This window comes from Duganella paludis, assembly GCF_054461335.1.
Genome location: NZ_CM136922.1, coordinates 1,248,506 through 1,304,002, shown reverse-complemented (window position 1 = coordinate 1,304,002; position 55,497 = coordinate 1,248,506). Strand labels below are relative to the sequence as shown.

The 55,497-nt window shown below is 62.7% G+C and carries 55 protein-coding genes (2 of these 55 only partly in view); 32 read left to right on the top strand and 23 right to left on the bottom strand.

The window, feature by feature from the left end; translation table 11 throughout:
• Nucleotides 1-648: the final stretch of a Fic family protein gene (locus ACXZ1M_RS05920; protein ID WP_459052260.1), read on the top strand. The gene continues 648 nt to the left of window position 1, outside the view; only the last 648 of its 1,296 coding nucleotides appear in the window; the start codon falls outside the window, past its left edge; its stop codon occupies nt 646-648.
• A gap of 286 nt (nt 649-934) precedes the next feature.
• Here ACXZ1M_RS05920 and ACXZ1M_RS05915 read toward each other — a convergent pair whose 3' ends face one another.
• From ACXZ1M_RS05915 to ACXZ1M_RS05905, 3 genes are all read right to left on the bottom strand, one after another.
• Complete coding sequence (locus ACXZ1M_RS05915) at nt 935-2,011, bottom strand: putative phage abortive infection protein (RefSeq protein ID WP_459052259.1); 1,077 nt, start codon at nt 2,009-2,011, stop codon at nt 935-937.
• A gap of 60 nt (nt 2,012-2,071) precedes the next feature.
• Nucleotides 2,072-2,848, bottom strand: a complete 777-nt coding sequence (locus ACXZ1M_RS05910) for a hypothetical protein (RefSeq protein WP_459052258.1) — start codon at nt 2,846-2,848, stop codon at nt 2,072-2,074.
• A 119-nt stretch (nt 2,849-2,967) separates the two neighbouring features.
• Nucleotides 2,968-3,732 carry a hypothetical protein gene (locus ACXZ1M_RS05905; protein ID WP_459052257.1) on the bottom strand — a complete coding sequence of 255 codons (765 nt, stop codon included), beginning with the start codon at nt 3,730-3,732 and terminating at the stop codon, nt 2,968-2,970.
• An 824-nt stretch (nt 3,733-4,556) separates the two neighbouring features.
• Here ACXZ1M_RS05905 and ACXZ1M_RS05900 point away from each other — a divergent pair.
• The 5 genes from ACXZ1M_RS05900 (at nt 4,557) to ACXZ1M_RS05880 (ending at nt 8,497) form a co-directional block, all read left to right on the top strand.
• The gene (locus ACXZ1M_RS05900) at nt 4,557-5,030 is read left to right on the top strand and encodes a tetratricopeptide repeat protein (protein ID WP_459052256.1); all 474 of its coding nucleotides are present in this window, start codon (nt 4,557-4,559) and stop codon (nt 5,028-5,030) included.
• 153 nt (nt 5,031-5,183) lie between these two features.
• Nucleotides 5,184-5,888 carry a GntR family transcriptional regulator gene (locus ACXZ1M_RS05895; protein ID WP_459052255.1) on the top strand — a complete coding sequence of 235 codons (705 nt, stop codon included), beginning with the start codon at nt 5,184-5,186 and terminating at the stop codon, nt 5,886-5,888.
• A 21-nt stretch (nt 5,889-5,909) separates the two neighbouring features.
• On the top strand, nt 5,910-6,935 hold the full coding sequence (locus ACXZ1M_RS05890) for an ABC transporter substrate-binding protein (RefSeq protein WP_459052254.1): 1,026 nt from the start codon (nt 5,910-5,912) through the stop codon (nt 6,933-6,935).
• A gap of 3 nt (nt 6,936-6,938) precedes the next feature.
• Nucleotides 6,939-7,721 (top strand): ABC transporter ATP-binding protein, encoded by a 783-nt coding sequence (locus tag ACXZ1M_RS05885; protein WP_459052253.1) that lies wholly within the window; start codon nt 6,939-6,941, stop codon nt 7,719-7,721.
• A gap of 17 nt (nt 7,722-7,738) precedes the next feature.
• Nucleotides 7,739-8,497: an ABC transporter permease gene (locus ACXZ1M_RS05880; protein ID WP_459052252.1), complete on the top strand. Its 759-nt coding sequence runs from the start codon at nt 7,739-7,741 to the stop codon at nt 8,495-8,497.
• 2 nt (nt 8,498-8,499) lie between these two features.
• Here ACXZ1M_RS05880 and ACXZ1M_RS05875 read toward each other — a convergent pair whose 3' ends face one another.
• Together ACXZ1M_RS05875 and ACXZ1M_RS05870 are read right to left on the bottom strand one after the other, a co-directional pair.
• Nucleotides 8,500-9,153, bottom strand: a complete 654-nt coding sequence (locus ACXZ1M_RS05875; protein ID WP_459052251.1) for a response regulator — start codon at nt 9,151-9,153, stop codon at nt 8,500-8,502.
• A 5-nt stretch (nt 9,154-9,158) separates the two neighbouring features.
• Entirely contained in the window at nt 9,159-10,592 is a 1,434-nt protein-coding gene (locus tag ACXZ1M_RS05870; protein WP_459052250.1) for a sensor histidine kinase, read from the bottom strand.
• Between the two features lie 242 nt (nt 10,593-10,834).
• Between ACXZ1M_RS05870 and ACXZ1M_RS05865 the strand changes: the two genes are divergently transcribed.
• The 4 genes from ACXZ1M_RS05865 to ACXZ1M_RS05850 all read left to right on the top strand — a co-directional run bounded on the left by ACXZ1M_RS05865 (nt 10,835) and on the right by ACXZ1M_RS05850 (nt 16,399).
• The gene (locus tag ACXZ1M_RS05865; RefSeq protein ID WP_459052249.1) at nt 10,835-12,106 is read left to right on the top strand and encodes a sugar MFS transporter; all 1,272 of its coding nucleotides are present in this window, start codon (nt 10,835-10,837) and stop codon (nt 12,104-12,106) included.
• A 128-nt stretch (nt 12,107-12,234) separates the two neighbouring features.
• Complete coding sequence (locus ACXZ1M_RS05860) at nt 12,235-14,664, top strand: glycoside hydrolase family 3 C-terminal domain-containing protein (RefSeq protein WP_459052248.1); 2,430 nt, start codon at nt 12,235-12,237, stop codon at nt 14,662-14,664.
• Nucleotides 14,665-14,692: 28 nt separating this feature from the next.
• Nucleotides 14,693-15,847 carry a porin gene (locus tag ACXZ1M_RS05855; protein WP_459052247.1) on the top strand — a complete coding sequence of 385 codons (1,155 nt, stop codon included), beginning with the start codon at nt 14,693-14,695 and terminating at the stop codon, nt 15,845-15,847.
• Between the two features lie 60 nt (nt 15,848-15,907).
• Nucleotides 15,908-16,399, top strand: coding sequence for a hypothetical protein (locus ACXZ1M_RS05850; protein ID WP_459052246.1), 492 nt, complete (start codon nt 15,908-15,910; stop codon nt 16,397-16,399).
• Here the strand turns inward: ACXZ1M_RS05850 and ACXZ1M_RS05845 are convergent.
• Nucleotides 16,376-17,251, bottom strand: a complete 876-nt coding sequence (locus ACXZ1M_RS05845) for an ion transporter (RefSeq protein ID WP_459052245.1) — start codon at nt 17,249-17,251, stop codon at nt 16,376-16,378. The two genes, ACXZ1M_RS05850 and ACXZ1M_RS05845, sit on opposite strands and share 24 nt — an antisense overlap.
• 112 nt (nt 17,252-17,363) lie before the next feature.
• Between ACXZ1M_RS05845 and ACXZ1M_RS05840 the strand changes: the two genes are divergently transcribed.
• Both ACXZ1M_RS05840 and ACXZ1M_RS05835 read left to right on the top strand, forming a co-directional pair.
• Nucleotides 17,364-18,377, top strand: a complete 1,014-nt coding sequence (locus ACXZ1M_RS05840; RefSeq protein WP_459052244.1) for a glycoside hydrolase family 53 protein — start codon at nt 17,364-17,366, stop codon at nt 18,375-18,377.
• Nucleotides 18,378-18,462: 85 nt separating this feature from the next.
• Entirely contained in the window at nt 18,463-20,715 is a 2,253-nt protein-coding gene (locus ACXZ1M_RS05835; protein ID WP_459052243.1) for a TonB-dependent receptor, read from the top strand.
• Between the two features lie 18 nt (nt 20,716-20,733).
• On the opposite strand, the gene ACXZ1M_RS05830 is transcribed toward ACXZ1M_RS05835, so the two are convergent.
• From ACXZ1M_RS05830 to ACXZ1M_RS05820, 3 genes are read right to left on the bottom strand one after another with little or no spacing between them, the layout of a single operon-like run.
• Nucleotides 20,734-21,114 carry a hypothetical protein gene (locus ACXZ1M_RS05830; RefSeq protein WP_459052242.1) on the bottom strand — a complete coding sequence of 127 codons (381 nt, stop codon included), beginning with the start codon at nt 21,112-21,114 and terminating at the stop codon, nt 20,734-20,736.
• A complete protein-coding gene (locus ACXZ1M_RS05825) occupies nt 21,089-21,616 on the bottom strand; it encodes a MauE/DoxX family redox-associated membrane protein (protein ID WP_459052241.1) in 528 nt (175 codons plus the stop codon). Before ACXZ1M_RS05825 ends, ACXZ1M_RS05830 begins: the two co-directional genes overlap by 26 nt.
• Entirely contained in the window at nt 21,616-22,314 is a 699-nt protein-coding gene (locus tag ACXZ1M_RS05820) for a hypothetical protein (protein ID WP_459052240.1), read from the bottom strand. The genes ACXZ1M_RS05825 and ACXZ1M_RS05820 overlap by 1 nt, the downstream gene beginning before the upstream one ends.
• Before the next feature lie 416 nt (nt 22,315-22,730).
• On the opposite strand from ACXZ1M_RS05820, the gene ACXZ1M_RS05815 reads away from it, so the two are divergent.
• Nucleotides 22,731-23,123 carry a hypothetical protein gene (locus tag ACXZ1M_RS05815; protein WP_459052239.1) on the top strand — a complete coding sequence of 131 codons (393 nt, stop codon included), beginning with the start codon at nt 22,731-22,733 and terminating at the stop codon, nt 23,121-23,123.
• On the opposite strand, the gene ACXZ1M_RS05810 is transcribed toward ACXZ1M_RS05815, so the two are convergent.
• Entirely contained in the window at nt 23,095-23,394 is a 300-nt protein-coding gene (locus ACXZ1M_RS05810; RefSeq protein ID WP_459052238.1) for a PEP-CTERM sorting domain-containing protein, read from the bottom strand. The genes ACXZ1M_RS05815 and ACXZ1M_RS05810 overlap by 29 nt on opposite strands.
• Nucleotides 23,395-23,672: 278 nt before the next feature.
• On the opposite strand from ACXZ1M_RS05810, the gene ACXZ1M_RS05805 reads away from it, so the two are divergent.
• The gene (locus ACXZ1M_RS05805; protein WP_459052237.1) at nt 23,673-25,367 is read left to right on the top strand and encodes a subtype B tannase; all 1,695 of its coding nucleotides are present in this window, start codon (nt 23,673-23,675) and stop codon (nt 25,365-25,367) included.
• On the opposite strand, the gene ACXZ1M_RS05800 is transcribed toward ACXZ1M_RS05805, so the two are convergent.
• Together ACXZ1M_RS05800 and ACXZ1M_RS05795 are read right to left on the bottom strand one after the other, a co-directional pair.
• A complete protein-coding gene (locus ACXZ1M_RS05800) occupies nt 25,362-25,829 on the bottom strand; it encodes a hypothetical protein (RefSeq protein ID WP_459052236.1) in 468 nt (155 codons plus the stop codon). The two genes, ACXZ1M_RS05805 and ACXZ1M_RS05800, sit on opposite strands and share 6 nt — an antisense overlap.
• A 574-nt stretch (nt 25,830-26,403) precedes the next feature.
• Nucleotides 26,404-28,023: a diguanylate cyclase domain-containing protein gene (locus tag ACXZ1M_RS05795; RefSeq protein WP_459052235.1), complete on the bottom strand. Its 1,620-nt coding sequence runs from the start codon at nt 28,021-28,023 to the stop codon at nt 26,404-26,406.
• 214 nt (nt 28,024-28,237) lie between these two features.
• Here ACXZ1M_RS05795 and ACXZ1M_RS05790 point away from each other — a divergent pair, with 214 nt between their 5' ends.
• From ACXZ1M_RS05790 to ACXZ1M_RS05780, 3 genes are all read left to right on the top strand, one after another.
• Nucleotides 28,238-29,431 (top strand): ABC transporter substrate-binding protein, encoded by a 1,194-nt coding sequence (locus ACXZ1M_RS05790; RefSeq protein ID WP_459052234.1) that lies wholly within the window; start codon nt 28,238-28,240, stop codon nt 29,429-29,431.
• A gap of 96 nt (nt 29,432-29,527) precedes the next feature.
• Nucleotides 29,528-30,013, top strand: a complete 486-nt coding sequence (locus tag ACXZ1M_RS05785) for a hypothetical protein (RefSeq protein ID WP_459052233.1) — start codon at nt 29,528-29,530, stop codon at nt 30,011-30,013.
• Nucleotides 30,010-30,291, top strand: a complete 282-nt coding sequence (locus ACXZ1M_RS05780; RefSeq protein ID WP_459052232.1) for a hypothetical protein — start codon at nt 30,010-30,012, stop codon at nt 30,289-30,291. Before ACXZ1M_RS05785 ends, ACXZ1M_RS05780 begins: the two co-directional genes overlap by 4 nt.
• 10 nt (nt 30,292-30,301) lie before the next feature.
• Here the strand turns inward: ACXZ1M_RS05780 and ACXZ1M_RS05775 are convergent, their stop codons facing one another.
• The 4 genes from ACXZ1M_RS05775 to ACXZ1M_RS05760 are packed head-to-tail and all read right to left on the bottom strand — an operon-like array spanning nt 30,302 to nt 36,447.
• Nucleotides 30,302-31,540: an MFS transporter gene (locus ACXZ1M_RS05775; RefSeq protein ID WP_459052231.1), complete on the bottom strand. Its 1,239-nt coding sequence runs from the start codon at nt 31,538-31,540 to the stop codon at nt 30,302-30,304.
• Nucleotides 31,541-31,548: 8 nt separating this feature from the next.
• Nucleotides 31,549-32,034, bottom strand: coding sequence for a Dps family protein (locus tag ACXZ1M_RS05770; RefSeq protein WP_373992158.1), 486 nt, complete (start codon nt 32,032-32,034; stop codon nt 31,549-31,551).
• A gap of 44 nt (nt 32,035-32,078) precedes the next feature.
• Nucleotides 32,079-33,233 (bottom strand): efflux RND transporter periplasmic adaptor subunit, encoded by a 1,155-nt coding sequence (locus ACXZ1M_RS05765; RefSeq protein WP_459052230.1) that lies wholly within the window; start codon nt 33,231-33,233, stop codon nt 32,079-32,081.
• Entirely contained in the window at nt 33,223-36,447 is a 3,225-nt protein-coding gene (locus tag ACXZ1M_RS05760; RefSeq protein ID WP_459052229.1) for an efflux RND transporter permease subunit, read from the bottom strand. Before ACXZ1M_RS05760 ends, ACXZ1M_RS05765 begins: the two co-directional genes overlap by 11 nt.
• 184 nt (nt 36,448-36,631) lie before the next feature.
• On the opposite strand from ACXZ1M_RS05760, the gene ACXZ1M_RS05755 reads away from it, so the two are divergent.
• Genes ACXZ1M_RS05755 through ACXZ1M_RS05740 form a run of 4 tightly spaced genes read left to right on the top strand, consistent with a single transcriptional unit; the run spans nt 36,632 to nt 39,639 of the window.
• Nucleotides 36,632-37,102 (top strand): VOC family protein, encoded by a 471-nt coding sequence (locus ACXZ1M_RS05755; RefSeq protein WP_459052228.1) that lies wholly within the window; start codon nt 36,632-36,634, stop codon nt 37,100-37,102.
• A gap of 10 nt (nt 37,103-37,112) precedes the next feature.
• Nucleotides 37,113-37,526 (top strand): YciI family protein, encoded by a 414-nt coding sequence (locus tag ACXZ1M_RS05750; protein WP_459052227.1) that lies wholly within the window; start codon nt 37,113-37,115, stop codon nt 37,524-37,526.
• A gap of 36 nt (nt 37,527-37,562) precedes the next feature.
• Entirely contained in the window at nt 37,563-38,375 is an 813-nt protein-coding gene (locus ACXZ1M_RS05745) for a YciI family protein (RefSeq protein WP_459052226.1), read from the top strand.
• Nucleotides 38,344-39,639 (top strand): RNA polymerase sigma factor, encoded by a 1,296-nt coding sequence (locus ACXZ1M_RS05740; protein ID WP_459052225.1) that lies wholly within the window; start codon nt 38,344-38,346, stop codon nt 39,637-39,639. Before ACXZ1M_RS05745 ends, ACXZ1M_RS05740 begins: the two co-directional genes overlap by 32 nt.
• Here the strand turns inward: ACXZ1M_RS05740 and ACXZ1M_RS05735 are convergent.
• Nucleotides 39,636-40,142: a GAF domain-containing protein gene (locus tag ACXZ1M_RS05735; protein ID WP_459052224.1), complete on the bottom strand. Its 507-nt coding sequence runs from the start codon at nt 40,140-40,142 to the stop codon at nt 39,636-39,638. The two genes, ACXZ1M_RS05740 and ACXZ1M_RS05735, sit on opposite strands and share 4 nt — an antisense overlap.
• A gap of 158 nt (nt 40,143-40,300) precedes the next feature.
• Here ACXZ1M_RS05735 and ACXZ1M_RS05730 point away from each other — a divergent pair, with 158 nt between their 5' ends.
• The 11 genes from ACXZ1M_RS05730 (at nt 40,301) to ACXZ1M_RS05680 (ending at nt 51,185) form a co-directional block, all read left to right on the top strand.
• Entirely contained in the window at nt 40,301-40,486 is a 186-nt protein-coding gene (locus tag ACXZ1M_RS05730; protein WP_459052223.1) for a hypothetical protein, read from the top strand.
• A gap of 73 nt (nt 40,487-40,559) precedes the next feature.
• A complete protein-coding gene (locus ACXZ1M_RS05725) occupies nt 40,560-41,573 on the top strand; it encodes a ligase-associated DNA damage response exonuclease (RefSeq protein WP_459052222.1) in 1,014 nt (337 codons plus the stop codon).
• Entirely contained in the window at nt 41,566-43,185 is a 1,620-nt protein-coding gene (locus tag ACXZ1M_RS05720; RefSeq protein WP_459052221.1) for an ATP-dependent DNA ligase, read from the top strand. Before ACXZ1M_RS05725 ends, ACXZ1M_RS05720 begins: the two co-directional genes overlap by 8 nt.
• Complete coding sequence (locus ACXZ1M_RS05715) at nt 43,182-45,593, top strand: ligase-associated DNA damage response DEXH box helicase (RefSeq protein WP_459052220.1); 2,412 nt, start codon at nt 43,182-43,184, stop codon at nt 45,591-45,593. The genes ACXZ1M_RS05720 and ACXZ1M_RS05715 overlap by 4 nt, the downstream gene beginning before the upstream one ends.
• Nucleotides 45,590-46,243, top strand: coding sequence for a ligase-associated DNA damage response endonuclease PdeM (gene pdeM / locus ACXZ1M_RS05710; RefSeq protein ID WP_459052219.1), 654 nt, complete (start codon nt 45,590-45,592; stop codon nt 46,241-46,243). Before ACXZ1M_RS05715 ends, pdeM begins: the two co-directional genes overlap by 4 nt.
• A gap of 86 nt (nt 46,244-46,329) precedes the next feature.
• On the top strand, nt 46,330-46,596 hold the full coding sequence (locus ACXZ1M_RS05705; RefSeq protein WP_459052218.1) for a KGG domain-containing protein: 267 nt from the start codon (nt 46,330-46,332) through the stop codon (nt 46,594-46,596).
• Nucleotides 46,597-46,752: 156 nt separating this feature from the next.
• Nucleotides 46,753-47,400 carry a PepSY-associated TM helix domain-containing protein gene (locus ACXZ1M_RS05700; RefSeq protein WP_459052217.1) on the top strand — a complete coding sequence of 216 codons (648 nt, stop codon included), beginning with the start codon at nt 46,753-46,755 and terminating at the stop codon, nt 47,398-47,400.
• Nucleotides 47,401-47,418: 18 nt separating this feature from the next.
• The gene (locus ACXZ1M_RS05695; RefSeq protein WP_459052216.1) at nt 47,419-47,928 is read left to right on the top strand and encodes a DUF2271 domain-containing protein; all 510 of its coding nucleotides are present in this window, start codon (nt 47,419-47,421) and stop codon (nt 47,926-47,928) included.
• A gap of 14 nt (nt 47,929-47,942) precedes the next feature.
• Nucleotides 47,943-48,785 carry a DUF4198 domain-containing protein gene (locus ACXZ1M_RS05690; RefSeq protein ID WP_459052215.1) on the top strand — a complete coding sequence of 281 codons (843 nt, stop codon included), beginning with the start codon at nt 47,943-47,945 and terminating at the stop codon, nt 48,783-48,785.
• A 7-nt stretch (nt 48,786-48,792) separates the two neighbouring features.
• A complete protein-coding gene (locus ACXZ1M_RS05685) occupies nt 48,793-49,818 on the top strand; it encodes an FAD:protein FMN transferase (protein ID WP_459052214.1) in 1,026 nt (341 codons plus the stop codon).
• A complete protein-coding gene (locus ACXZ1M_RS05680; RefSeq protein ID WP_459052213.1) occupies nt 49,815-51,185 on the top strand; it encodes a sulfite reductase subunit alpha in 1,371 nt (456 codons plus the stop codon). The genes ACXZ1M_RS05685 and ACXZ1M_RS05680 overlap by 4 nt, the downstream gene beginning before the upstream one ends.
• Before the next feature lie 104 nt (nt 51,186-51,289).
• Here ACXZ1M_RS05680 and ACXZ1M_RS05675 read toward each other — a convergent pair whose 3' ends face one another.
• From ACXZ1M_RS05675 to ACXZ1M_RS05650, 6 genes are all read right to left on the bottom strand, one after another.
• On the bottom strand, nt 51,290-52,579 hold the full coding sequence (locus ACXZ1M_RS05675; protein WP_459052212.1) for a DUF2325 domain-containing protein: 1,290 nt from the start codon (nt 52,577-52,579) through the stop codon (nt 51,290-51,292).
• Between the two features lie 15 nt (nt 52,580-52,594).
• Entirely contained in the window at nt 52,595-52,927 is a 333-nt protein-coding gene (locus ACXZ1M_RS05670; RefSeq protein WP_459052211.1) for a hypothetical protein, read from the bottom strand.
• Between the two features lie 106 nt (nt 52,928-53,033).
• Nucleotides 53,034-53,231 carry a hemin uptake protein HemP gene (gene hemP / locus ACXZ1M_RS05665; protein WP_459052210.1) on the bottom strand — a complete coding sequence of 66 codons (198 nt, stop codon included), beginning with the start codon at nt 53,229-53,231 and terminating at the stop codon, nt 53,034-53,036.
• Nucleotides 53,232-53,396: 165 nt separating this feature from the next.
• Entirely contained in the window at nt 53,397-54,188 is a 792-nt protein-coding gene (locus tag ACXZ1M_RS05660) for a Crp/Fnr family transcriptional regulator (RefSeq protein ID WP_459053979.1), read from the bottom strand.
• A gap of 238 nt (nt 54,189-54,426) precedes the next feature.
• Entirely contained in the window at nt 54,427-55,071 is a 645-nt protein-coding gene (locus tag ACXZ1M_RS05655; protein WP_373988339.1) for a response regulator, read from the bottom strand.
• 89 nt (nt 55,072-55,160) lie between these two features.
• Nucleotides 55,161-55,497: the 3' portion of a universal stress protein gene (locus tag ACXZ1M_RS05650; protein WP_459052209.1), read on the bottom strand. 131 nt of this gene lie beyond the right edge of the window; only the last 337 of its 468 coding nucleotides appear in the window; its start codon lies off the right edge, out of view; it ends in the stop codon at nt 55,161-55,163.

Genomic DNA, 55,497 nt, shown 5'->3' with positions numbered 1-55,497 from the left:
AAGGCAATAATCGAACCTGCAGTTTCATCCTTTTCTTCGATTAAAGAACTTTCAGTCAATGCAATCTGTGTGTTGCATCGCGCACTTTTGTTTGATGCTCCTCCTGGCACCCAAGTGGGTGTTTTACGAACAAGTCAGGTCTGGATTGGTGGACGTGGTACGACTTTAGCCACGGCATCATTCAAACCACCTCCTCCTGAAGATGTCCCTAATTTGCTTCAGGAATTGTTAGAGGGCTGGGAGGGCAAATTTGATAGCCTTAAGAAAGCATCCGTTGCTAGCAAGATTGTTGCCATGAGCGAGTTTCATCATCGGCTTGTTAGCATCCATCCATTCTTAGATGGTAATGGCCGTATTGCCCGATTTCTTCTTGCGCAACAGGCACGAGAACTATTGAATCAGACGCGGAGGGTTGTCGTTGAGGATAGGCGACCCTATTTTGACGCATTATCATCTGCTGATGCGGGCAATTATGCGCCGCTTGAGGCTGTTATCAGTCAGGCAGTTTTAGGCACTGAGTTTGTGGCCGGGTCACCCTGCCAAATGTCTGGTCAACGTTGCCCAGGTTGTGGTGAAGGAGTCATGGATATTAATGAGTACAACAATGGAGTAGTCTGCAACGTTTGTGAGCTTGATATTCCAGCCTAAATTTGTATCGGGATCAATGAGAACACGCGAACCGGATAAGCAAGTACGAAGGTCGCTCCGAAAATACGAGATCCAGTCGCGCGGATTGACATCTCCAATAGCGATTAGAAGAACGATACGCATGCATCGAGCTGAAAAGCAAACTATCGATGCCTTAACCGCGAGTCCTCTAAGTCGATTCTTAAATTTGTAACGCTGGCCCGAGGTGTTGGCAAATGATGGTGGTAAAGCGGTACAGCCCGGAGAAACTCGTCTCTGGCCCTTTAGTGTGTATGCGCTAATCGGATTATTCGTCCGTAGGACTATTTGGATCGTAGCCGCTGTCGAAGTCAGCTACAGCGTCAGCCTTCTCTCGATCTGCTTCTATATCATCGAAATAATTATCCTGAAGCAGCAGGGGAGTTGGCTGATTGCGATCTGACGCGTTCGGTACGCCTTCCGTTCCGTTGAAAGCGGTAGCGCGGTAGCCCAAGAGCAACGCAGTTGAATATGCTTTGAAATGTCTGCGGTGGATGTGAGTGAGTAGGTTAAATTTTTCAATCAATGGGTGAAATTCACGACCTGCCTTTGATAATCCATACAAAGCTAGCAGCAACACGGCTCCTTCGCTAATTTGACCTCTAGCGATGCTCGCATAGCGTTGTTGAGCTTTCTCACTCAAACCCGAGTCGACTATATGACGAAAGACCTGAAGGAGCATTCGGTAATAGGGACCAAACGCGGATGGATTCCGATCATATGCCGTTGTATAGAACGTCGTGATCAGTTTTTTTAGCACCTTGTCCGGCGTTGCTCCAACTTGCTCCGGGTTAACCTTCGAGTAGATGCTGGCGGCATAGCTGTCCAGTGCTCGTGACCCACGTCTGACCCCGTTGTCTACTGAAGACGTTTGACTAGTCTTTCGGTGTACTTTCTCAGCTGCTACAGCGCATAGGGACAAGAGTTGGAAAAGCAATGATTCAAACTCTTGCTTACGGCGGTAGTCGCGCTCCCGTTCTGCCTCTTGACGGGCCTCTTTAAGCGCTTGGTGTTGCATGAAGCCTGCCCAAAACACAAAGGCGCCGGCAAATGCCGTAAGAAGAGCATTAAGGCCGCCAAAGGAGTCACCCACCTGACCGAATTCAGTGAGTGTTTGCGCCGTAGTAGCTGCAATCACATCGCTAGCTAGCGTCGGAGTTTCTGCAACCTTGCTGGTGACTGCAGTTGATGCAGCTGAGCTCAACAGCAGACTGCGCACGTACAGGGCCCCAAAACTCGACCAGGCTATCCAAGTGCTGGCGGCAATGAGGATCGCAACTAGCAGAACAAGCCAGTGCAAGTATGGAGCTGTCTTTGAAAGGAAACTATTTATACCTTTTTTCATCGAGTCTGGACGTGTCGTGGTAGGGAGGGGGATCCTAGAGCATGAACTTGAACTTTGGTATTACGTACGATGAGCAAGTCTGTTTTGAAGCAGGAACCAGCACATATTCAACGCAAACGAGCGCCCAAGCCTGGTCATCTGCGCTTCGGAAATGCCTACGGGGCGATGAGCGCCTGGGCTCAAAAAACCAAATACACCGGCTAACCCTCTCTCTTCTTCTTGCGTGATTTCTCCAGCCTTCCTCAGGAACGTTACAACCTCTCCCCACTTCGCCGGATTGTAAGCCTCAGGTGAAGACAACTGCGCATGGACATCTTGCGCAACATCTGCGGCCAACGTCTCAAGTGCGACACGCGCATTCACGAGCGCGGCGTTGTAGTCTGGAGGACTTGACCTGAACGCCGCCGATGAATCATTGATCTTGGCAATAATTTGCTCTCGGCGCGGCGCCCCGCATGTGCGCAGCGCAGAAATCAAATCGTCCTCGACCGGTTGTCCATCAACAATCGATGGATCGGCCGTAATCAGTCTTTTTCCATCGATTATGTAGCCATCCAGAATCAAGCACTGGGTGAGGTCATACAGGCGTTCGTCAAAGACGTATTTGGGATTTACCTTAGTTCTCAACGTCCCTTGCGTTGCGACGATTTCTTGAATAACCATCAGGAGAGTCCGGTTGTCTAGATCTCGAAGAGTCCGGATTAGATCCATGAGTAGCATGTCTGCATGTAAGTTGAGATGCTGCGCGCCGTATTTTCCCAACAGGACTACTGAAACTGCGGCTTCTTGGTGTGAAAGAAACTGGGCGAGGGAGTGCTGAGTACGATGACTAATCATGATTTGTTCAAATTTTCAAAGCGTAGGTATCTGGCCGCATTCTTGCATCGCCAAACTTCACGTCAGATCGTGTCCGCCAAGTAGCTTGGAGGACGCGATCTGGCGCTCGTTTAGACCTGTTACATGATCACGCGTCCACGGTCGCCAAAGCCTGCCGGCCGGATTTTCAGTGACGCTAATTGGTTTAGCAATGCGGTCTTACATTTGAAGCTGTCTGTCGCCGATTGGATCCAAGCACCGCGCTCCCGTTCCAGCCATGATGCTGCAAACGCATCGCCTGCTTTGAATCCGGCTAGGTAATTTGAAACCCACTCGACCCCCTTCACTGTAGGACATATGGCGACGTTAATCGCTAGCTCGGCATATCCAGCATCCGACGCATATGCCAACGCGTGGAGCCCGTTCGGCAATGTGAATTCAAATCGGATCGAAGTGCGGCTGTCGCGTGCGTGGGGCCCAGTCCAACCAGGCCAACGGTTATCGTCGGGGGCCAGCGTGAACAGTTTGCGCTTGATGCCTTCATTGACAGCCGCGACAACGATGTTGCGATACGCCTTATCACGCAGACTCTTGTAGTGGATGCCGTGAGCATGACGGCAGGTGGTACTGCGCAATACGGGCAAGTCCATCGATTCAAATCCGAATGCCAAGTCAGGCTCGTGGCCCAGCTTACGCAAACGCTCATCAAAATCCTCATCGATCAGTAATGCATAGTCCTGGTCGGTGCTGGACTCCAGTGCATGGATCAGTGACGCATACGTGCCAAACCCTAAGGCGGCAGCTAATGCTTCGCTCAAATGAGATGAGCCAACTTCAGGGAACTCCTCGCGAAGTGCTTTTTTAACTTCAGCAAGATGCTCCTTACGAAGCAAAACGGATGACATAAATACCTCCAATCAATTTAATGACCGGCGTCCGCCGATTACGCGCCAGCCTTAGATTGAAGGGGCAAGTATCGATATGTGAAACAGTCTGATTTAACCCGGCGGCAGGTTCGGCCCAGACGGCACACAAATAGAATACACGAGGTTGGGGGAGGATTTCAAGCAGTCAGACAACTGGTCGTTTCTGACGGGGAGAGGAGAGCCTACGCTGCCTTTATGCAACGTGATATCACGCTTTGGTGCAGAGCCTCATCTGGCAAAATTTTCAGGTTAGGGAAAAAAATCTTGCATGAGATATTTCTGGACTGTAGAGTCCTGTGACTGCTTCATCTTCAGGATGCCGGCATTCCACGGAGTGCGACAAATATTCTTCCAAGTGACCCATAAGGGGACTACGTCCTCGTCAATTCGCAGAAGACCTTATTCTATAAGGCTTACTTTAATAGTCGCGAATACTGCTGCATCATCGGGGTGAGCTTTTCGGTGGGGCTGTTCTTGACGGCGGCGGCGTTGATTTCGTTGGGGACGGTGGTCATTGGTTCTTTAGGTGAAGCGATAAGTCTGGTTTTGCGGCGGCTCAAACGGCCTCCGAGCGTAACCCGTCATTCTACCGCTTTCGGCGGCACGTTGACGAATTCGCGTTAATGAGGACTGGATACCGTGACCAGATGTGAACGAGAGTGGGATATGGCAAGTAAACGATGCCGGACCTGGTTCGCGTCACCGGATCGGCAAAGGGGGCTGCACGGCGCTACAATGGATCAATGCATGCGGGGCCAGGTTAGCGAAAGATGTGGCGGAAATCGTGTCACAAGGAAAGAAAAATGAACTATGCGATCGATATTGATCGGGCTGTTGAAGATGAAGATCAAGCAACAGCCTTGCGTCTTGCCGAGCAGTGGGTAACCGACGCGCCAGAGGATGCTGCCGCATGGGGCAAACTGGCTCACGTTCATGAAATGGACGGGAATCTTCCTCAGGCGAACATAGCGGCGACCGAGGCGCTAAGAATCTCCCCTGACTATCAGCCTTACTTATTCGAAAAAGGCTACATCGAGTATCGCTTGGCGAACTATGCGGAGGCCGCACAGGCATTTGCGGCCTGCGGCGAGCAGGCTGAACTGACTAACGACAGTTTTTATCTGGATGCCGCCCGGATAGCCCAAGCCCGATGCTTGGCTCTGGGCGGTCAAACTCGCTTGGCGGCCGATGTGATCGCCGCCGCTGCACCAGGGGCCGCGACTTGGCTAGATGGGCGATTCTCCAAAGAGGACGTGCTAAAGCTCATACATCGCTAGTTCTTGGTGCGTGTCCGCATCAAATTGGGGCTATTTCACGCCCCGGTTTGTACACAAAACCGTCGACAACCTGTAAACGGATTGTCGACAATCATATTAAGTAGTTGGCACACTTGTTGCTGAGTTTGGGATATCCAATCTCTGACCTGCAACATGCCCACGCCCAAACTCGTCGCCGTCGCCGCCCGCAAGGACGATCCCCCTGAAGACCGGATGTACCTGGAAATCTATGACGCGATCATGGAGCACCGGCTGCCGGCCGGCACCAAGCTGACCGAGGAGGGACTGGGCGAGATCTACGGCCTTGCGCGCCACAGCGTGCGGCGCGTGCTGGCCAAGCTGGCCGCCGATGGCCTGGTCGATATCGAACGCAATCGCGGCGCCTACATCGCCAGCCCCAGCGACGAGGAAGCCCACGAGATGTTCGAGCTGCGCCAGGCGCTGGAGGCGCTGGTGATGCAAAAGCTCATCGATAAATCACGTAAGTCCGACTTTGCCGAACTGCGCGCGCTGGTGGCCCGCGAGCGCGACGCCTACATGCGCGGCGACCGCTCGCAGTGGATACGATTGTCCGCCGAATTCCACATCGAACTGGCCAAGTTGGCCGGCAATTCGCTGGTGGTGGAGTCGCTGCGCCGACTGGTCTCGCGCACCACCTTGCTGATTTCCGCCACCAATCCCAGCGGCCAGCAGCCGTGCTCGTTCGATGAACACGCCGCCGTGCTCGACGCGCTGGAAAAGAAGAATCACGCCAAGGCCCAGCAGGAAATGTCGCATCACCTGGGCCAGTGCGCCTGCCGCTTGCTGGACCGTCCGCCACAGCGTTTCGACCTGCGGTCGGCGCTGGGAAAAATCTAAACCACCACACCAAGGAAACACATGAAAATCAAAGCGACCATCGCCGCCAGCCTCGCCCTCTGCATGTTGTCCCTGCCTGCCATGGCGCAGGACACCAAGATCAAGTTCCAGCTCGATTGGCGCTTCGAGGGCCCGTCGGCCTTCTTCCTGGTGGCCAAGAGCAAGGGCTACTTTGCAGCCGAGAAGCTGGACGTGAGCATCGATGCCGGCAGCGGTTCGGGTAACGCGGTGAACCGCGTGGCGTCCGGTACCTACGAGATGGGCTTTGCCGACATGGCGGCGCTGATGGAATTCACTGCGAACAATCCAACCGCGCCCAGCAAGCCGGTGGCGGTGATGATGGTGTACAACGACACGCCCGCCGCCATCATCTCCCTGAAGAAATCCGGCATCACCAAGCCCGCCGACCTGATCGGCAAGAAGCTCGGCTCGCCCGTGTTCGACGCCGGCCGCCGCGCCTATCCGATCTTCGCCAAGGCCAACCAGCTGGACGTCACCAAGTCGACCTGGGTCAGCATGGACCCGCCGCTGCGCGAGACCATGCTGATGCGCGGCGATGTCGATGCCATCACCGGCTTCACCTTCACCTCGCTGCTGAACCTGAACGCCCGTGGCGTCAAGGACGAGGACGTGGTGCTGATGCAGTACCCTAACTACGGCGTCAAACTGTACGGCAACGCCATCATCGTTTCCGACGCCTTCGCCAAGCAGAATCCGCAAGCGGTGAAAGGCTTCCTGCGCGCCTTCGCCAAGGCGGCCAAGGATGTGATGGCCAATCCGGAAGCGGCGGTCAAGGCGATCAAGGAACGCGACGGCCTGATCGACGAGAAGCTGGAACTGCGCCGCCTGAAGATGGCGATCGCCGACGCCGTCGCCACGCCGAATGCGCGCGCCGAAGGTTTCGGCCAGACCTCGCCGGCCCGCCTGGCGCTGATGGCCTCGCAAGTGTCCGATACCTACGCCACCAAGAACCGCGTCGATGCCAAGGCCGTGTGGGACGGTTCCTTCCTGCCGTCCAAACCCGAGCTGACCGTCTTTCCAAAGTAAACCATGACTGAATTATTCGTCGATTTCCAGAAAGTCTTCCTCGCCTACAACGACAGCGAGTTCGCGGTGGAAGACATTACGCTGCAGACCAAGCCGGGCGAGTTCATTGCCATTGTCGGTCCGTCCGGCTGCGGCAAGTCCACCTTCATGAAACTGGCCACCGGCCTCAAGGCGCCGACCAGCGGCCGGGTCAGCATCGATGGCCAGTTGGTGACCGGGCCGCTGAAGTTCGTCGGCATGGCGTTCCAGGCGCCGACCCTGCTGCCGTGGCGCACCACGCTCGACAACGTGTTGCTGCCGCTGGAGATCGTCGAACCGTATCGTGGCAACTTCAAGCGCGATCGTGCCAAGTATGTGGAACGCGCGCTGGCGCTGCTCAAGACGGTCGGGCTGGACGGCTACGCCGACAAGTATCCGTGGGAGCTGTCGGGCGGCATGCAGCAGCGCGCCTCGATTTGCCGCGCGCTGATCCATGAGCCCAAGATGCTGCTGCTGGACGAACCCTTCGGTGCGCTGGACGCCTTCACGCGCGAGGAGCTGTGGTGCGTGCTGCGCGACCTGTGGACCGAGCGCAAGTTCAACGTGATTCTTGTCACGCACGATTTGCGCGAGGCCGCGTTCCTGGCCGACACCATCTACGTGATGAGCAAGCGGCCGGGCCGCATCGTCGCCCGCAAGGAAAATCCGCTGGCGCAGCCGCGCGAGCTGGAACTGACCTACACCGAACCGTTCAACGAGCTCGTGCATGAATTGCGCGGGCATATCGGTCGCGTGCGCAGCAGCTGACCATTACAGGATTTAGCATGAATAAAAAAGCCGTCAAAAGTTTCGCGCCGTGGATGTTGCTGATCGCCATACTGATCGTGTGGCAGATTATCTGCAGCGTGTTTTCCATTTCCGAATTTATCTTCCCCAGTCCGTATGCGATCTTCCAGGCGCTGGTGGAGTACGCTGGGCCGATAGCCGAGCATGCTTGGCGCACCTATTGGGTCACCATGGTTGGCTTCGGCATTGCCGTGGTGGTTGGCGTGGGGCTGGGCTTCCTGATTGGCTCCTCGCCGCTGATCTACGCCGCCGTCTATCCGCTGATGACGGCGTTCAACGCCTTGCCCAAGGCGGCCTTCGTGCCGATCCTGGTGGTGTGGTTCGGCATCGGCGCCGGGCCGGCCATCCTGACGGCCTTCCTGATTTCCTTCTTCCCCATCATGGTCAATATCGCGACCGGGCTGGCGACGCTGGAGCCGGAGCTGGAGGATGTGCTGCGGGTGCTGGGCGCACGCCGCATGGACGTGCTGCTGAAGGTGGGCCTGCCGCGTTCCCTGCCCTACTTCTTCGCTTCGCTGAAGGTGGCGATCACGCTGGCCTTCGTCGGTTCCACCGTATCGGAAATGAACGCTTCCAACGAGGGCATCGGCTACCTGCTGGTGTCGGCAGGCTCGTCGATGAAAATGCCGCTGGCCTTCGCCGGCCTGATGGTGATCGGCGCGATGGCCATGGCCATGTATGAACTGTTCGCCATCGTCGAAAAACGCACCACCGGCTGGGCGCACCGGGGGAGTTGAGTTTAGAGGTTTTCGTCGTTCATCAGGCCGTGGCGCCAGGCGAAGGCTACGGCTTCGGTGCGGTCGGCCAGGTGCAGTTTGGAGAGGATGCTGCTGACGTGGGATTTGATGGTCTTGACGCTGATCGAGAACGTCTCCGCAAGGCGGGCGTTGCTGGCGCCTTCGGCCAGTACGCGCAGGATGTCGAGCTCGCGGTCGCTCAGTGGCGCAAACGGGTTGACCTCCGGCTGGCGGATGGTGCGCACGGCTTTCAGGATGCGTTGCGTGATCGCCGGATGGATCACCACTTCGTCGCAGACGATGCGCCGGATTGCCTGCAGCAGCTCGGTGCCGGACATGGATTTCAGCAGGAAGCCATGCGCCCCGGATTCAATCGCGGAGAACGCCAGGTCGTCGTCTTCGGATGACGTCAGGATGACGACTTTGCTGCTCGGACTGACCGTGCGCAAGGAGCGGATCGCGGTCACGCTGTCCATGCCGGGCATCAGCAGGTCGAGCATGATGAGGTCCGGCGCCAGATCCCGCGCCAGTTCGATGGCGCCCTTGCCGTCGCCGGCTTCGCCGATGATGGCGAAGTCGCCGGTGGTGCCGAGCAGGGCCGCCATGCCTTGCCGCACGATGTCGTGATCGTCGACCAGTAGTACGCTTGATGTCATGATTTTTATAATTCGAACGTTACAGAAATGATGGTGCCGCCGGCAAGCCCGGTGGCGATGTCAAGGCTTCCCTGGTTCAGGCCGTCGGCGCGAAGCTTCATATTGGCCAGGCCCATGCCTTGGGCGCCCAGCGCCGCCGGCAGCACGCCTTCGCCGTTGTCGGTGATACGCCAGGTGTAGACCGCGCCGCGCTGCTCGCCTTCGAGCGTGCATTGCATGCATCCCTTGGCGTGCTTGAGAACGTTGGCGACGGCCTCCATGGAAATGAGGAACAGCTGCCGCGATACTTCCGGAGCCGGGTCCAGTGCCGCTTCAAACGCCTCGCTCAGCGTGATCGACCATGCGATCTGGCTGCCCGCCAGAAAAGCTTCAATGCCTTCCGTCAGCACATGCCGGAAGCCGGATTCCGCGATGGTGGGCGCGGCCAGGCGGCGGATGATGCCGGTGAGGTCTTGCTGCAGCTGGTAGGTGAGCGACAAGGACGCATCGACCAGCTTGGCGCTGGCGGCGTCGGGGCGGTGCATTTCGCGCAATGCCGTCAACTGCAGGTTCAACGCGAATGCCCTTTGCTTGGCGGTGTCGTGCAGGTCACGTGCCAGGCGGTTGCGTTCCTCGGCGGCGGCCAGCGCCTGTTTGACTTCGATCACGCCGGCCATCGCATCGGCCATGGTGTCGAATTGCTGGGTAAGCCGCGACAGCTCGTCCTTGCCCTGGTCGTTGATGCGGGTGGTGAGATCGCCATGGGTCCAGGCGTAGGCGGCCCGGTTGGCGCGTTCGATCCGGCGGATCAGCAAGGCCAGCAGCACCAGCGCCACCGCCAGGTTCAGGCTCAGGATGAACAGGGCCAGTGGAATCCGGAATTGCCGGGGCTCCTTGAGTTTCGCCCACGGCGAGAGGATGTGGACGCCGACCTTCAGCTCCGGCATGCCGGGTTCCCTGGCACGGACCACGGTGATGCTGAGCCAGCCATCCGGCTGCTCGATTATTCCGCCATCGCCCGGTGCGCGCATCTGCTGTTGTAATGCGGGTAGCACCTGGTCGGCGGCGAACTGGCAGGTGCTGCCGTCCGCCGTTCGCATCGTGATCACAAACCGCCCGGTTTGGGCCGCACGCAGAAAGCCGTTGGGATTGGTGTCTCCGGTGCGGTCGCCCATCGGCGGCGTCATGGCGCGCTCGGCCAGTAGTTCCAGCACGTCCACGCATCCCGGCGATGTCAGCTTCTTCGACTCCAGCAGCGGCATCGTTGCTCGCAAGGCCTGTTCCAGTGCCGGCCTGAGTTGCGCAGGGGCCAATGACGCGCGCAGCCGGCTGTCTTCCGACACGGTGGCAATGAAATCCATCGTCAGCCAGGTCGCGCTGGACGTCAGGAACATGGCCGGCACAATGGTCCAGAACAGGCTGTGGCGCCATTGCAACAAGGCGCGTAGCGATTTCTTCAACCAGGAGCGGTTGTTTGTGGTTTGAGTGTGCGCCAACGTCGTGTCCAGATGGAGGGCAGCAAGGGGCTGCCCGAGAGGGGAAGGCTGCGTCTGAGTGCAGTTGATGACCGCCATCATATCGCGCAGAGGCGGACTCTCCAATCCGCCTGGAGGCGGTGCGCAAATCCGCCTCCAGCCCGATTCGCATTTGTGCGTAGGCCAATACACTGGAATAACACTAAAACAATATGACGGAGACATGCATGGAGAATTACTCGCGGCCGCAGCTCGCCTCAATGGCTGCGCCTGGGGCAACCGGCAACACCGTGCCGTTGACCATCGTCACCATCCTGTTCTTCATGTGGGGGCTGCTGACCTCGCTGAACGATGTGTTGATTCCGCACCTGAAAGCGATCTACACCCTGACGTATGTGCAGGCCATGCTGGTGCAGTTCTGCTTCTTTGGCGCCTACTTCATCGCTTCGCTGCCGGCGGGCGTGCTGGTGCGGCGCATTGGCTATCAGCGCGGCGTGGTGGTGGGACTGGTGACCGCCGCCGCCGGTTGTGCCATGTTCTATCCGGCCGCTTCCAGCGGCTACGCCATGTTCCTGGCGGCTTTCTTTATCCTTGCCTGCGGCATCACCATCTTGCAGGTGGCGGCCAATCCCTATGTCACCGTGCTGGGCGATCCTGCCAGCGCCTCGCGCCGGCTGACGCTGACGCAAGCCTTCAACTCGCTGGGCACCACGCTGGCGCCTGTACTGGGCGGCATGCTGATCCTGGGGGCCGGCGTGTTGACCGCCGAAGAGCTGGGCCGTCTGCCGCTGGTCGATCAAAGTGTGTATCGCAGCCACCAGATCGCTTCCGTCCAAGGGCCATACCTGTACCTGGCGCTGGCATTGCTGATGCTGGCCGCATTGTTTGCGGTGGCACGCCTGCCGCGCATCGTCGAGGCGGTAGACCAGGCGCAGCCTGCACAGGGCTCGCTGTTCGCGCAGCGCCGATTGGTGCTGGGCGCGGTGGGCATCTTCATGTACGTCGGGGCGGAGGTCAGCATCGGCAGCTTCCTGATCAATTACATGGGCGAGCCGCGCATTGCCGGCTTGTCGGCGGAGCAGGCGGCGCACTACGTCAGCCTGTACTGGGGCGGCGCGATGGTGGGGCGCTTCATCGGCGTGGCGGTGATGCGTTCGGTGGCGCCGGGCAAGGCGCTGGCGGTGAGCGCCGCCTGTTCCATGGCGCTGATCCTGTTCTCCGTGTTCAGCAGCGGCGCGCCGGCCATGTGGTCCATCCTCGCGGTCGGCTTATGCAACTCGATCATGTTCCCGGTTATTTTCAGCATGGCCTTGCACCAGCTTGGCCCGCAGACGGGACGCGGTTCCGGGCTGCTGTGCATGGCTATCGTCGGCGGCGCCATCGTGCCGTTTGCCCAGGGCTTCCTGGCCGATAGCGTCGGCTTGCAGGCGTCCTTCCTGATCCCCGCCGTCTGCTATGCCTTCGTGCTGTATTACGGACTGAAGTTCCGCCGCAACTAATTCCCCTTTTACTACCGCTGCCCAAGCGCCATGCAAGACCGGCGCTGGGCCGCGCCATCAGAATTTCCGGCACTCCAGCCGGGAAAACGCGACTACTCGCACAACAAAACAATAGGAGATTCAACACGATGAAATCCACCAGACTGTCAGGGGTGGCCAGTGCTGTCGCCAGCCTTGCCATGCTCCTGCTGGCGGGCTGCAGCGGCGGAGGCGCGTCCAGCGCCACCAACGACTCGCAAACCGTCGCAACCACCGGCCAACTGACATCGGACCAGATTGCCGATGACCGCGCCAACAAGATCATTGCGACCATGAGCTTGTCGCAAAAAATCCAGATGGTGCACGGCGTCGGCTACGTGTCGCTGGACGGCACCTTGATCGGCTACGGCTACAACATGCGCCCGGCCGGCGTGCTACCGGGCGCCGGCGCGATCATGGGCCTGCCCGAACTGGGCATTCCGACCTTGAACCTGGTTGACGCCTCCAGCGGCGTCAATCTGGTGAACTCGAACGCCACGTCGCTGCCGAGCACCATTGCGGTGGCCGCCAGCTGGGATACGGACCTGTCCGAACTATTCGGCCGCCGCATCGGCATCGAGACGCGCGCGCTGGGCTTCGGTGAAGCCCTGGGCGGCGGCATCAATCTGGCGCGCGATCCGCGCGATGGCCGCACCTTCGAAAACCTGGGCGAAGATCCCATCCTGGCCGGCGAGCTGGTCGCCAGCCGGACCATCGGTGTACAGGCGCAGCAGGTGATTTCCACCGTCAAGCACTTCGCCTTCAACAACTACGAAACCAACCGCTACATCTCAAATTCGGTCATCGACGAGCAGAGCATGCGCGAGACCGAGTTGCTGGGCTTTGAGATCGCGGTGCAGAAGGGCAAGCCGGGCAATGTGATGTGCGCCTTCAATCAGGTGAACGGCAGCTATTCCTGCGAGCACTCGCAAATGCTGGGCTGGCTCAAGAATGAATGGGGCTTCAAAGGCATCGTGCAGTCGGACTGGGGCGCGAACAACAGCACGGTGGCGTCGGCCAATGCCGGCCTGGACGAGGAACAGCCGAGCCAGACCAGCGACGACCAGAAAGTGCCGGAGCTGATGAAGTTCATCGTCGGCACGCCGTACTACATCAACGCGCTAACCAGCGCAGTGGCCAGCGGCCAGGTGCCGATGTCGCGTCTGGACGACATGGTGCGCCGCAAGCTGCGCACCATGATCCAGCTGGGCGTCATGGATAAACCGCCGACCTCCGGTGGCAAGGTCGATGAGGTCAATGGCAATCTCGATGCCTTGAAAGTGGCGCGCGAGTCGATGGTGCTGCTGCAAAACCGCGTGGCTGCTGGCGATGCCGCGCCAGTCCTGCCGTTGGCGGCCGCATCGGTGAAGAGCATCGCGGTCATCGGCGCCCATGCCGACAAGGGCGTGATCGCGGGTGGCGGCTCGGGCGGCAACGCGCCGATCAACGGCACAGCCGACACCACCTGCCCGCAAGCGCCGGACGCCTTATTCGGCAGCTGCGCCAACTGGTATCACTCGGTGCCGCTGGACCAGATCCGCAAGAAGTTCCCTGGCGCGACAGTGACGTTCTACAGCGGGCTGGACACCGCTGCCGCCGCCAACGGCGCCGCGCAGGCCGATGTGGCGATTGTGTTTGCCATCGCCTGGCAGACCGAAGGCGTGGACAACAAAACGCTGGCGTTGCCGACGCCAGCCACCGATGCTTTCAATGCTGAGTACGACCAGGATGCGTTGATTTCCGCAGTAGCCGCCAAGGCCAAGCGCACGGTGGTGGTGCTGGAAACCGGTGGTCCGGTGTTGATGCCGTGGGTGGGCCAGGTACATGCGATTCTGGAAGCATGGTATCCGGGCATCCAGGGAGCGCAGGCGATTGCCGATATCTTGTCCGGCGACGTCAACCCATCGGGCAAGCTGCCGGTCACTTTCCCTGTCAGCGAAGCGGACTTGCCGCAGCCGAAGTTACCGGCCAATGTGGCCGCGCTGATCGGCCAGACGGTGGCGCCGCGTGCATTGGTGCCTCTGTTCGAGTCGCAGATGGGGGCTGCTGTCGTTGCAGCAATGCGTGCGGTCAACTACACGGAAAAGCTGTGGCTCGGCTACAAGTGGTATGACGCCAAGCAGATCAAACCCATGTTCGCTTTCGGCCACGGCCTGTCCTACACCACGTTTGACTACGCGGATGTGAAGGCGGCCGCCGACGCCGAGCAGAACGTCACCGTCAGCTTCAAGCTGAGCAACAGTGGCGCCCGTGCCGGCAGTGAGATCGCCCAGGTGTACGCGGCGCTGCCGGCCGGCACGCCGGGCAACACGCAGCCGCCGAAGCGCCTGGTGGGCTGGAAGAAAGTGGCCTTGGCTGCCGGCCAAAGCGCCACCGTCAGCATCCAGATTCCCGCCAAGTACCTGAGCTACTGGGACGCCACCAGCAAGCGTCGCTGGGTGTTGCAGCCTGGCGCATACAGCTTCAGCGTCAGCCCGTCATCGGCGATGAGCGTGGAAGCCAATCCATTGACCCAAAAAATTTCGCTCGCCGGCAAGTAAGCCCGGGCATTCATATCAGAGGAAAATCATGACCAAATCTAAACTGTTCCTGGCAGTCGCCATTGCCGCCGCATTCAACTCCGCCAGCGCCTACGATACGCTGAAGATCGGTGAAGTAGAGATTACGCCATACGCCCGCGTGGTGGCCGGCATCGACTACACCAGCAACATCATGAACTCCGGCATGCAGGGTAGCCGTGTGCAGGTGGCGTCCAACCAATGGGGCACCTCGTACTGGGGCCTGACCTTGAAGACGCCGCTCACCGACGGCTGGAACGGCGTCGCCCATCTGGAGAGCGGCTTCGGCAGCAACGATGGCCAAAGCAATAACAACGGCACCTTGTTCAACCGTCGCTCCAACGTTGGTGTGTCGCACGAAAAATTTGGTGAACTGACCGTCGGCAATCACATGTGGATCGCCAACGATGCCTACTATGTCGACCCGATGGCGCACCAGTGGATCGGCCTGAACACGCTGGTGGGCGGCCGCAACTGGGGCATCGGCCCGAACACGCTGCAATACACCACGCCGGTCTATTCCGGTCTGCAGGCGAGTTATATGCACATGGCCGGCGGCGCCATCGATGATGCCAAGCGCGGCAGCGGTGATGGCGTTTCCGTCTCCTACACCCAGGGCGGACTGAATCTGCGCCTGATTGCCGACCAGCTGGCGGACCAGTATGGCCGCTACACCGGAGGCACCGTGTACGGTCTCGGCAGCCAGGGCGAATGGAAGTTCACCAAGGAAGTGCTGTTCGGCGGTTCCTACGATCTGGGCAAGGCCAAACTGTTCGCCGGCTACAACCGCGTGACGGCGCCGCAGGCCGGCTACGCGACCACCGCCAAGTGGGACAACAAGGCCGAGCAGACCTGGCTGGGGATCAACTACAAGGCCACCGAGAAGTTGACCTTGCTGGGCGCGGCTTTCCATCTGAAGCAGGAGGTGAGCGGCAAGAAGAGCAATCTGTTCGCCACCGGCGTCAACTACGACTGGAACAAGTACTTCAGCCTGTACGCGACGGTTGGCACCATCAACAACAATACCATCAGCGATAGTGCCGTCAGCATGAATGGCGCGAACAACCATGCGCTGTACTACTGGAACATGGCTTGCCAGAGCAGCGACAACTGCAATGGTTCCAATTCGTACGGCGGTTATGCCGGCTTTGTTCTGAAGTTCTAAGTCTCTCCCCGGTTGCCGCCGCCGATCGCGGTGGCAACCACTTCAATGGATAGAATCACTATGTTCACGCCCCATCAATTTTTCGCGCTGGTATTGCGTTTGTTTGCCTTGTGGCTGTTGCTGACGGCTGGCCAGATTGTGCTGGTCAGCTACGCGGTGCAGCGCGGCGTGCAGGACAATGGCGCAATTTCCTACGCTGTCGCTGCCATGTACGTCGTGGCGGCCGTGCTGCTCTGGATGTTCCCGCTTGCTGTCGCCAATAGAATCCTGCCGAAGGCCACGGCGGATCGCGTCGCCAGTCCGGCGGCCGGCGACATTGCCGCCATCGCCTTCATCGCCACCGGCCTGCTGATCATCGCGTTGAAAGCGCTGACGCCTGTCGCCAACTACCTGTCCTTGCTGAGCATGCTCATATTGTCCGGTCAGTCAGCCCGCCTGTCCGCCGCCAGCATGCACATCGATGGCGTCATTGCTGTCGTGATGCTTGTGCTCGGTTTATCGCTGATACTAAAGTCGCGCGTCCTCGCATCATTCGCACTTCGCAACAGCTAGAGGGGCGGAGCAGTCCTTGCAGTAGCGGGCGTCGGGTTCGTGGCCGATGGTGAGGCAGGCTGGGCAGGCGCGCGGGGAGAGAGGGCGCAGGCCGCGCCGGTGGCTGATTTCGGAGCTGATGATACCGGTCGGGACGGCCAGGATGCCCCAGCCCAGCAGCATCATGAAGGAGGCGATGGTGCGGCCGATGTCGGTTTTGGGCACCAGGTCGCCGAAGCCGACCGTGGTCATGGTCGAAATCGCCCAGTACACGGCAGTGGGGATGCTGGTGTAGCCGTGCTCCGGCCCTTCCACCACGTACATGACAGTGCCCAGCAGGAACACGATCAGGAACACCACCGACAGGAAGATGAAGATCTTGCGCCGGCTCGCCATCAGGGCGTCGCCCAGCATGCCGTATTCCTCGATGTACAAGGTCAGCTTGAGGATGCGGAAGATACGCAGCAGCCGCAAGATGCGCACGCCCATGATGACGTGCGCGCCCGGAATGAACAGCGACACATAGCTGGGCAGGATGGACATGATGTCGATGATGCCGAAGAAGCTGCGCGCATACATCACCGGCCGCTGCACGCACAGGCAGCGCGCCACATATTCGATCGTGAACAGGATGGTGAAGAACCACTCGGCGGCATGCAGCCATTCGCCGTAACGGGCGGCGATCGGCTGCACGCTGCTCAGCACGATCACCAGCACGCTGAGCAGGATGGCGCCGATCAGCGCCAGGTCGAACGCCCGGCCGGTGCGGGTATCGGATTCGAAGATGATGGCGTACAGGCGCGCGCGCCAGCCATCGGCTGGTTTGCCCAGGCGTTGCTGCAGCGGGTCGATGGGGCGTTGTTTGGTCGTCATGGGCAGCTATCTTACCGGCAAATGCCGCAGGGGGCGCGGCCATATCGAAAGGGCATGGCTTGCGCTATTTTCCTCATGCCTGCACGCGGCCGCTTTGGGCTAGCATGGCGGCATGAAAAAACTACTCCTTGCCCTATTGATGATGGCCGCCACGGCCGCCGCCCATGCCGATTCCTTCGTGAAAGGCGCCGATATCGGCTGGCTCCAGCAGATGGAAGCCACCGGCTACAAGTTCCGCAACAAGCAGGGCAAGGAGCAGGATTTGCTGCAGATCCTCAAGGACCACGGCATCAATACCGTGCGCTTGCGCACCTGGGTCAACCCGTCCAACGACAAGGCCAGCGGCCACAACAGCAAAGAGGAAACCGTCGCCATGGCGGTGCGCGCGCACAAGATGGGCATGCGCGTGATGATCAACTTCCACTACAGCGACAGCTGGGCTGATCCACAGCAGCAGCGCAAGCCGGTCGCCTGGACCAAGCACGATTTTCCGCAGTTGCTGAAGGATGTCTACGGCCACACCCATGAGGTGATGAGCGCCCTCAAGGCGGCCGGCGTGACGCCGGAGTGGGTGCAGGTTGGCAATGAAACGCGCACCGGCATGATGTACCCGGAAGGCCATACCGACAACTGGCCGCAGCTGGCGCAGCTGTTCAACCAGGGCTACGACGCCGTGAAGGCGGTCAGCCCGACCTCCAAGGTGATCCTTCACCTGGATCGCGGCAACGACAACGCCTGGTTCCGCACCTGGTTCGACAACGCCAAAGCCAACGACGCGCGCTACGACGTGATCGGCCTGTCCTACTATCCGTACTGGCTGGACGGCCGTCCCGACTACACGCTGTCCATCGACGACCTCGCCAACAACCTGAACGACATGGTGGCGCGCTACGGCAAGGAGGTGATGGTGGTTGAGGTCGGCGGCGAGGACGGCAAGCCGCAAAACACCTACGACATGCTGATGGCCGTGCAGCGGAAGGTGCGTGCGGTGCCCGGCGGCAAAGGCCTGGGCGTGATCTACTGGGAGCCGCAAGGCGCGCGCAGCTGGAGTCATTACGAACTCAGCGCCTGGGGTGAGGACGGCCGTCCGACCAAGGCGATGGACGCTTTTCTGGATTCCTTATAAGCAAACTCGTTTATCTTCGCTATCAGTCGTTTTTTAGTTGATATACTTTTTTGCAATCTACTAAAAACATGGCTGAAGGAACTGGATGAACAAGCATTTGATGGGACTGGCGATTGCCGGTGCATTCGCGGCGGCGCACGCGCAGGACAACGCCTCCGACAAGATCGAGAAAGTGGAAGTGACCGCCACCCGCACCGGCGCGGTCGACGTGCAGCAGGTGCCGGCGGCGATCACCGTCATCAAGCCGGACAGCCTGACCAAATACGGCCAGGGCAACCTGGGCGATATCGCCAACCTGGTGCCGGCCTTGTCGCTGCAGGAGCAGGGCGCCGGCGTCAATAACATCACGATACGCGGGCTGGTGGTGCGCGGCATCGTGCCATCGGAAGTACAGGACGCCTCGCTGGTGGCGGTGTACATCGATGAGATGCCGGTCACGCTCAAATCGAGCAACCCCGACCTGAAAGTGCTCGACCTGGAGCGCATCGAAGTGCTGCAAGGCCCGCAAGGCACGCTGTACGGCGCCGGCGCCATGGCCGGCACGGTGCGCCAGATTACGCAGAAGCCCGAGTTCAACGACTTCTTCGGCTCTGTGGAAGCGGTCGGTTCGCAAACCTCCAAGTTCGGCGGCGGCAACCACAATCTGCGCGCCACGGTCAACGTGCCGGTGAAGAACGATACGCTGGCGCTGCGCGTCACCGGCTACACCGGCAACGATTCCGGCTACGTCCTCAACCAGGCCAACGGCAAGACCGACAACGACGTCTCCACCAACCAGGGCCGCATCGCCGCGCGCCTGCGCGCCACGCCGGACCTGCTGATCGACGCCAGCGTGACCGCCTCCAACATCAAAGGCGGCATCAACGATGCCTACTCGGGACTGGCGCTGTACACCACCACCTCGCTGATCCAGCAGGCCAGCAAGGACAGCCTGCAGCTGTACAACCTGACGCTGAACTACGATGCGGGCGTGGCAAACCTGGTGTCGTCCACCTCCTATCTGCACCGCGACACGCTGTACATCAATTCCGGCCAGTACAAGGCCACCGCCTTTATCTTCGGCGGCCAGTCGCCGCTGATCGCATCGTCCTACGTCATCGGCAACAAGATCACCAATTTCGCCCAGGAGTTCCGCCTGCAATCGAAAGTGGGCGGCCCGTTGAAGTGGACCGCCGGCGCCTTCTACACGCAGGGCAAGCGCGATCTGCGCCAGGACCAGCCGACGCCCGGCTTCGACGCGCGCTTCGCCATCGCCAAGAACTTCCCCGGCTATAACTCACAGCTCAACGACAATGCGTTCACGCCGGACGATTACTTCTCAGGCACGCAGAACATCGATTCGAAAGAAGCCGCAGTGTTTGCCGAAGCCACCTACACCGTGTGGGACAAGCTGGACCTGACCGCCGGCCTGCGCCTGTTCCGTGGCACGCAGGACTTCGACCTCAAGTTCAGCGGCCTGTTCGGCAACCTGTTCAACTCCACGCCGGCCAAGCCGCAGAGCAGCATTCCGGAGACCAGCAACAGTAGCGAAACCTCGAAGGGCGCCAATCCGCGCTTCGCCGCCGCCTACCGCCTGGACGAGGACCATACGCTGTATGCGTCGGCCGGCAAGGGCTTCCGCTACGGCGGCAACAACCAGCCGGTGCCGTTCGACTTCTGCGGCCAGAACGCGCCGTCCACCTTTGCACCGGACAGCCTGTGGAACTTCGAAGCCGGCTCCAAGAACACGCTGTTCGATCGCCGCGTGATCTTCAACGCCAGCGCTTATCTGATCAAGTGGAAGGATGTGCAGGTGTTTAACAAGCTGCCGTGCACCTACTACTTCACGCAGAACGCCGGCAAGATCCGCAGCGAAGGTGTGGAGCTGGAGACCTTCTTCAAGATTTCGCGCCAGGCATCGATTGGTGTGAGCGCCACCTTCAACCATGCCTACGCCGCCGAGAAAGTGGTGACCGGCATCGCCGCCCAGAACATTCCGGAAGATGCGCGCGTGCCGTATTCGCCGAAGTTTGCCGCCACCGCCGTGGTCAACTACAGCATCCCGCTGGGCGTTGGCGAAGAAGTCGCGTTGTCGGCCAACCTGGCGCACCGTGGCGAGGCGTACACCAACTTCGCCGCGTCGCAGGGCAGCTACTCGCGTATTCCTTCGTCGAACACGGTGAATGCGACGGCAGTGTACAAGAACGGCAAGTATGAAATCGGCCTGTTCGGCGCCAACCTCACCAACGGTGCGAAGATCAGCGACGTCACCACCAACACCATCGCGATTCAGCCGGGCGACAATCTTTACATGATTCGTCCGCGCACGGTGGGTGTGCGCGTCAAGGCGCGCTTCTGACAGCCAGGGCATCAAGCTTCAAGCGCGCTTGCGGCCCAGCCACGCCTCGGCGGCAAGCGACAAAGGCGCGATGCAGAACAGGTTGAGCAGCGGCGCGAACAGCAGGCCCAACGCAGCGGTTGAGCTTTGCGGCGCCACGAATACCGACCAGAAGGTAGCCGCATCGACCAGCAGCATCAGCACCGCGCCGACCAGCAGGCAGATGCCAGCGCCGCCGCGCCGCAGCACTAGCGCCAACAGCAGGTAGGGCGTCAACGACCAGGTGCACAGCGCTGCGCGGAAGGCGGCGTTGCCGTCGCCGAGAAAAATCGCCGTGACCAGATGCAGGCAAGCGCCGGCCGCCAATAGCAGCCGGCTTGCCCGAAGCAGATAGTCATGCGGCGATTTCGCGGTTTTCATAGATCTGCGGCACGGTTGATAGCAGCAGATCGTATATCTCTTTTGAACCGAGCGCCAGATGCGATGCGATGGTTCCCTCGGACGACACCAGCACCGCGCTCGGCGTCACCAGCGCGTCGTAACTGCCGGATACCTGCCGGTCCTCCTGCAGCAGGGTGATGCAGGCGTCGGCGGCCCGTGGCCGATGCAGTTGACCGGCATCGACGCGCAAGACCACGGCGATGGGGACCAGGCCCTGATACTGCCTATGCCAACTCCCGAGCGCGCCGCCGGCGAAGGCGCCCCACCAGGTGGGCACCGCCAGCGTCAGCATCAGGGCGATGGCCAGCTCGCTCGCCGGCATCAGCCACGCCAGCGACGGACGCAGCGCGGCCGGCACGCCAAACGCCGCTAGCGTTTGAACGTGGGCCTGCCGGTGCAGCAGCTTGCCGGCGGCGGCCATCAGCAGCACGCCGGCCAGCAGCAGGCGCAGTACCGTGAACAATATCGCGAGCGCGTCCATTATCGTTTTCCTCCCAAGGTAGGTCCGTCGTAACGTTTGGCGCCGGCAAACGGCGAGATGATCGACGACGGCGTCAGGTCGGAGCACAGCGGTCCGCACAGCGCCGTGCCGCCGCAGCAGTTGGAGCCGGCGCAGCCGTATCCCGGCGGGCAATCGTCGTTGGAGCTGCAGGTGGGCAGGCCGGCGCACGGCGTGTTGCCGTGGACGCAGACGCCCGAGCCGTTGGGCGTGGTGAAGCACACGCAGTTGCCGCCGCCGGCGCAGGCCGGGAAGGCGCCGCAAGCGCCGCCGGCGCAGGTACGGCAGTTCTCGGGCGTGCAGCAGTCGCACGAGAGTTTCTGGGCGTCGTCATAGGCGCTCTGGCCGTAGGAGGGGACGGCGTTGTAATAGGTCTTAGCCTGCGGCAGGCAGCCGCCACGCTTGATGCTTTGGATGTTGCCGGTGCCGGGAAAGGCGGCCGTGCAGATGGCGTTGAGGTTGGTGAGGAAGGCGGTATCGCAGGCGGCCTTGTTCTGGTTGCACTTGTCGTAGCAGCAGTCGTGGGTGTCGCAGGCCGGTACGAAGCTGACGCCGAAGTAGCTTTGCGGCGGCGACACCCACGAGCCGGCCGCGCCGCAACCGTTGGGCGTGCAGGTATGCGCCAGGTTGGCGGTGCGGGCCGGACAGTCCGCCAGCTTGGCGATCGGATGCTTCTGCACCACGCCGCTGGGCGTACAGCAGGCCAGGTCGGAGTCGTAGACGCGGTTGTTGCACAGGCAGTTGCGCGCGGTCGTGCCCTGGATGGCGACAGCACCGTGTCCAGCCCCACCGGGCCGGCGTCGTTGAGGGTGTGGTCCCAGGAAATCAGGCTGTAGGCAGTGGACTCGAAGCGCCCGGTCGGACTCTGGATCTCGAAGCCGCCCAGCGATTGCTGCGGGCCGACGTGGGCGTTCTCGGAAATCCAGCCGACATAGGTCATCAGGTCGGACTCGGACTGCCAGCCGGGCGGCGTGCCGGTGACGGTGGCGGGCGCCACGATGTCGAGGTGGAAGGCGGCGATGTACAGCGGGCTGCCCAGCGGCTCGTCGTTGAAGATGGTGTAGGTCCAGGTGGCGTTGTTCAGCAGCACGTTCACATGAGAGCGCAGGCGCGGCGAGGCGTACGGCGCCGGTTCGGGTATCCGCAGGTAGCGGTTGACCACAAAGCCCAGCGTGCCGCCGGCCTGGTAGGTGCCGCGCAAGGTCAGCAGGTATTGCTGGCCGGGCGCCAGGCCGGTGTTGCTGAAGCGCGTGCCGATGCTGCCGCTGCCTTCGCGTTGCAGGTTGCCGATGTACACGGGAAAATTCTGCGGGCTGATGCGGCGCGCCGCACCCAGGGTGGCGCCGGTCAGGTAGACGTTCAGCGCGGCTTCGGCGCCGGTGTTGGCGATGGTGAGCGAGACGATGATTTCCTCGCCGGTGTTCAGCACCGTGGCGCTGCCCGTGATGAGCTGGGGTTTGCTAGCCATGATGGCCTCCGTGATTGGTGAGCGGGCGGCGACGCAGCAACAGCGGCAGGCCGGCCAGCATGATGGCCAGCGTGGCCGGTTCCGGCACCGCCACCACCTGGTCGATCAGGAAGGCGATGCTGACCGTGTCGGAGAAATTGCCGGCCGCGTCCTGCAGCACCACGTCCAGCGTTTGCGTGCCAGGCGGCGCGCCGGGCGCGATGTCGATGCTGAACAGGGCCACGTTGTCCCGGAACGAAAAGCTGGGAATGTTGAACGGAACCAGCCCCAGCGTTTGCTGCGGCGTCAGCACGCCCGGATCGAAGTTGCCGAAATTTGAGTTCCCCTGGTTGGTGTAGCGGGATCAGCCACGCATTTACCGTGCCCATGGGTTGGAGCCCAGCGAAATCAAGGGCGTATCCGCAGCGCTGCGATGCAGATGCAAAACAATGTAAAGATGGCTGACACTGCCGATAAGTAAAATGCGCAGCGGAAGAAGCGAATGGCAATGATGCGCGGAAAGTGCGCGTCTATACTCCTGATCAACGCTGGCCGGCGTCTCAAGAACAACAGCCCCCTACTGGAGACAATATGAAACGCACTGCGATAGGCACTTGCCTGTTGCTGTCGCTGGCCGCCTGCGGCTCGGACAACAGCAACGCCACCACCAACACCACGACCACAACTCCCATCGTCACCGCGCCGGTCGGCGCATACGACAGTGCATTGGCGTTCGACAAGACCAAATACACCACCATCAACGTCACTATCGACGGCGTGAAGACGCCGGTGCGCTGGTACAAGGAAGTCTGCTACGTCGGCAAGCCGGTGCTGATGGCGAGCAGCGTGACCGGCATGAATGGCGCGGTCAGCACCATCGCCAATCCGCAGTGCGGCTATCAGAGCATGAACATCTACGTGCCGGAAAGCGTGGCCGCTGGACAGGATGCGGCGCTGTACTTCGCCGTCAACAACAGCGGCTGGATGGCTAGCTACGTCAAGGCCAGCGTGGCCGACGGCGCCAGCTTTGCCAGCGCCGCCAGCAACGTCGGCGCGGCGCTCAAGGCCGGCTATATCTATATCGACGTCGGCACGCGCGGCCGCGGCATCATGGCGGCGGACGGCAGCTACGGCGGCAAGGCGCCGACCGCGATTGTGGATGCCAAGGCGGCGGTGCGCTATCTGCGCCTGAACGACGCCGTCATGCCGGGCAACGCCAACCACATCGTGGTCAACGGCACCAGCGGCGGTGGCGGCCTGTCGTCCATCCTCGGCGCGTCAGGCAACAGCAAGGACTATCTGAGCTACCTGGCGGCGGTGGGCGCGGCGGGGGTGGCGGCCGACGGCAGCAGCACCTTGCGTGATGATGTGCTGGCGGTCAACGCCTATTGCCCGATCACGGACCTCGGCAATGCCGACCTGGCCTATGAATGGGTCTACAACATTCTCAACACGCGCCAGACCGTCGGCAGCCTGCCGAACGCCAAGGGCAGCGCCGAGCTGATGGCGAAGTTCGTGGCCTACCAGTCCGGCCTAGGCCTGAAAACCTCGGGCGGGGCGCCGCTGCTGGCGACCAATATGCTGGAAACCATCAAGGCCGAAGTGATCCGCTCCGCGGAAACCCACATGGCATCGGGCGGGACCATACCCAACCTCGGCGAGCTGATCACCTACAGCAGCGGCATGGGCGCGGCGGCCGTGACCAAGACCTACGTCAACGACTGGATCAGCGTCGACAACGCCAGCAAGAAAGTCACTTCGCTGGACATGGAGAAATACCTGAAGTTCGTCGCCACGCAGAACACGCTGAAGAACACGCCGTCGTTCGACCAGACCGGCCTGACCATCACGGCCTCCGCCGGTGAATCGAATATGTTCGGCACCAACACGCAGGCCTATTCCAACTTCACCGAATACGGCTGGGACAACAACGACGTCGCCGGCGACGGCATCGGCTACCTCGACACGGGCTACTCCTGGACGCAGTATGCCGCGCTGGCGAGCACCGTTGTGCCGACCCAGGTCAAGCTGATCAACCCGATGGCTTATATCGGCGGCGCCAACGGCACGGCGCCATACTGGTACGTGCGCCACGGCACGCGCGACCGCGACACCGCCTTCACCGTCTCGATCAACCTGAGCCGCGCGCTGGCGGCGGATGCCAAGGTGCAAGACCTGAACTACCGCCTGGCCTGGAACCAACCGCACGCCGGCAACTACGACGTGCCCGAAGCCATGGCGTGGATCGACCAAACCCTGAAAACCGCCGCCGCCAAGGGGCTATGACGCTTGACGCAGCGGTCCCCTCGGCCGCTGCGTTGCTGTGGCTTCAGTGTTTTTCTTTGGACGACCGCCTTTCGCACCGTTGATGCGGGCGGCGGTGGCTTTTGCCGCGCTTGTCTTTCTGCCTTGTCGAGACGCGGCCCAATAGTTGCCAATATTTGGCGGTAAAAAAGTAGAGACCAGCATAGCTACGTCAACTGAGATATCCGCTTTTTCGAAGATCAGGCCATCACCACCGGGCGTTACAAGTGGCATCGAGTAGTCTGCATTCGGGGACTCTTGAAAAAATGATGCATGCCGGATGTCGAACGAGCAGTTGAAACTGTTTGAGTAGGCGATGGTGAGTGTATGGTTGCGAGCGTTGTAAGAAGCGCGCACCGCATGGGGCTGCTTTATCGCTTCACGGCCTGCCTCAATTGCCTGCTGATAGTCCTGCTCGGAAATGAGCTCACGAACCTTCTTCATGCTTCCACCTTTTCGCCGCGTGTGCTTGTGCCGTTGTTCCATATAACACTTGCTCTTACTTCGGAACTGTCGTCCGTCTTCTGTATGTACTTTCCTGAGCCGGCGACTAACCTCCCCTGAGACTCACTGTCGCCGCATAAAGCTACGCGTCGGGCTGCTGCATTTCCAATGCGCTTTACACTCTTGTTGTCCAGACAGACTGTCTGCTGAGTTCTCCACCACTCGGGGCGGCAATGAGAGTCCAGTTTGTCCACTAATTGGTTGGCTAGCTCATTGATTAATTTTGCTCCTGGTTCCTTGCCGTTTCTTGCCAGCTTGATGTCCCATAGCTTAACGAAATCATTGTCTACCATGGAGAACTTGATTCGCGCGCTCCACCCATCTTTGCTCACGAATGTGACATGTGGGGGATAGTGATCGTTGGGCCAGATGTGTGCCGTGACGTTCTTATATGACCACATTCATTTTAACCTATTTAGATGGGTTTTTTTGGGGGCGATTTGCGTTTCTCCATTATTTCAGCACTGTCGTCAGAGGGATTTGATTAATGCCTTGGAAGGGGCTTTTGCTGGATTCAGCGCACCCGCACCACGCGCTCGGCGCCGACCGGGTTGACGGCGTAGCCGTTGCGGCCGGCGGCCTTGACGCCGTACAGGGCCTGGTCGGCGGCGCGCATCACTTCCTCCGCCGTGGCGCTGGTGTTGGTGGTGATGGCGATGCCGATGCTGGTGCGCACCTCGCGCTGCTGCGCGCCGAGAATGAAGGGCGCGTGCATGGTGTCGAGGATTTTCTTGCCCAGCACATCCATCTCGGCGTTCGACGACTGTTGCTCGAACACGATCACGAATTCGTCGCCGGCCAGGCGGGCCACCGTGTCGGTGCTGCGCACCGCGCCCGTCAGCCGGCGTGCGAATTCGATCAGCACCTGGTCGCCCGCCGCGTGGCCAAGGGTGTCGTTGATGGTCTTGAAGTGATCGATGTCGAGAATGGCCAGGCCCACCGGCTGGCCCGAGCGCGCCGCGCGCGCCAACGCCTGCGGCAGGAAGGCGTCGAACATGCGGCGGTTGTTCAGGCCGGTCAAGACGTCGGTGGTGGCCAGCCGGTGCAGTTCCAGCTCGGCCAGCTCGCGCCTTTGCGACAGGCCGTAGAAGGCCCGGCTCAGGTGGCCGAACTCGTCCTTGCGCGCCACATCGAACACCGAGATGTCGGCGCGGCCGGCGCTGATGTCTTCCACGTGGCGGTGCAGGCGCCGCAGTGGTCGCAGCATGTTCTTGGTGATGGCCCAGCCGAACAGGCCGGCCACGGCGGTCAGCAGCGCCGCCCCCAGCAGCGCGCGCAGCCGTACGTGCAGCATCGAGGCGAACGCGCTGCGCACTGGGTAGGACAGGCCGATGGTCCAGTCGCTTTCCCGCAGGTGCTTGTGCACCAGCAGCACCGGCACGCCGTCGTCGAGAATGCCGTCTTCCCAGCCTTCGGGGTTGCGCAGCGCCGCTTCCAGCAACGTGCCGGGCATGTCGTCGCTTTTTTCCAGGATGCGGCTCTTGTCCGGATGGTGCACGATGACGCCGGCATCGGTGACGATGAACAGGTAGCCGTCGGCGCCGGCGCGCAGCGAGTCGAGCTGGGCGGAGAACGACGGCCGCAGCAGGTCGATGGCGCCGAGCAGGATGCCGATCATCTTGCCGTCGGCGTCGCGCAGCGGCTGCGTGATCACCACCACCGGCTGGCCCGATAAGGTGCTCTTGAACGGCGCCGACAGCACGCCTTCCTGCAGGCGCAGGGTGTCGCGGAAGTACTGGCGTTCGGCGATGTTGATGCGCTTGGCCTGGCGGTCGCGAAGGCTGGCCACCAGGTTGCCCGACAGGTCGAAGGCGTTGACGTTGAAGAAGGTGTCGCGCAGGGCCTCGTGGGTTTCCAGCTGCTGCTGGATGCGCTCCAGCGGCAGGCCGCGCTCGGTGAATTCCTCGGTCAGCAGTTTTAGTATCTGGCGCTTGTTTTGCAGGTCGTTGTCGATGAACGCGGCGGCGCCGGTGAGCAGCGACAGTTCCTGCCGGGCGATCACCAGCCGCAATTCCGATTCGGCGATCAACAGCGAGATGCCGCCCGAGCCTATACCCGCAAACAACACCAAAGCGATCACCAGCGCGGTGATCTTGAACTTGAAGCTGGAAAAAAAGTTGGAAGCTGGCGGCACGTGGGCTCCCGGCATGCAACGCGTAGAGCACCAGTATAGCGCAGTCGTCGCGCTGGCCGCGCCCGTTTGTGGTGCGATAAGCAGATTAGCGCGCAATCGCGGTCCTTTTCGGACCACCGCTTTCGCCAGTTCTGGACAATCGGAGACGATGTTGTTGTTTTGTACATCGCTGAAGAAAAACGACTTTCACAATAACCAGAAGGAGACCAGGGCAATGACACATCCTCTCAATCAACAGCGCCGTGACCTGATGCTAGGCGCGGCGGCGGCCGTGACTACGGGCCTGCTACCCACCATGGCTGGCGCGGCCGCTGGCGGGCCGCTCAAGGTCGGGCTGATCATTCCCATGTCCGGGCCGTTCGCTTCCACCGGGCGCCAGATCGAGGCGGCCGTCAAGCTGTACCTGCAGCAGAACGGCAGCACGGTGGCCGGACGCAAGATCGAGATTCTGCTCAAGGACGACGGCGGCGTGTCGCCGGACGTCACCAAGCGGCTGGCGCAGGAGCTGGTGTCGCGCGACAAGGTCGAGGTGCTGGCCGGCTTCGGCCTGACGCCGCTGGCGCTGGCCAGCGCGCCGGTCGCCACCCAGGCCAAGGTGCCGATGATAGTGATGGCGGCGGCCACTTCCATCATTCCGCAGAAGTCGCCGTTCATCGTGCGCAGCGGCTTTACCGTGCCGCAGATCACCCAGCCGATCGCCGAGTGGGCGCCGAAGAACAAGATCCGCAGCGTGGTGACGCTGGTCAGCGACTACGGTCCAGGCATGGATGCGGAGAAGACTTTCGTGACGGGCTTTACCAAGGGCGGCGGCAAGATCGTCGAATCGCTGCGGGTGCCGCTGCGTAATCCCGACTACGCACCGTTCCTGGCGCGGGTGAAGGACGCCAAGCCGGATGCGCTGTTCGTATTCGTGCCGTCGGGCGAGGGCGCGGCGGTGCTCAAGCAGTTCACCGACCGGGGGCTGGCGGCGGCCGGCATTCAGCTGATCTGCACCGGCGACGTGCTGGACGACGACCTGATGGCCAGCATCGGTACGGCGGCCACGGGCGTGGTCAGCAGCCACCATTATTCGGCGGCGCATCCGTCGGCGGAAAACAAGGCCTATGTCGAAGCCTTCATGAAAGCCAACAACGGCATGCGGCCCAACTTCCACTCGGTGGGCGCGTACGACGGCATGAACCTGCTGTACCTGGCGCTGGCCAAGACCAAGGGGGACAGCGACGGCGAAAAGCTGCTGGCCGCGATGAAGGGGCTGGCCTGGACCAGCGTGCGCGGCCCGGTCGAATTGGACGCCGCCACGCGCGACATGGTGCAGACGGTCTACATCCGCAAAGCGGAAATGGTCGGCGGCGGCATGTACAACGTCGAGTTCGACAAGATCGAAAAAGTCCGCGACCCCGGCGCCTAAACCGCCGCGCACGTTTGCGCCAGCTCAACCGCTGCCAACACGCCTCGCGACATCCTACCGCTAAGCGGTGGGATGTTTTACTTTGGGGCGTGCACCATGGAACTTATAACTTGCAAACTACTCAAAATGTATGTTGGCGAGGAGCGTTCTGATCATCTCGAATGGCATATGGGGAATGGACCAGTACGCTATCCGGATCTACATTCGCGGCGGGCTTATCCAGTTCAGATTGCCGATGCGAGGCTCTGGGATGCAGCCGGAAAGCCTTTGGATACTGGAGAGGCCGATGTAATTGCGCGATCTGGTGGCCGCGCTATTTACGTTCTGGATGCGCACGGAAATCTATACTGTTCGGTTTCATCGCAATACTATAAATTTCATCACTCTTCTTTGGTGGCCGGGTCGGCAGTAGCATGCGCAGGTGAGATTGAAGTGGTCAATGGAGTAGTCATCTATGTGAACAATAGAAGCGGTCACTATCGGCCGTCCTTCCTTCACATAATGCAGTTCTGCGATTATTTGAAGAAAAGGGGAGTAGATTGTAGTTGGATGGAGAAATTTGAAGGAGATTGTCAGTCATGAAAAATCCATGCTGGCGTGCGGTGGTCACTGCGCTCGAATATGCGATTCAGTTTTCTCCTGAGCCTGATAGTGCCCAGGAAAGACTACGTTTGTTTAATATTGTCTGGTATCGGAATATTTATCCATTTTCGGTGGACGATACACGCCGGGCGTTGGCTTTTTTGGAGCGGCAGAAGGATATTGATATTTCGGGCTTGTTGCCACAACCGCATTCTAATCAGACGCTGAGGAGGGTCTTTGCGCAGCTAAATCAGACCTTGTCGAAATTGCCGGCCTAGCGAGGGGGCATCAATTGACCTTCGGCGCCCATCTGCGGCGCAGGAGGATGAGGGTGCTGGCGGCGCCTAGCAGCAGGAAGATGAAGATGGCTTTCATCGGTAGTTCGTAGCTGCCGCTGGTGTGCAGCAGCCACCCGGACAGGCTGGCCGAGACGCCGCCCGCCAGGCTGGTCGCCACTTGCTGCATGCCGGTGTTCAGGCCCACGGCCTGGGACGGTATTAGGGTCAGCTTGCAGAGCGCCAGGTTGTTGGCCGTCACGAGTCCCAGCAGCGACAGCGACAGCACGTTCCAGAACAGCGCCATCTGCAGCGATTCCGCATAGGCGCCCAACAGCACCGTGGTGGCGCCGATAAAGCCGGCGATCACGAAGCCCTTGCGCACCAGCACCGCATCGCCGCCGCGCGCGATCAGGCGGTCCGCCGCCCAGCCGGCCAGCACCGCCACCAGCGCGATGCCCGCGAAACTGAAGAAGGTGTACAGGCCGGACTGGCCCAGCGACAGCCCGCGCTGCTCGACCAGGTAGGCCGGCATCCACGTCATGCAGTAGAAGTTGAAATAGGCGTAGCAATAGTTGTTCACCAGCCCGCCCCAGACCACCGGACTGGCCAGCAGGTTGCGCAACGGCACCGATGCGGCGCGCTGCATGCGTTCGCTCAATTCCTGTTTGGATGGGAAGTCATTGCCCACCGTCGCCAGCCACGGCCACAACCACAGCAGCCCGGCCAGGCCGGTGGCGACAAACATCATCTGCCACGAGGAATGCATGATGAGCCAGGCGCCCAGCGGCGCGCCCAGCGCCGGCCCCAGCTTGCCGCCCATGGCGATGATACCGAGCGCCATGCCCTTGCGGCTTTCGGTGATGTGGTTGGCGAGATAGCGATAGGTGGCGGGAATGACCACGCCCTCGGCGGCGCCGATCAGCAGCCGCATCAGGATCAAGGCCGGTACGGTGCCCACCAGGCCGGTGGCGGCGGCAGCGCAGCACCATACCGCGAAGCAGACGGCGTACGGCCACTTGACGCCGTAGCGATCGACGATCCAGCCCATCGGGATCTGCACCAGGCCGTAGGACCAGAAGAAGGCCGCGTGCAGCCAGCCGCGCTCGACGCTGCTTAAACCAAACGCGCGCACAAAGCCCTGGTCGGCGAGCGCCGACGACAGGCTGGTGCGGTCGATCAGGGAAATCATCACGCCGAGCGCCAGCAGCACCACGATCAGCCATGGTCTCCGTGGCGCCGGCGTCGGCATTGCGGGGCTTACTCTTCCAGCAGACTACGCAGCATCCACGCGGTTTTCTCGTGCACGTCCAGGCGCTGGGTCAGCAGGTCGGCGGTTGGCTGGTCGTCGGCCTTGTCGACCAGCGGCAGCAGCTTGCGCGCGGTGCGGGCGGTCGCTTCCTGCGCCGACACCAGGTGGCGCACCATGTCCAGCGCGGCCGGCACGCCTTCGATTTCCTTGATCGTGGCCAGCTTCACGAACTGGGCGTAGGTGCCCGGCGCCGGATAGCCGAGCGCGCGGATGCGTTCGGCGATCTGGTCCAGCGCGGCCCACTGTTCGGTGTACTGCGTCATGAACATCTGGTGCAGCGAGTTGAACATCGGACCCTTCACGTTCCAGTGGAAGTTGTGGGTCATCAGGTACAGCGTGTAGCTGTCGGCCAGCAGTCCGGACAACCCTGCGGCAATGGCGGCGCGGCTTTCGTCGGAAAGGCCGATGTCGATCTTCATGGCTTTATCACCCATCATCAAACTCCTTTTAAATCAACTTGGATCGCTCCATTGTAGCGCTATGGCGCGCGGTCCGCTCGTACCGCTGCGGCCGCCACCCGGACGACGTCGCCGCTGGCCACGCCATCCGGCGGATTGGCGATGACCTGGTCGCCACGCTCGATGCCGGAGGCGATCTCGATCACGTTGCCCAGGTCGCGCCCCAGGGTCACCGGCTTCAGCAGCACATGGTTGTCCTTGCCCAGCGTGGCCACCTGCGTCCCGCTGCGGTTGAAGATCAGCGCGCCCGGCGGAATGCTCAGCGCCGTGGCGCTGGCCGCCGCTTCGAAGCGGACGTTGGCGTAGGCGCCCGGCAGCAGTTCGCCGCTGTCGTTCTGCACGGTCAGCTGCACCAGCATGGCGCCGGAGCCGGCGCTGATGGCCTGCGCCAGCGATTGCACGGTGGCGGTGTAGGTCTTGCCGGCGCGCTCGGGCACGCTCAGAACGGCCTTGTCGCCGACTTTGATGGCCGCCACCTGGCGTTGCGGCACGTTGACGTACACGCGCAGGCGCTTGATGTCGGACACCACGAACAGCTCGCTGCCGGCCGCGCCGCCGACGCTGATCAGCGCGCCGACGTCGGTATTGCGGGCGGTGACCACGCCGTCGAACGGCGCCACCAGGCGCGTGTAGCGCTGCAGCGCCTGCACCCGGTCGACATTGGCCTGCAGGGCGTTGACGGCCGATTGCTTGGCCGCCAGGTCGCCGGATTTTTCATCGGCTTCCTGGCGCGACACGGCGTTGGCCGCCAGCAGATCCTGCCAACGCTTGGCGGTGCTGCCGGCCAGGGTCAGGTTGCTGCGCGCGCTGGCCAGTTCGGCCTTCGCTTGCAGCAGTTGTTGGTCGAGGTCGGGGGTCTCGATGTCGGCCAGGGTCTGGCCGGCTTTCACCGGGGCGCCGATATCGACTTTCCACTCTTTCAGATAGCCGCTGACGCGCGCATAGATGGGGGCGCGCGCCCATGGTTCGATGCGGGCCGCCAGTTCCACCGGTGCGCCCGGCGTCTGCCCGGCGGCCAGCACGCTGACCACTGGCACCAGCGGCTCGCCGGCCTGCTTGACCTGCTCGGCCAGCGAGCGTCGGCCCAGGATGCCTGCCGCAAGCAGGGCGGCGGCGAGGACGGCCAGGCCGATGACCAGCGGCGCGTGTCCTTTACGGGACGGGTTAGTTTGCATGGACAGGTGCTCCGGAAATAGGTTGATTTTTGGTAGAGGCGCGCGGTGCGTGCTTGCGGTGCACCAGGCTGAAGACGACCGGCACGAACAGCAGCGTGGCGGTGGTGGCGAAAATCAGGCCGCCGATGACGGCGCGGCCCAGCGGCGCGTTCTGCTCGCCGCCTTCGCCCAGGCCCAGCGCCATCGGCAGCATGCCGATGATCATCGACAGGGCGGTCATCAGCACCGGACGGAAACGTACCGAGCCGGCTTCCAGCGCGGCGGCGGTGGCGTCGCCCAACTCGTCCAGGCGCTCGCGCGCGAACGAGATCACCAGCACCGAGTTGGCGGTGGCCACGCCCATGCACATGATGGCGCCGGTCAACGCCGGCACCGACAAGGTAGTGTTGGTGGCGAACAGGGTCCAGACGATGCCGGCCAGCGCCGCCGGCAGCGCCGAGACGATCACCGCCGGGTCCAGCCACGATTGGAAGTTCACCACGATCAGCAGATAGATCAGCACCACCGCGCCCAGCAGGCCGTACAGCAGGCCGGCAAAGGCGCGTTCCATGGTCTTGACCTGGCCCAGCATCTGCACGGTCGAACCTTTCGGCAGGTCGGCCTTGGTTTCCTCCAGCACCTGGCGGATGTCCTTGGCGACGGCGCCGAGGTCGCGATCCTGGGTGGTGGCGTAGATCTGCACCATGGACTGCACGTCGTACTGGCTGATCAACGCCGAGCCTGTGCCGCGCTCGAAGCGGGCCACGCCGCCCAGCGTGGCGCCGCTGGTGCTGCTGCCATTGCCCACCGGCAGATTGGCCAGCGCCGCCAGCGAATCGAGCTGGGTCTGCGGCGTCTGCATGACGATAGGGTAGCTCACGCCGTTGGCTGGATTCAGCCAGAAGGTCGGCGCCACCTGGCTGGAGCCGGCCAGGTTGACCACCAGGCTGTTGGTGATGTCGCGCGTGGTCAGGCCCAGCTGCTGCGCCTGGGTGCGGTCCATCTCCACCTTGAACACGGGCGCCTTGTTGGATTGCTGGATGCGGGCGTCGGCCACGCCGGGAATGGCGCGCACTTTCTTCAGCAACTGCTGCGCGTAGGCGTAGTTGCCTTCCAGGTTGTTGCCGCGAATCTGTACATCCACCGGCGCCGGGGCGCCGAAGTTGAGGATCTGGCCGACGATGTCGGCGGGCGGGAAGGAGAAGGTGGTATCCGGGAATTCCTGCGGCAACGCCACGCGAAGCTTGCGCACATATTCGGCGGTCGGCTGGTGGCCTTCCTTGAGGGCGATCTGGAAGTCGCCATCCTGCGCGCCCATCATGCCGGTGTTGTTGTAGGTGAGGTTGATCGAGCTCGATGGCAGGCCGATGTTGTCGACCATGGTTTCGATGTCCTCGGCCGGAATCACGCGGCGGATGGCCTGCTCGATGCGGGCGAAGCGCACGGCGGTCTCCTCCACACGGGTGCCGACCGGCACGCGCACGTGCATCAGCACCTGGCCGGAATCGACCGAAGGGAAGAAATTGCTGCCGATGAAGGGCAGCAAGCCGAAGGACAGCAGCACCACCACCATGAAGCCGATGATGAAAGGCTTGCGCTTGCCGACCGCCGAGGCCAGCACCTCCGAGTAGCCGGCGCGCAGGCGTTCGAAGCGCGCTTCGAAGCCGCGCTGGAAACGTACCAGCGGATTGCGCGACGGCTCGGCCGGGCCGTTGCCGCCGTGGCCGTGCGCGTGGCCTTCGCCAGTGTCATGCGGCTTGAGCAGGAAGTTGGCCATGGTCGGCACCAGCGTGCGCGACAGTACGAAAGAGCACACCATGGCGAAGATCACCGCCTCGGCCATCGGCACGAACAGGAAGCGCGACACGCCTTCCAGGAAGAACATCGGAATGAAGACGATGCAGATGCACAGCAGCGAGACAAACGCCGGCGTGACGATCTGCGCGGCGCCGTCCAGGATGGCGTTCTCCACCGACTTGCCTTGCTCCAGGTGCCAGTTGATGTTTTCGATGGTGACGGTGGCATCATCCACCAGGATACCAACCGCCAGCGCCAGGCCGCCCAGCGTCATCAGGTTGAGCGTTTCGCCGATCGCCGCCAGCGCGATGATGGAGCCGAGGATGGACAGCGGAATCGATACGGCGATGATGATGGTCGAGCGCCAGCTGCCGAGGAACAGCAGGATCATGATGCTGGTCAGCGCGGCGGCGATCACGCCTTCCATCGCCACGCCCTTGATGGCGGCGCGCACGAAGACCGACTGGTCGTTGATCGGCGTGACCTTGAGCGCCTCCGGCCAGCCCGGCTTGAGCGACTCGATCTTGGCGCGCACGCCGTCGACGATGGCCAGCGTCGAGGCCGAACCATTCTTCAGCACCGACATCAGCACCGAGCGGCTGCCATCCACGTGCACCACGTTGGTTTGCGGCGCGTTGCCGTCGTGGACGTTGGCGATGTCGCCCAGGTAGACGGTGGCGCCGTTCATCACCTTCACCGGCAGCCGCGCCAGGTCGGCGATGGCCGACGGCGCGCTATTGAGCTGGATGGTGTATTCCAGCGCGTCGATCTTCTGCGTGCCGACCGGCGTGAGCACGTTCTGCGCCGCCAGCGCGTTGGCGATGTCCTGCGCCGACAGGCCGCGCGCCTGCAGCAGCGCCGGGTCGACGTCGATCTGCACCTGGCGCTGCTTGCCGCCGTAGGGCAGCGGAATCGCCGCGCCCGGCACGGTGACCAGCGGCGTGCGCACGGTGTTCATGCCGAGGTCGAACAGGTTCTGTTCCGACAGGCCCTTGCCGGACAGGGCCAACTGCAGGATGGGCACGGTGGCGGCGTTGTAGTTCAGGATCAGCGGCGGCGTCACGCCGGGCGGCATCTGGCGCAGCGCCGATTGCGCGATCGCCGTCACCTGCGCGTTGGCCACGGCGATGTTGACGCCGGGCTGGAAGAAGATCTTGACGATGCTGATGCCCTGGTAGGTATTGGCCTCGATGTGTTCGATGTCGTTGACGGTGGTGGTCAGCGTGCGCTGGAACAGCGTGGAGATGCGCCCGCCCATCTGGTCGGCGGGCAGGCCGGTGTATTGCCAGGCCACCGCGATCACCGGGATGCGGATGTCGGGGAAGATGTCGGTCGGCGTGCGCAGCGCCGCCAGCGGCCCGGCGATCAGCAGCAGCATGGCCATCACCACGAAGGTATAGGGGCGCCGGAGCGCCACGCGGACGATATCAATTAACACAAAGGGACTCCCAGGGCGGCTTTATACATTAGTGAATAATTTTAGCGGGTTTAGCGCTGGCAGCTGATTTAAGAATTGTTTCTGGCTTGTATCAAGAATATTTTTTAAAATCGTGTCGATTCGTAGTGTGCTGCTTCGTCGTAGGTATAGAGTTACTCGTTCAACGTTCAACCAGGAGACCATCATGAATGCCAAAGTAGACCCGATTCCGCAAGACATGCACACCCTGACGCCGCACATCGTATGCGAAGGCGCGGCCGACGCCATGGAGTTCTATAAAAAAGCCTTCAACGCCACCGAAATCATGCGCATGCCCGGCCCCAACGGCCGCCTGATGCACGGCGCCCTCAAGATCGGCGATTCGGTGCTGATGCTGGCCGACGACTTTCCCGAATACGGCGGCTTCGGTCCGAAGGCGCTGAAAGGCAGCCCGGTCACGCTGCACCTGTACGTGGTCGACACCGACGCCGCCTTCAAGCAGGCGGTCGACGCCGGCGCCACCGCCCGCATGCAACCGGCCGATATGTTCTGGGGCGACCGCTACGCCCAGGTCACCGACCCGTTCGGCCACAACTGGGCCATCGCCACCCACATCAAGGACATGACGCCGGAAGAAATGGCGGAAGCGATGAAACAGCAAATGCCACCGTGCTAAGGAGTATCCCATGCGATTCATGATTATTGTAAAAGCCACCGCCGATTCCGAAGCCGGCAAGATGCCGAGCGTGGAACTGATGACGGCCATGGGCAAGTTCAACGAGGAACTGGTCAACGCCGGCGTGCTGCTGGCGGGCGAGGGCCTGCATCCGAGTTCCAAGGGCGCGCGCATCCGCTACGACGGCGCCAGCCGCACCGTGATCGACGGCCCGTTCGCCGAGACCAAGGAGCTGATCGCCGGCTTCTGGCTGATCCAGGTGAAATCGAAGGAAGAAGCGATCGAGTGGATGAAGCGCTGCCCGAATCCGTTCGACGGCCCGTCGGAAATCGAAATCCGCCAGGTGTATGAAATGAGCGACTTCGGCGAGGTGGCCACGCCGGAACTGGTGGCGCAGGAAGAGGCTTTGCGCGCCCGCCTGTGATACCTTTATGGCTGGTTTAGTCAGGAGCTCGATGTAATGGAATTCATGGTACTGCGCCGCGCCAATCAGAGCACGGAACGAGGCATACAACCGCCGGCCCTGGAGCCGGGCACTTTTCTCCAGCCCAGCAACAAGGCGGTGCGCCTGCTGCGCCGCGACGGCGCCTGGAGCGAAGTGCGCGGGCCGTTCCCGCCCAAGGAACTGGTGGCCGGCTTCGTGCTGCTGGAGGCCGAGTCGCGCGAGGACATCATCGCCCAGGTGCGCTGGTGGCCCTTGTTCGACAGCGGCGCAGTCTATGAAATCCGCGACGCCGGCTGCCCCGGCAACTGCGTCGGCTTCGACGAGCGCGGCACGGCGGCGGGGACCATCCCGCAGCGCAAGGAGGAGCTCACGCGCTACGTGGTGTTCCTGCGCTCGGACGCCGACACCGAGTCGGATGCCGCGCCGCCGCCGGAAGTCATCGATGTCATGAACGCCAGTAACGAAGCCGGCGTGCAGCAGGGCGTGCTGCTGGCCGGTGAAGGACTGAAAGGCACGTCCAGTTCCACCCGCATCCATTACGCCAACTCCAAAACCACGGTGGTGGACGGTCCGTTCACCGAAGTGAAGGAACTGATCGCCGGCTACTGGATGTTGCAGGCGGCCTCGATGGAACAGGCCATCGCCTGGGCCAAGGCCTATCCCTATCCGCAGCCGGTCGACATCACGCTGGAAGTGCGCGAGGCGTGCGAGCGCAAGGCCCATGTCGAGTTCACCCAGGAGATGATGTCGGCCGAGGCGCGCCTGCGCGCCGAACTGCTGGAAGCGGGCTTGCGCAATGCCTTCAGCAAAGCGGCCCGTGGCGGCTGAAGTCCACAAGATCGTCGAAGCGGTGTGGCGGATGGAGTCCGCCAAAATCATCGCCATGCTGGCGCGCATGTTGCGCGACGTCGGCCAGGCCGAGGAACTGGCGCAGGATGCGCTGGTGCAGGCGCTGGAGCGCTGGCCCGCCAGCGGCGTGCCGGACCAGCCGGCCGCATGGCTGACCACGGTGGCCAAGAACCGCGCGCTGGACGTGCTGCGCCACCGCCAGCTGCACAGCGAAAAAGAAGCGGCCATCAGCTACGAGATCGATTTGCTGTTGCAGGATGCCGCGCCCGATATCGAACGCGCGGTGGCCGATGCGCTGGAAAACGACATCGGCGACGACCTGCTGCGGCTGGTGTTCGTGGCCTGCCATCCAGTGCTGCCCACCGACGGCCGCGTGGCCTTGACCCTGCGCCTGCTGGGCGGCCTGAGCACCGACGAAATCGCCCGCGCCTTCCTGGTGCCGGAAAAAACCGTGGCGCAGCGCATCGTGCGCGCCAAGCGTACCTTGGCTGAGGCCAAAGTGCCGTTCGAGGCGCCGCGCGCGCACGAGCTGGGCGAGCGCCTGGCTTCGGTGCTGCAGGTGATCTATCTGATTTATAACGAAGGCTATTCGGCCAGCGCCGGCGCCGACTGGATGCGGCCGGCGCTGTGCGAGGAAGCCTTGCGCCTAGGTCGCATCCTGGCCGGGCTGCAGCCGGACGAGCCGGAAGTGCACGGCCTGGTGGCGCTGATGGAAATCCAGTCCTCGCGCGCCCGCGCCCGCGTCGGCCCGAAAGGCGAGCCTATCCTGCTGCTGGAACAGGACCGCAGCCGCTGGGACCAGATGCTGATACGGCGCGGCCTGGCGGCGCTGGCGCGTGCCGAACAGACCGCGCGCGGCTTCGGGCCGTATGCGCTGCAAGCCGCCATCGCCGCCTGCCACGCCCGCGCGCGCCGCGCCGAGGACACTGACTGGCAGGGCATCGCCGCGCTATACGAGGCGCTGGCGCAGCTGTCGCCGTCGCCGATAGTGGAATTGAATCGCGCCGTGGCGCTGTCGATGGCCTACGGGCCGCAGGCGGGACTGGAAGTGGTGGATGGGCTGCGCGATGCGCCGGCCTTGAAGACTTACCATCTGCTGCCCAGCGTGCGCGGCGACTTGCTGGCCAGGCTGGGACGGCATGAAGAGGCGCGCGTTGAATTCGAACGCGCCGCCGGACTGACGCAGAACCAGCGCGAACGCCAGCTGCTGCTGGCACGCGCCTCGTCCTGCCAGGTGCTTTAGGCCAGGGTGGCTTCCAGCAGTTTCACCAGCGACTCGATGCCGTCGGCGTCGGTCTGGTCGAAGCGGTTCGGCAGCGGGCTGTCGAGGTCGAACACGCCGACGATGGCGCCGTCCGGACCACGCACCGGCACCACCAGTTCCGAACGCGAGTTGACGTCGCAGGCGATGTGGCCGGGGAAGGCGTGCACGTCCGGCACGACGATGGATTTACCTTCCACCACGGTGGTGCCGCAGACGCCACGGCCTTTCTTGATGCGGATGCAGGCCGGCTTGCCCTGGAACGGTCCGAGCACCAGTTCTTCGCCCTTGAGGAAGTAGAAACCGGCCCAGTTCAGGCCCGGCATGCTGTTGAATACCAGCGAGCTGAAGTTGGCGGTGTTGGCGATCAGGTCGGTTTCGCCGTGGAGCAGGCCCTGCAGTTGCGGGCGCAGGTCGTTGTACATGGCGTTTTTGGCATCGGCGCTGTCGGTGCCGTAGGCGGTGTCGCTGAGGGTAAAGGTCATGATGTGCTTGTGCTTGTAAATGATGCGAGGGCTATATGGTAGCGTATCCGAGTAAACTGCGACGACTTCCTACCCTAATTGTAGGCGGTGTCCGATAGCGCAAGGGCTGGTGGCAAGGTACGCTGGAGAACACACCGTCGCTATCGAGGGGGGAAGAAATGACTACCAGAAAAAAGAGCGCTGCCGCCACGCGTCAGAAAAAATCCAGGACCGCGCTGCCGCCGGCCGTTCCAGCCGTGCCAGACCTTGAGACCATGCTCTCAATCGGCGAAGAGCGTGTCCTCATCGATGATGAGGAAAATGACAATGTTTACTTCATGGCGGAACTCGTAGACACCATGTAGCTCGGTGCGTTGCCTGACAGACGGCGACAGCCGTGCGGTGCAAGAATCGGCTATCGTATTCCGAAAGCCGCTTATGTCCGCAGATATGGTGATCGTACGCAAGGAAGGCCTGTATTGCGTACCCGGTCAGTTCTACATTGATCCGTGGCGTCCCGTCGAGCGCGCCGTCATCACCCACGCGCACGGCGACCACGCGCGCGGCGGCCACCAGCACTACCTGGCGGCGGCGCCGGGCGTCAACGTCCTCAAGTCGCGCCTCGGCGCGATCAACGTCACCGCGCTGGCGTATGGCGCGCGCGTGCAGCACAACGGCGTGACCGTGTCGCTGCATCCGGCCGGCCACGTGCTGGGCTCGGCGCAGGTGCGCATGGAGTACCGTGGCGAAGTGTGGGTGGCCTCGGGCGACTACAAGGTCGGGCCCGACCACACCTGCGCGCCGTTCGAACCGGTGCCGTGCGACACCTTCATCACCGAATCGACCTTCGGCCTGCCGATCTACCGCTGGCAGCCGCAGCAGGAAATCTTCGACGACATCAACGCCTGGTGGGCCGAGAACGCCGCGCAAGGGCGCACCAGCGTGCTGCTCGGCTACAGCTTCGGCAAGGCGCAGCGCATCCTCAGCGGCTTGGCATCGGGTATCGGCCCCATCGTTTGCCACGGCGCGGTGCAGAACCTGAACCAAGTGTACCGCGAGTCCGGCGTGTGGCTGCCGCCGACCGCGATGGTGGGCGAGACGCCCAAGGGCGAGCTGGGCAAGGCGATCGTGGTGGCGCCGCCATCGGCCGCCGGATCGCCTTGGATCAAGCGCTTCGGCGACTACAGCGACGCCTTCGCCAGCGGCTGGATGCAGTTGCGCGGCGCGCGCCGCCGCCGTGGCGTCGATCGCGGCTTCGTGCTGTCCGATCATGCAGACTGGCCCGGCCTGCTGCAGGCCATCAGCGCCACCGGCGCGCAACGCGTGATCGTCACCCATGGCTCGATCGCGGTGCTGGTGCGCTGGTTGCAGCAGCAGGGCCTGCAGGCCGGCGGCTTCGATACCGAATTCGGCGATGATGAAGTCGACGATGCGGGAGTCCAGCATGCGTAACTTCGCCCGTCTCTATGCCGAACTCGACGAGACCACCTCCACCACGCGCAAGCTGGCGGCGCTGGAAGCGTATTTCCGCACGGCGGCGCCGCAGGATGCGGCCTGGGCCGTGTACTTCCTGGCCGGCGGCAAGCCACGCCAGGCCGTGCCGACCAAGCTGCTGCGGCAGTACGCCATGGAATACGCCGGCCTTGAAGAGTGGCTGTTCGACGAGTGCTACAACGCCGTCGGCGACCTGGCGGAAACCATCGCCCACGTGCTGCCGCCGCCCAAACATCCGGGCGAGATCGGCCTAGCCGACTGGATCGAGCTCGGCATCGCGCCCTTGCGCGGCGCCACGCCGGAAGCCACGCGCGAAGCCCTGTTCACTTATTGGGACCAGCTGGAAACGCGCGAGCGCTTCCTGCTCGTGAAACTGATCGGCGGCGGTTTCCGCGTCGGCGTATCGCGCTTGCTGGTGACGCGTGCGCTGAGCGCCGTCGCCGGCCTGGAAGGCAGCCTGATCGCGCAGCGCCTGATGGGCTGGACCGATGGCAGCATCAACCCGACAGCGGCCGGCTTCGTGCAACTGATCGCCGCTCACACGCCGCAGGAGCAGGAGCAGCGCGGCGGCCAACCTTATCCCTTCTTCCTGGCGCACCAGCTGGAGCGCGAGCCGGATTCGCTCGGCGACCTGGCGGACTGGCAGGTCGAATGGAAATACGACGGCATGCGCGTCCAGCTTGTGCGGCGCGAAGGCAAAAACTGGCTGTGGTCGCGCGGCGAGGAATTGATCACCGAGCGCTTCCCGGAACTGGCCGCGCTGCGCCTGCCGGACGGCGTGGTGCTCGACGGTGAAATCCTGATCTGGCATAGCGGCGTCGCGCCGGCGCCGTTCGCGGCGTTGCAAAAACGCATGGGCCGCAAGCTGGTATCGGCGCGTCTGCTGGGCGAGCTGCCGGCGGTGATGGTGGTGTACGACCTGCTGGAGCTGGACGGCCGCGACCTGCGCGAAGTGCCGCAGGCCGAGCGGCGCATGCTGCTGGAGCAGCTGGTCGGCAGCCTGCAGGGTGCTCCGCAATTGCGCCTGGCGCCGCTGATCACCGCCGATAGCTGGGACGAGCTGGCGCTGATCCGCACCGAGTCGCGCGAGCGCGGTGTCGAGGGCATGATGCTGAAGGCGGTCGATGCACGTTACGGCGTCGGCCGCACCAAAAGCGTCGGGACGTGGTGGAAGTGGAAGATTGATCCCTATAGCGTGGATGCGGTGCTGATCTACGCGCAGGCCGGCCACGGCCGCCGCGCCTCGCTGTACACCGACTACACTTTCGCCGTGTGGGACGAGGAGCGCAAGCTGGTGCCGTTCGCCAAGGCCTATTCCGGCCTGACCGACGCCGAGATCGCCCAGGTGGACCAGGCGATCCGCAAGACTACGATAGAAAAATTCGGCCCGGTGCGCAGCGTCACGCCGAGCATGGTGTTCGAGATCGGCTTCGAGGGCATCGCCAGTTCGCCGCGCCACAAGTCCGGCGTGGCGGTGCGCTTCCCGCGCATCCTGCGGCGGCGCGAGGACAAGTCGATCGATGAGGCAGATACCCTGGCATCCCTGAAGAATCTCCTGGCCGCGCCATGAACGCGAAGGCGTGGTTCGCCGAACGCGGTTGGAAGGTATTTCCGTTCCAGCGCGCGGTGTGGGACGCGGCGGCGGCCGGACAGTCGGGCCTGTTGCACGCGACCACCGGCGCCGGCAAGACCTATGCCGTGTGGTTCGCCGCCTTGCAGCTGCCGCGCCCGAAGCGCGTCGGCTTGCGCGTGCTGTGGATTACGCCTATGCGCGCGCTGGCCGCCGACACCTTGCACGCCTTGCAGGAGGCGGCGCCGGACTGGCAGGTGGAAGCCCGCACCGGCGATACCAGCTCGGCCCAGCGCGCGCGCCAGAACAAGCGCCTGCCCGACGCCCTGATCACCACGCCGGAGAGCCTGACGCTGCTGCTCAGCCATGCCAACGCCGCCGAGCGCTTCCAGCAACTGCAAATGATCATCATCGACGAATGGCACGAGCTGATGGGCAACAAGCGCGGCGTGCAGACGCAGCTGGCGCTGGCCCGCCTGCGCCGCTGGAATCCGGAGCTGCTGGTGTGGGGACTGTCGGCCACGCTGGGCAACCTGGCGCAGGCCAGGGAAACCTTGATGCCGGAAGGTGTGATCGTCGAGGGCCACGTGGCCAAGAAGATCGTGGTCGATACCCTGATACCGGAACATCCGTCGCGCTTTCCGTGGGGCGGGCATCTGGGCGTGAAGATGCTGGAGCCGGTGATCGCCGAGATCGAACGGCACAACGCCACGCTGGTATTCACCAACACGCGCTCGCAGGCCGAGCTGTGGTATCAGCATCTGCTCGATGCGCGTCCGGATTGGGCCGGGCTGATCGCGCTGCATCACGGCTCGCTGGACAAGGAAGTGCGCGAGTGGGTGGAGCAGGGACTCAAGCAGGGGCAGCTGAAAGCCGTGGTGTGCACCTCCAGCCTGGACCTGGGGGTGGACTTCCTGCCGGTCGAACGGGTGCTGCAGATCGGTAGCGCCAAGGGCATCGCACGGCTGCTGCAACGGGCCGGCCGCAGTGGCCACGCGCCAGGAAGGGTGTCGAGGCTGACGCTGGTGCCGACGCAAAGCCTGGAGCTACTGGAAGCGGCCGGCGCCATCCAGGCCGTGGCCGCGCGCGACATCGAGGCGCGGCCGGTACCGGAGAAACCGCTGGACGTGCTGGTGCAGCATCTGGTGACGATGGCGCTGGGCGGCGGCTTCCGCTCGGAGGAGTTGCTGGCCGAGGTGCGCACCGCCTGGTCCTACCGCCAGCTGAGTGACGACGAATGGCAATGGGCGCTCGATTTTGTCGCGCGCGGCGGGCAGACGCTCGTGGCGTATCCCGAATACCGGCGCGTGCTGCCGGACGAGGAGGGCGTCTACCGCGTGCCGGACGCGGCGCTGGGCCGGCGTCACCGCATGGGCATTGGCACCATCGTTTCCGATTCCTCCCTGCAGGTGAAGTACGTCAGCGGCGGGCGGTTGGGCAGCGTCGAGGAATCGTTCATTTCGCGGCTGCGCAAGGGCGATCACTTCCTGTTCGCCGGCCGCATCCTGGAATTCGTGCGGCTGCACGAGATGACGGCCTACGTGCGCCGCGCCACCGGCGCGCGCGGCGCCGTGCCGCGCTGGCAGGGCGGGCGCATGCCCATGTCGTCCGAGCTGGCGCATGCGGCGCTGGCGCAATTGCAGCTGGCCGCCGCCGGCCGCTACGAAGGACCGGAAATGCAGGCGCTGCAGCCGCTGCTGGAGATACAGCAGCGCTGGTCGTCGCTGCCGACCGCCGGCGACACCGTGATAGAAACCATGCACAGCAGGGAGGGCCGGCACCTGTTCATGTTTCCGTTCGCCGGGCGTTCTGTGCACGTGGGCCTGGGCGCGTTGCTGGCCTATCGCGTCGGCCGCATGATGCCGGCGACGTTTTCCATCGCGGTCAACGACTACGGCATGGAGCTGCTATCGGCGCAGGAACTGGACTGGGCCAAGCTGATGGACGTGGGGCAGGGCGCCGCCGTGGAGTTGTTCAGCACCGATCATCTGCTGGAGCATGTGCTGGCCAGCCTGAACGCCACCGAAATGTCGCAGCGCCGTTTCCGCGAAATCGCCCGCATCGCGGGGCTGGTGTTCCAGGGCTATCCGGGACAGGGCAAGAGTGCGCGCCAGTTGCAGGCGTCGTCGTCGCTGTTCTTTGCCGTGTTCAGCCAGCACGACGCCGGCAACCTGCTGCTGACTCAGGCCCAGCGCGAAGTGCTGGAACAGGAGCTGGAACTGGGCCGCTTGCGCGCTACACTGCTGGAACTGCAGGCGCGCACGGTGCGCTTCCACGCTATCAAGCGCGCCACGCCGTTCGGCTTTGCGCTGATGGTGGAGCGCTTCCGCGAAAAACTCAGCACCGAAAAATTGTCGGACCGCGTGGCGCGGCTGGTGCGTGAACTTGAAAAGGCGGCCGGACCATGAACCTGAACATTGCAGGCGAAGAACTTTTGCTGTTGCCGCAGAAGGCGGTGTATTGGCCGCGCCGGAAGATGCTGGTGGTGGCCGACATTCACTTCGGCAAGGCGGCCTCGTTCCGCGCGCTGGGCGTTCCGGTGCCGGCCGGCACCACCAGCGCCAACCTGGGCGCGCTGGACGCGCTGCTGGCCTTGCATGCGGTGCGCGAGGTGGTGTTCCTGGGCGACTTCCTGCACGCCAAGGCGGCGCACGCGCCGGCCACGCTGGCGGCGATGCAGGCCTGGCGCGAACGCCATCCGGGCTTGCGGCTGGCGCTGGTGCGCGGCAACCACGACGCCCATGCAGGCGATCCGCCCGCCGCGCTGGGTATCGAGGTGGTGGATGAACCGTGGATGGTGGGATCGTTCGCGTTCTGCCACCATCCGGACGTGCTGTCGCCGGCGTATGTGCTGGCGGGCCATGTGCATCCGGTGTTCCGTTTGCGTTCGGGCTGGGAGGGCATGAGGTTGCCTTGTTTCCTGATGTCGGAGGAGCGGATGGTGCTGCCGTCGTTCGGCGCCTTCACGGGCGGACATCCGGTGTTGCCGCAGCCGGGCGAGCGGCTGTTTGTCACCAGCGGCGAGGCTGTACTGGAGGTTCCTGATGCGGCATCGTAAAAATCCTACAGTGCTTGCTCGGCCTGTCCTACAACGTGTGCTCCAGTGCTGCACTACGATGGGTGCTCTACTTTCAGGAGGTGACTATGGCAACCAACGATAAAGGTAACAAGCAGAGCGGTGAGGCCGGCAGCAGTAGCAGCGCCGGCACCAGCACCAGCAAACGCGGTTTCGCTTCCATGGACCCGGAACGCCAGCGCGAAATCGCCGCCGAAGGGGGACGGGCGGCCCATGCCAAGGGCAAGGCGCACGAGTTCACCTCGGAAGAAGCGCGCCGGGCCGGCGCCATGAGCCATAAAAACGACCCAGGACGCAAAACCCAGGGCAACGAGCAGGGCGGCTCCAAACAATAGGCCTCGCCCCCTAAAACCAGCAAATCGACCGCAGGCCAGCCGCCTGCGGTTTTTTTTTGCCTTGTTTTTGCCTACTTTACATAATAGATACACAAGCTGGATTGACTCTTCAAATGATAATCATTATCATTTATGTTTTTCACCGAAGGAAGATCCGTGAGCGTACAAAGCGCCAGCTCCGCCCGCAATGCCAGCCGCGCCGTCTGGCTGAAGCAATTGCACCAGTGGCATTGGATCAGCTCGGCCATGTGCTTGCTCGGCATGTTCCTGTTTTCGATCACCGGCATCACCCTCAACCACGCCTCGCAGATCGAGGCCAAGCCGTCCATCGTGCGCAAGCAGGCGCAAGTCCCGGCGCCGCTCAACGCCGAACTGCGCGCCTACGCTGAACAGCATGACGGCGCCAAGGAGCCGCTACCGCCCAAGGCCGAAGCCTGGCTGGAAGACACCTTCAAGATCCAACCCGGCGGCCGCGCGGCCGAATGGTCTGCCGACGAAATCTACCTGCCCCTGCCCAAGGCCGGCGGCGACGCCTGGGTGCGCATTGGCCTGGAAGACGGCGCCACCGAATTCGAAAACACTGATCGTGGCTGGATCTCCTGGCTGAACGACGTCCACAAGGGCCGCAACACCGGCGCCGCCTGGAACTGGTTCATCGACATCTTCGCCGTCGCCTGCCTGGTGTTCTGCATCACCGGTTTATTGATCTTGAAGTTCCATGCGGCCAACCGTCCGTTCACCTGGCCGATGGTGGGCCTTGGTGTGCTGATTCCCGTAGTTATTGCACTGCTGTTTATCCATTAATCTCACGACAGGTATTCCATGAAATTACGCTACTCCATCGCGCTCAGTCTGCCCCTTGCCAGTGCTTCGGCCATGGCTGCCGATCTGGCCCTCAAACTCGACGTGCCGCAGCTGAACGTGGCTGAATACCACCGTCCGTACATCGCCGCGTGGGTGGAGAACGCCGACCAGAAAGTGGTGGCCAACCTGGCGGTGCTGTACGACGTCAAGAAAAAGGACAACGCCGGCACCAAGTGGCTGAAGGACATGCGTCAATGGTGGCGCAAGACCGGCCGCGAACTGACCATGCCGCTGGACGGCGTGTCGGGCGCAACCAAGGCGCCGGGCGAACTGACCCTGAACGCCCCGAAAGGCGCGCTGGACAAGCTGCCGGCCGGCCAGTACACCGTGCTGGTGGAAGCCTCGCGCGAAGCCGGTGGCCGCGAAGTGGTCAAGGTGCCGCTGCAATGGCCGCCTAAATCGGCGCAGAACGTGTCCGGCCAGGGCAAGGAAGAACTGGGCGCTGTCGTTGTACAAGTCAAACCATAAGAACGGACGGGGATATGTCGAAATTGAATAAAACTGTAGTCGCACTGGCGCTGGCCGGCCTGTCGTTGGTGTCGCTGAGCGCCCATGCGCACAAGCCGTGGCTGCTGCCGTCCTCGACCGACGTCGAAGCCGGTCGCGACGGTTCGGCCTGGGTGACCGTGGACGCCGCCATTTCCGAAGGCCTGTTCGATATCGACCACCAGCCGCTGAAGCTCGACGGCATCGAGATCACCGGTCCGGGCGGCATCAAGCTGACGCCGGAAAACGTCGGCAACGGCAAGCTGCGCAACACCTTCGACCTGAAGCTGACCAAGCCGGGCACCTACAAGATCGCGCTGGTGTCGCAGAGCGTGTTCGGCAGCTTCAAGGACAAGGAAGGCAATGTGAAGCGCTTCCGTGGCACCGAGGAATCGCTGGCCAAGGACGTGCCGGCCGACGCCACCGAAGTCAAGCTGTCGCGCACCGACAGTCGCCTGGAGACCTTCGTCAGCACCGGCGAAGCGAACACCGACGTGCTGAAGCCGACCGGCAAGGGCCTGGAGCTGGTGCCTGTTACCCATCCTACCGAGCTGCGCGCGGGCGAGAAAGCCACCTGGCGCTTCCTGCTGGACGGCAAGCCGGCCGCCAACCAAGGCGTGAGCCTGATTCCGGGCGGCGTCAAGTTCCGTGGCACGCTGGGCGAGATTCGCAAGACCACCGACGCCAACGGAGAACTGACCTTCGTGCTGCCGGCAGCCGGCGCCTACATGGTCAGCAGCAGCTGGCCGGCCGCCGCGCCACAGGTGCAGGGCCAGCCGCCGCAGATGCCGCCGCGCCGCGCGACCTATTCGGGCGTTGTCGAAATCCTGCCGGAATAAGGCAGGCATGCGCCGGGTTCTTCTGCCGCACGTTATTTCCGACGACCCGGCGCCCGCAGGCGGCGTGATCCGCGACTACGCCGGCCACAGCATGGGCACCAGCTGGTCGGTGCGGCTGGTAGCCGGCGCGGATGCCGTTTGTGATCATTTGCAAACCGGGCTGCAGCAGCAGCTCGATTCCATCGTGGCTGAAATGAGCCATTGGGAAACTGAATCCGACCTCGGGCGCTTCAACCGCGCCCCGGCCGATAGCTGGCAAGTGCTGCCGCCGGCCTTCTTCGATGTGCTGTCCTACGCCATGGACGTGGCGCGCGCTTCCGGCGGCGCCTACGATCCGTGCGCCGGTTCGCTGGTCAACCTGTGGGGCTTTGGGCCTTACGGGCGTTTCGACCAGCCCGACTTTGTGGCGCCTTCCGCCGATGAAATCACCATCGCCCGCGCGCAACTGGCTTCACGGCCGGTGCAATTGCAGCGCGACGGCCGCCGCGCACTGCAGCCGGGCTGTGTGCAGCTGGATCTGTCGGCGGTGGCCAAGGGCTACAGCGTGGACCGGCTGTCCTACTATCTGAAAACGCAGGGTTTTTCCCACCACCTGGTGGAAGTTGGTGGCGAGCTGCGCGGCGCCGGCGTCAAGCCGGACGGCGAGCCGTGGTGGGTGATGCTGGAACAGGTTACCGACGCCGCCGTGGACGCCTCCGTGCCGGGCGAGCTGGTGCTGGCGCTGCATGGCTTGGCGGTCGCCACCTCGGGCGATTATCGCCGTTACTTCACGCTGGACGGCCGGCGTTATTCCCACACCATCGACCCGCGCAGCGGCATGCCGATCTCCAACGACCTGGCCTCGGTCACCGTAGTGCACGCGCAGTGCATGGCGGCCGACGCCTGGTCGACCGCGCTGACCGTGCTGGGCAGCCGCGACGGCCTGCATCTGGCCGAGCTGCACGGCTTGGCCGCGCGCTTCGTCATCCGCCAGGCGGACGGCGGTTTTACTGAAACCATGACTACCCATTTACGCAGCATGCTTGACGAATGATCTGGACCAACGACACCACCCGATTGCTGATGGTGGCCGGCACCAGCGCGGCCTACGCGCTGGTGTGCCTGGCGCCGTATCTGCGCACGCGCCGCAAGCGCCAGGCCGCCGCGCGCGCCAAGGCGGAAGCGGCGGCCACGCCGGACACGGTCTGGATCATCGCGTATGCGAGCCAGACCGGCAACGCCGAGGAACTGGCGCAGCAGACGGCCGCCACCCTGAAGCTGGCCGGCATTCCAACCCGCCTGGCGGAATTGTCCGAACTGTCTGCCGCCGATTTGCAGCAGGCGGAACGCGTGCTGTTCCTGGTCAGTACCTATGGTGAGGGCGACGCGCCGGATGGCGCGGCCGCGTTCGTCGGCCGCTTGATGACCGGTTCGCTGGCGCTGCCGCAGCTGCATTACGCGGTGCTGGCGCTGGGCGACAGCGCCTACACGCAGTTCTGCGGCTTTGGCCGCGCATTGGACCAGTGGCTGCAGGCGCAAGGCGCGCAAAGCCTGTTCCCGCGCGTGGAAGTGAACCGCAGTTCGGACGCGGCGATCGGGCAGTGGCGGCAGCAGCTCAGCCATCTGGCCGGTACCAGCGACGCGCCGGACTGGAGCGCGCCGGCGTTTGACGAGTGGCGCTTGAGCGAGCGCGTGCAATTGAATCCGGGCAGCGCCGGTGCGCCCGTGTATCACCTGGAGCTGGAGCCGATGGGCGGCGTGCTGCCGGAGTGGCGCTCGGGCGATCTGGTACAGATCTCCGCGCCGGCCGATCCGGCGCGGCCGCGTGAATATTCGATCGCATCGATACCGGCCGACGGCCGCGTGCATCTGCTGGTGCGCTTGCATACGCATGAGGATGGCAGTCATGGCGTGGTGTCGGGATGGCTGACGCAATCGGCCGGGCTGGGGCAGACGGTGCAATTGCGCCTGCGGCAGCACAAGCGTTTCCGGCTGGATGGAAATGAGCAGCGGCCGCTGATTTTGATCGGCAACGGCAGCGGCATTGCCGGTTTGCGCGGGCACCTGAAGGCGCGCGCGCTGGCGGGGCAGGGGCGTAACTGGCTGCTGTTCGGCGAGCGCAATGCGGCTTACGATTATCACTATCGGGCCGAGCTGGCTGGCTGGCGGCGCGATGGCGTGCTGGAAAAGCTGGACATGGTGTTTTCCCGCGACCAGGCGGAGCGGCGTTATGTTCAGGACCGCCTGTCGGAGCAAGCCGAGGGCTTGCGCGAATGGGTGGCGCAGGGCGCGGCGATCTACATCTGCGGCAGCCTGGAGGGGATGGCGGCTGGCGTGGACGCCGCCCTCGCAGCGGCGCTCGGTCGCGCCAGTCTCGACGACCTCGCCGCAAGCGGCCGCTACCGCCGCGACGTCTACTAACAACCCGGGGTCAGGTCCTCCATTGCTACACGAGCTCTGCCGTAAGCGTGCCTACGGCAGAGCTCGTGTAGCAATGGAGGACCTGACCCCGGATTAGTCGCGGATTAGTCGGCGCCGGCTTGTTCGAGGCCGCGCGCCAGGCTTGAAATCGATGGGTTGTCGATGAACACGCAACGCTTACCGTTGCGCTTGCAATAGTCCTTTACCCGCCAGTACGCGCTGTGGCTGATGCAGCCGGTCTGGCAAATTACCAGATCCGCCGCCGCCAGGCTCGCTTCGAGCTGGTTGACGTTGTCCTCCAGCCCGCCATCATGGTGCGCGAACTGTGCGCCTTCTCGCTCGATCAGCTCGCGGTAGCTGGCGACGTTGCCGTTGCGCCCGCCCACACACAGCACGGCACGGTCGCTCAGGCGCAGCGGCATCTTCATCACATGCTCGACCACCTGGCGCGCCTGCTCCTGGACCGGCGGCGCCGCTGCAACCTGCGCCGCCAGTTCCAGCTTCAACTCATTGATCTGGTTGCGCATGGCGCGCTCGCGCTCGTCCATCTGGCCCAGGCGCTCGGCCAGTTTGGCGCGCGATTCCAGTCCGGGAATCGATTCGCGCAGCTGCTCCAGTTCCGTCTTCAGCGATTCGACCAGGCTGTCCTTGCCCACCACTTGCGCGCGCAGCTGCATCAGTTGCGCCGCGTGCTTTTCCGACTCGGCGCTTTTCTCGGCCATCAATGCGGCGGCACGCTGCTGCGCCTTGTTCAGGTCGTAGGTGAGGCGCTTGTTTTCTTCCAGCGTGGCGTTGAACTTGTTGATGTCGGCGCGCACGCAGGCGCCGGCCTGGTGCTGCACCATGTGCAGGTCGCGGCACATCTGTTCTTCCAGCTCCGAACTGCAACGCGGATGCGTGAGGCCGGCCCAGAAGGCGCCGGCGACGTCGCCATTGTTCACTGCAGTGCGCCACAGCTCTGCCACTTGCTCGGTGGTCTTGGCGTTGCGGAAGCGCAGCAGCACGGCGGCGTAGCGCCGTTCCAGTTCCTTCTGCAGCGCTTCGGACAGGCGGTTGCGGGTCGAGCATTCGGTGACCGCGCCGACGTGGACTTCGTAGTCGTCGGCGACCACCTTGCCGTTGGTGATTTTGTCGACCAGCTTGCGCAGCACGCCGAGCGGGAAGCCGACGCCCACCAGCGGGCAGTGGCAGGCATGGCCCAGCTCCCACAGGCGGCGCCGGCGCGAGGCTTGGGCGTCCCGTTCGGCCAGCGCGGTCATGACGTTGTTGATGCGTGGCTTGACCACTTGTTGCTGCACCGTTTGCTCGGGCGCGCGCGCCATCGCCAGCGGGCCGGCTACCTGCGGCATGGCGGCGGCGATGATGGCAGCCAGCGGATCGTGTTTCTCGCACATGGTCGCAACACTCCCTTAGGCCACGGACGGCGCGGTACGCGCACGCGCCATGATGCGGCTGAGGAAGTTGGTCTTTTCCTGTTCGTGCAGGTTGCGCTCCACCTCGTGTGCCCACTGCTCGGACAACTGGGCGCAGGTGGCGCTTAGCACCGGCGCCAGGTCCGGCAGGCTGGCCAACGCTTTCAGATGACGCTCGATCACCGAGGCCAGCTTGACGCAGCCGCCGGCGGTGTCGCTGCCGGCCGTGTAGTGCGACATCAGATGCAACACGGCGGACAACATCAGTTCGGGATTGTGGCCGCCATGCGATGGGGCGAGGAAAATCGGGTTGCTTTGTTCGATAGCCATCAGACGCTCCTGGTTCAGAGTGAGAGTTTGGCTGGCGCTGTGGCTGGCTACTCAGGGGGAGAGTGGGCGCGGCGGCGCCCTTTAACGCACAGTTAAGCGGTATTGCTCAGGCAGTAAGGATCAGTTTGTTCAGCTGCGTGATGCGCAGGCGGTAGACGCGGCCGGCGTGTTCGATCTCCAGTTCGCGGCCACCGTCCATCAGGCCGGCGCTGCTGATGCGCTTGACCGGTTTGACGGTTTGCACGGCAGCGTTGACTGGGTGGGCAGCGATGGCGGGTGGCATGGCGGGGGTAGTGGTAATCATCGTCTGGTTCTCCGTTTAAATAGGAATGATTCGTATTTGCATTCATTATTGTGGAAGGTTAGACGGAATGCAAGCCTTTTGTTTAAAAAAAGGCCCGGTCAAAGACCGGGCCCAAGGCTGGGTAATACGGGAGGTAATACTGAAGCGCTACAACACTGCTTGCTGCTACAACGCCGCCAGCAACTGGCCCGACGGTACGGTGCTGCCGCCTTTGCTGCGCGAGGCGGGCCTGCCGCGCGTGCGAGAAGGCGGCAGGCGGCGTAAGGTTTTCAAGGCTTCCGGATCTTTGATGCCGATGGTGCGCTGGTCGACGCTGATCATGCCGATTTCGTTGAAGGCCGACAGCGTGCGGCTGACCGTTTCCAGCGTCAGGCCCAGGTAGCTGCCGATTTCGTGGCGCGTCATGCGCAGGTTGAACAGCTTGCTCGAATAGCCCATTTGCGCGAAACGCTCGGCCAGCGCCACCAGGAAGCGCGCCACCCGCGCTTCGGCGCTGAGGGCGCCCAGCATGCCGATCATGGCTTGCTCGCGCACCAGTTCGCGGCTCATCACGCCGTACATCATGTTTTCCAGTTCGGGGTGCACGCGGCCAAGCGTGGTCAGTTTCTTGAACGGCAGCAGGATCAGGTCGCAGTCGGACAGGGCCACCGCCTCGGACGAGTAGTGGCGGGTGTGGATGCCGTCCACGCCCAGCATGTCGCCCTTCATCGGGAAGCTGAGCACCTGTTCGTTGCCGTATTCGTCGATCAGCACGGTTTTCAGGAAGCCGGAGTTGACGATGTACAGCGTGTCGAAGGGCTGGCCGATGGTGTGGATGCGCTGGCCGGTGCGGAATTGCACGTGCTGGAACAGCAGTTCCTCGCCGGCGATGGAGCTGGCGGCCGGGATATGCAGCAGGTCGCAGACTTCCTTGAGGTTCGACCAGAGCCGCCCCTGGCGTTGGCGGCCCGCTTCCATCGAGGACGATTGCAACGTCGTCGTGGCTGGACGAATTTCAGTGGTTTGCGTAGACAGCATGGTGTTCTCTCCTGTGGGCAGGTATTTGCTTTAGACAGACGGCGGAACCGCCTGAATGCTGTGCGGTATGGTTTCAGTATGCCAACACAGCCGGGAGATAGATATCAGCAAAGGCTGAATGTAGACGTAGGACTCGCGCCTGCGAATGTAGGAAGACTCCTACGGCCGAGTTCCCTACTCAGGTTTTGAACGGCGACAGCAGGCGGTGGGCCACCGCGTACTGCACCATTTCCGACAAGGAGCTCATGCCCATCTTCTGCATGATGCGGGTCTTGTGGGTGCTGACGGTTTTCACGCTCAGGTGCAGGCTGTTGGCGATCTCGGTGATGGAGCGCCCGGCCACCAGGTAGGAAAAGACTTCGAATTCACGGTCGGACAGCTGCTTGTGCAGCAGCGACTCGTGCGGCATCATGATGTTCAGCGCCAGTTGCTCGGCCACCTCGGTGCTGATGTAGGGCCGGCCAGAGGCGACCTTGCGGATCGCGCCCACCAGCTGGGTGCCGGCGCTTTCCTTGGTCAAGTAGCCTTGCGCGCCGGCGCGGATGGCGCGCACCGCGTACTGTTCTTCCTCGTGCATGGTCAGGATCAGGATGGCCAGCTTGGGCGCCTCGGCCTTGATCTGGCGGATCAGGTCGACCCCGCTGCGGCCGGGCATGGACAAGTCCAGCAGCAGCAGGTCGAAGCCGCCCTGACGCACGTGGCCGAGCACCTCGAAACCGTCGATGGCTTCGCCCACGATGTCGATGTCCGGTGCACCGTCGAGTATGCGCTTGAGGCCTTCACGCATGATGGTGTGGTCATCCGCAATGACGATACGAATCATAAGGATTAGCAGAAAAAGTGATTAATGGTAAATGTTGTTATGATTGAGCTAACCTTATGATCTTACTATAAAACGCCGTCGCGCAGCGCTTATTTACTACCAGGTTCCTTGATCAGCCGGTGCACCAGCACCGGAATTTTGGAATGTTGCAACACCTTGTTGGTTACGCTGCCCAGCAGCAACTGGCCCCAGCCGCTGCGTCCGTGCGAGCCCATGAAGATCAGGTCGCAGCCTTGTTGTTGCGCCACGTCGACGATTTTCAGGCCCGCGCTTTCGTGGAACGAGGTCATCGCTTCGCACGGCACGCCGCGCTTGGCGCACGAGGCCACCACATCCTGCGTATGCTCCTGGCCGGCACGCCGCATGGCGGCGCGGTATTCCTCTTCGCTGGGGTAGCTGGGCGGGATGATTTCCACGTAGATCGGG

Bases quoted from the DNA above. Each gene is read 5' to 3' on its own strand.
- ACXZ1M_RS05850 (WP_459052246.1), top strand. From the start codon at position 15,908: ATGTTCACGCCCCATCAATTTTTCGCGCTGGTATTGCGTTTGTTTGCC.
- ACXZ1M_RS05685 (WP_459052214.1), top strand. From the start codon at position 48,793: ATGCGCCGGGTTCTTCTGCCGCACGTTATTTCCGACGACCCGGCGCCC.
- ACXZ1M_RS05910 (WP_459052258.1), bottom strand. From the start codon at position 2,848: ATGATTAGTCATCGTACTCAGCACTCCCTCGCCCAGTTTCTTTCACAC.
- pdeM (WP_459052219.1), top strand. From the start codon at position 45,590: ATGAACCTGAACATTGCAGGCGAAGAACTTTTGCTGTTGCCGCAGAAG.
- ACXZ1M_RS05705 (WP_459052218.1), top strand. From the start codon at position 46,330: ATGGCAACCAACGATAAAGGTAACAAGCAGAGCGGTGAGGCCGGCAGC.
- ACXZ1M_RS05790 (WP_459052234.1), top strand. From the start codon at position 28,238: ATGACACATCCTCTCAATCAACAGCGCCGTGACCTGATGCTAGGCGCG.
- ACXZ1M_RS05765 (WP_459052230.1), bottom strand. From the start codon at position 33,233: ATGCAAACTAACCCGTCCCGTAAAGGACACGCGCCGCTGGTCATCGGC.
- ACXZ1M_RS05695 (WP_459052216.1), top strand. From the start codon at position 47,419: ATGAAATTACGCTACTCCATCGCGCTCAGTCTGCCCCTTGCCAGTGCT.
- ACXZ1M_RS05915 (WP_459052259.1), bottom strand. From the start codon at position 2,011: ATGAAAAAAGGTATAAATAGTTTCCTTTCAAAGACAGCTCCATACTTG.
- ACXZ1M_RS05775 (WP_459052231.1), bottom strand. From the start codon at position 31,540: ATGCCGACGCCGGCGCCACGGAGACCATGGCTGATCGTGGTGCTGCTG.
- ACXZ1M_RS05720 (WP_459052221.1), top strand. From the start codon at position 41,566: ATGCGTAACTTCGCCCGTCTCTATGCCGAACTCGACGAGACCACCTCC.
- ACXZ1M_RS05780 (WP_459052232.1), top strand. From the start codon at position 30,010: ATGAAAAATCCATGCTGGCGTGCGGTGGTCACTGCGCTCGAATATGCG.
- ACXZ1M_RS05845 (WP_459052245.1), bottom strand. From the start codon at position 17,251: ATGACGACCAAACAACGCCCCATCGACCCGCTGCAGCAACGCCTGGGC.
- ACXZ1M_RS05740 (WP_459052225.1), top strand. From the start codon at position 38,344: ATGCCTTCAGCAAAGCGGCCCGTGGCGGCTGAAGTCCACAAGATCGTC.
- ACXZ1M_RS05750 (WP_459052227.1), top strand. From the start codon at position 37,113: ATGCGATTCATGATTATTGTAAAAGCCACCGCCGATTCCGAAGCCGGC.
- ACXZ1M_RS05680 (WP_459052213.1), top strand. From the start codon at position 49,815: ATGATCTGGACCAACGACACCACCCGATTGCTGATGGTGGCCGGCACC.
- ACXZ1M_RS05785 (WP_459052233.1), top strand. From the start codon at position 29,528: ATGGAACTTATAACTTGCAAACTACTCAAAATGTATGTTGGCGAGGAG.
- ACXZ1M_RS05735 (WP_459052224.1), bottom strand. From the start codon at position 40,142: ATGACCTTTACCCTCAGCGACACCGCCTACGGCACCGACAGCGCCGAT.
- ACXZ1M_RS05655 (WP_373988339.1), bottom strand. From the start codon at position 55,071: ATGATTCGTATCGTCATTGCGGATGACCACACCATCATGCGTGAAGGC.
- ACXZ1M_RS05875 (WP_459052251.1), bottom strand. From the start codon at position 9,153: ATGACATCAAGCGTACTACTGGTCGACGATCACGACATCGTGCGGCAA.
- ACXZ1M_RS05815 (WP_459052239.1), top strand. From the start codon at position 22,731: ATGAGAGCGCAGGCGCGGCGAGGCGTACGGCGCCGGTTCGGGTATCCG.
- ACXZ1M_RS05715 (WP_459052220.1), top strand. From the start codon at position 43,182: ATGAACGCGAAGGCGTGGTTCGCCGAACGCGGTTGGAAGGTATTTCCG.
- ACXZ1M_RS05675 (WP_459052212.1), bottom strand. From the start codon at position 52,579: ATGTGCGAGAAACACGATCCGCTGGCTGCCATCATCGCCGCCGCCATG.
- ACXZ1M_RS05690 (WP_459052215.1), top strand. From the start codon at position 47,943: ATGTCGAAATTGAATAAAACTGTAGTCGCACTGGCGCTGGCCGGCCTG.
- ACXZ1M_RS05885 (WP_459052253.1), top strand. From the start codon at position 6,939: ATGACTGAATTATTCGTCGATTTCCAGAAAGTCTTCCTCGCCTACAAC.
- ACXZ1M_RS05825 (WP_459052241.1), bottom strand. From the start codon at position 21,616: ATGGACGCGCTCGCGATATTGTTCACGGTACTGCGCCTGCTGCTGGCC.
- ACXZ1M_RS05660 (WP_459053979.1), bottom strand. From the start codon at position 54,188: ATGGAAGCGGGCCGCCAACGCCAGGGGCGGCTCTGGTCGAACCTCAAG.
- ACXZ1M_RS05880 (WP_459052252.1), top strand. From the start codon at position 7,739: ATGAATAAAAAAGCCGTCAAAAGTTTCGCGCCGTGGATGTTGCTGATC.
- hemP (WP_459052210.1), bottom strand. From the start codon at position 53,231: ATGATTACCACTACCCCCGCCATGCCACCCGCCATCGCTGCCCACCCA.
- ACXZ1M_RS05895 (WP_459052255.1), top strand. From the start codon at position 5,184: ATGCCCACGCCCAAACTCGTCGCCGTCGCCGCCCGCAAGGACGATCCC.
- ACXZ1M_RS05860 (WP_459052248.1), top strand. From the start codon at position 12,235: ATGAAATCCACCAGACTGTCAGGGGTGGCCAGTGCTGTCGCCAGCCTT.
- ACXZ1M_RS05890 (WP_459052254.1), top strand. From the start codon at position 5,910: ATGAAAATCAAAGCGACCATCGCCGCCAGCCTCGCCCTCTGCATGTTG.
- ACXZ1M_RS05830 (WP_459052242.1), bottom strand. From the start codon at position 21,114: ATGAAAACCGCGAAATCGCCGCATGACTATCTGCTTCGGGCAAGCCGG.
- ACXZ1M_RS05755 (WP_459052228.1), top strand. From the start codon at position 36,632: ATGAATGCCAAAGTAGACCCGATTCCGCAAGACATGCACACCCTGACG.
- ACXZ1M_RS05835 (WP_459052243.1), top strand. From the start codon at position 18,463: ATGAACAAGCATTTGATGGGACTGGCGATTGCCGGTGCATTCGCGGCG.
- ACXZ1M_RS05770 (WP_373992158.1), bottom strand. From the start codon at position 32,034: ATGGGTGATAAAGCCATGAAGATCGACATCGGCCTTTCCGACGAAAGC.
- ACXZ1M_RS05745 (WP_459052226.1), top strand. From the start codon at position 37,563: ATGGAATTCATGGTACTGCGCCGCGCCAATCAGAGCACGGAACGAGGC.
- ACXZ1M_RS05800 (WP_459052236.1), bottom strand. From the start codon at position 25,829: ATGAAGAAGGTTCGTGAGCTCATTTCCGAGCAGGACTATCAGCAGGCA.
- ACXZ1M_RS05905 (WP_459052257.1), bottom strand. From the start codon at position 3,732: ATGTCATCCGTTTTGCTTCGTAAGGAGCATCTTGCTGAAGTTAAAAAA.
- ACXZ1M_RS05805 (WP_459052237.1), top strand. From the start codon at position 23,673: ATGAAACGCACTGCGATAGGCACTTGCCTGTTGCTGTCGCTGGCCGCC.
- ACXZ1M_RS05670 (WP_459052211.1), bottom strand. From the start codon at position 52,927: ATGGCTATCGAACAAAGCAACCCGATTTTCCTCGCCCCATCGCATGGC.
- ACXZ1M_RS05840 (WP_459052244.1), top strand. From the start codon at position 17,364: ATGAAAAAACTACTCCTTGCCCTATTGATGATGGCCGCCACGGCCGCC.
- ACXZ1M_RS05725 (WP_459052222.1), top strand. From the start codon at position 40,560: ATGTCCGCAGATATGGTGATCGTACGCAAGGAAGGCCTGTATTGCGTA.
- ACXZ1M_RS05855 (WP_459052247.1), top strand. From the start codon at position 14,693: ATGACCAAATCTAAACTGTTCCTGGCAGTCGCCATTGCCGCCGCATTC.
- ACXZ1M_RS05730 (WP_459052223.1), top strand. From the start codon at position 40,301: ATGACTACCAGAAAAAAGAGCGCTGCCGCCACGCGTCAGAAAAAATCC.
- ACXZ1M_RS05865 (WP_459052249.1), top strand. From the start codon at position 10,835: ATGGAGAATTACTCGCGGCCGCAGCTCGCCTCAATGGCTGCGCCTGGG.
- ACXZ1M_RS05900 (WP_459052256.1), top strand. From the start codon at position 4,557: ATGAACTATGCGATCGATATTGATCGGGCTGTTGAAGATGAAGATCAA.